This is a genomic window from Myxococcus eversor (genome assembly GCF_010894455.1).
In the GTDB taxonomy this organism is placed as follows: Bacteria; Myxococcota; Myxococcia; order Myxococcales; family Myxococcaceae; genus Myxococcus; species Myxococcus eversor.
In genome coordinates, this window is record NZ_JAAIXY010000019.1 from 1 (window position 1) to 57,316 (window position 57,316).

A 57,316-nucleotide genomic window follows, 5' to 3' on the forward strand; every position below is an offset into this window, starting at 1 on the left:
TCACCGCGGAGCGCTTCCTTCCCAATCCGTTCAGCTCCGTCCCCGGCGCGCGCATGTACCGCACGGGGGACAAAGTCCGCTGGCTGCCAACCGGAGAGCTCGCGTTCATCGGTCGCCTCGACTTCCAGGTGAAGCTGCGCGGCTTCCGTATTGAATTGGGTGAAATCGAAGCCACCCTCTCGGGCCACCCTGACGTCCGTGAAGCCCTGGTCCTCCTCCGAGAGGACGTCCCCGGCGACCAACGTCTCGTCGCATACTTCACCTCTCACGCCCGCTCGCCCGAGCCCGCCTCGCTCCGCGCTTTCCTCGCGGAGAGGCTCCCGGCCTACGAAGTCCCCGGTGCGCTCGTGGCCTTGCAGACCTTCCCGTTGACGACCAACGGAAAGGTGGACCGCAAGGCCCTGCCTTCTCCCGATGCGACACCTGGCGCTGACGCCTTCGTCGCTCCGCTCACGCCCACCGAGGTGCGCCTCGCTGCCCTCTGGGCCGACATTCTTCGCCTGCCTTCCGTGGGTCGCCACGACCACTTCTTCGAGCGAGGCGGACATTCCCTGTTGGCCACCCAGTTGATGGCGCGCATCCGCTCCGCCTTCTCGCTGGAAATCCCCCTGCGCGCCCTCTTCGAGGCACCGACCCTCGAACAGCTCGCCCTCCGCGTCGAGCGCGCCACTGAGTCAGCCTCTCTCCCGCCGCTGCTCCCCGCCCCGCGAGACGGCGCACCGCTGCCCCTCTCCTTCGCGCAGCAGCGCCTCTGGTTCCTCGAACAGCTCCAGCCCGGAACTCCCACCTACAACATGCCCGCCGCCCTCCGTCTCGAGGGCCCTCTCGACGTCGTCTCGCTCCAGCGCGCCTTCTCCGAGCTCATCCGCCGCCACGAAGCCCTCCGCACCTCTTTCGTCGAGGACAACGGGTCCCCGTTCCAACGAATCTCTCCTCCGTCCCTCTTCACCCTCTCACTGGAGGATCTCTCCTCTGTCGAAGAGCGTGAACCCCTCGCACGTGAGCGGGCACATCAGGACGCGGCCCGTCCCTTCGACTTGAGTCGCGGCCCCTTGCTCCGAGCCTCGCTGCTGCGCCTCGCGCCCCAGCAGCACGTCCTGCTCCTCAACCTCCACCACGCCGTCTCCGATGGCTGGTCCATGGGTCTGCTCGTCCGGGAGGTGACTTCCCTCTACGAGGCCTACAGCCAGGGCCTCCCGTCTCCCCTTCCCGAGCTGCCGCTCCAGTACGCCGACTACGCTGTCTGGCAACGTCAGTGGCTCAAGGACGAGGTGCTGGCCCGTCAGGTGACCTGGTGGAAGCACCAGCTCGCCGGGGCACCCGCTGTCCTCGATCTGCCCACCGACTTCCCACGGCCCCCGCTCCAGTCCTTCCACGGTCGCACCGTCGACTTCCAACTTCCCCAGGCCCTCTCCCGCGCCGTGGAAGCATTCTGCAAGCAGGAGGGCAGCACCCTCTTCATGGGCATGCTGACCGCCTTCCAGCTCCTGCTCTCCCGCTACTCCGGGCAGGACGACATCTCCGTCGGCTCTCCCATCGCCGGCCGCAGGGCTTCCGAGCTGGAGGGCCTCATCGGCTTCTTCGTCAACACCCTCGTCCTCCGCTCCCGTGTCGACCCACGCTCCTCCTTCCGCGAGCTGCTCTCCCAGGTCCGTTCCTCCACGCTCACCGCCTACGAGCACCAGGACGTTCCATTCGAGAAGCTCGTCGAGGAGCTCCAGCCCCAGCGCAGCCTCAGCCACTCACCTCTCTTCCAGGTGATGTTCACCCTCCAGAACACCCCCACGGGTGCGCTGGAGGCCGGGCAAGGCGCCGAGGCGCTGAGCGTCGCAGCCGTCGCACCCGACGTCCGGTCCACCCACTTCGACCTGACGCTGTCGCTCGCCGAAACGCCGGAGGGCTTCTCCGGCGCATTCACCTACCGGACTGACTTGTTCGAAGAGCGCACCATCACTCGCATGGCCGGGCACTTCGCCACGTTGTTGGAAGCCGCCGTCCACGCCCCCGAAAAACACGTGGGCGAGCTGCCGCTGATGCCCGTCGCCGAGCGCGAGCAGGTGCTGACGCGATGGAACGACACCCACCGTGAGTTGCCCTGGGATGGCGCCATCCACGAGCGACTTGAGGCGCAGGTCCCAAGAACTCCCGACGCCCTGGCCATCCTCGATGACAGCGGGTCGCTCTCCTTCGACATCTTCAACCGCCGCGTCAACAGGCTGGCGCACTGGCTGCGCTCGCGCGGAGTCGGGCCCGAGGTCCGCGTCGCCCTCTGCATGGAGCGTGGCGCCGACGCGCTCGTCGCCCTCTTCGCCATCCTCAAGGCCGGTGGGGCCTACGTCCCCACGGACCCGACGTACCCGCGTGAGCGCCTCACCTTCATCCTCCAGGACTCCGGTGCGCGCCTCGTCCTCACGCAACGGCACCTGGCCGAGCGGCTCGAAACGCCGGGCCTGGAGGTCGTGTGCCTGGACGACCCAAGTGTCGCCGAGGCACTGAGTCGAGAGCCCGAGAGCAATCCGACACGAATCACCACACCCGAGAACCTCGCCTACGTCATCTACACCTCGGGCTCCACCGGCCGGCCCAAGGGCGCCATGATTCAGCACGCCTCCGTGATGAACCTGCGTGTCGCCCTCGCCGAGAGGGTGTTCTCGAAGGGAGAGGGCCCGCTGCGGCTCGCCATCAACGCTCCGCTGGCGTTCGATGCCTCCGTCCAGATGCTCGTGCACCTGACGGACGGCCATGCACTGGGTGTCGTGCCCCAGGCCGGGCGACAGGACACGGCCCTGCTGTGCGCCTGGGTGGAGAAGCACGGCATCGACATGATGGACTGCTCGCCCTCGCACCTGCGCCTGCTCCTGGACGAGGGGTTGGCGTCGCATCGCCGCCTGCGCGTGCTGGTGGGCGGAGAGGCCATCGAGGAGTCCCTCTGGGCGAAGCTCTCCACCCACGAGCACCTCGAGGCCTTCAACGCCTACGGCCCCACCGAGTGCACGGTGGAGTCCTCCTGCCACCCGATACGCGGAACATCCCGGCCGGTCCTCGGCCCTCCGCTCATCAACATCCAGACGCACGTGCTCGATGCGCGCATGCAGCCCGTTCCCCTGGGGGTTCCCGGCGAGCTCTTCCTCGGAGGCGCGGGGGTCGGCCGGGGCTACCTCGACAGGCCCGACCTCACCGCCGAGCGGTTCCTCCCGGACCCGTTCTCGTCCTCGCCTGGCGCCCGCCTCTACCGCACGGGCGACAAGGTGCGCAGGTTGGACACCGGCGAGTTCGAGTACCTCGGCCGCCTCGACTTCCAGGTGAAGCTGCGCGGCTTCCGGATTGAGTTGGGGGAAATCGAAGCCACGCTGGAAGCCATCTCCGGAGTCCGCCGCGCCGTCGTCCTCGCGCGGGAAGACCGGCCCGGGGACAAGCGCCTCGTCGGATACCTCGTCACCGACGAAGGTCGTGCCCTGGACCTCGCGGCGGTGCGCGAGGTGCTGCACCAGTCACTCCCCGAGTACATGGTGCCCTCCGCCTTCGTCTTCCTGGCGGCGCTCCCGCTCAACTCCAGCGACAAGGTGGACCGGAGGGCCCTGCCCGCTCCGGACACATCCGACACGAGCATCGAGTACGTCGCCCCGCGCAATCCCGGCGAGGAGACCGTCGCGGCGCTCTGGAGGGAGCTGCTCGGTGTGAGCAAGGTCGGAGCCACCGATGACTTCTTCGCCCTGGGGGGTCACTCCCTGATGGCCGTCCGCCTGATGGCGCTGCTGCGTGAGCGATTGGGTGTCTCGCTGCCGGTGTCCGCCCTCTTCCAGGCCTCCACGGTGGAGCGACTGGCCCGACAGGTGGAGCAGCGGGAGCAGGGCCCCCGGCCCACGCCCAACCTCGTGTGCCTGGACACGGGCACGTCGACGGAGCGGCCCCTCTTCCTCGTCCACGGAGGAGGAGGCACGGTGTTGGGCTACACCGAGCTTGTCCGTGGGCTCGGCACGCAGCGGCCCATCTACGGCCTGTCCGCGTCCGGGCTGGACGGCGGCGAGCTGCCCGAGTCCTCCGTGGAGGCGCTGGCGCGCGACTACCTCGCACAGCTCCGCACGGTACAGCCACGGGGTCCCTACCTCCTCGGAGGCTGGTCCTTCGGCGGCGTCGTGGCCCACGAGATGGCGCGGTTGCTCGAAGCCACGGGCGAGAAGGTGGACCTGCTGGTGATGTTCGACAGTCATGCGCCCACCCGGCAGCCGCTGCCCGAGCCCGACACGCTCACGCTGCTCGCGGGCTTCGGACAGATGCTCGGCGTGTCCTGGGAAAACCTCTCGCTGGACGTGAATCAACTGGAGCGACTGGGCGCGCGAGAGGTGCTGGCTCGGGCACTCCCACATCTGCGTCGTTCCACTCCGGCATTGCACACGCTGGAGCTCGACACGGCCGAGCGGCTCTTCAACGTCTACCAGCGACTCACCCAGGCCCAGCTTCGCCACGTGCCCGGCGGCGTCTACACGGGTCGGACCGTGCTCTTCCGAGCCACCAGGGCTCCTGGCGAAGCCCCTGTGAGCGAGGACCTCGGCTGGCGCGAGTGGCTCACCGGAAGTCTCACGGTGCACGACGTCGCGGGCGACCACTTCACGATGTTGAGTGCACCGGGAGTCTCCGCGCTGGTGGAGCAGCTCGCTCGAGACCTGGAGGATGCGTCCTCGTGATGTGATTCACCCAGGGCCCGGGCCATGAGCCCGGGCCCGTCCCTCTCACGGGACTTTCTTCAGCACCTGTCGGCTCTCTCGGGTGCCCACAGCGCCTCATCGGGTGTCCACGGAAGCTTGGGCGGAACCGGAACCGGGACAGTCTCGGGGCTCGGTGCGGCCGGCGGCGCGGGAGGGGCCATCGCCGCCGTCACCTCCGGGGCAACGGCAACCGGAGTCGCGAGCTCCTGGGCGGCCGAGTCCGAGCGAGCCCGCTGCGACTCGGGCTGCTCGCGAGCGACCAGTTGGAACGGCAGGAGGACCGCGAGGCCCAGGAGCAGCAGCGCCGCTCGCAACGAAGTCCGGCGTCGCGGAGCGGAGACATCGACGTGTTCCAGCATGGACAACCTCCTGTGCAACGTGTGGATGTGAGCTGAGGCACCGAGCGCAGCGGCGGTGCCTTGGGTGCGGGTGACGCCAAAGGCGAGGAGGAGCTGTCCATAGTCACCGGGCGCGGCCCCCGTGAGACGCAGAGCCTCGGCATCACAGGCCTCCTCTCGTGCCAGCGCATACTCCCGGGCTGTCTTGCGCACGAGTGGGTGGAAGAAGAGGACGCTCTCCGCGAGTGCTGGCACCCAGCCGAGCCACAGGTCGCGGCGCTGGAAGTGGGCCAGCTCATGCGCCAATGCCATCCGCAATGCTTCCAGGTCCAGGCACCGGACCCCCTGCGCGGGCAGCACGACCACCGGTGAGAGCATTCCCATGGCGAGAGGGCTCGTCACCTCCTCGGACATCAGGAGGCAGGGCACCCGGCGCAGTCCCGCGGCGGAGGAGAGTTCGCGGAGGGCCTTCTCGATGTCGGGTTGGCGCAGGGGCACCGCGCGAAGGCGCAGGCGACGCATGGCGTTCCAGGCGCGCACATGTCCCTTGAGCTGCCAGACCACGCCCAACCCCCACGCAACGAGCAGCACCGCCGCGCCCACCTGTCGCCAGGGCAGCGCATCGCGGCTGGGAGCCACGGGGAGCGGGGCGGCCATGCTCGCTCCCTGCCCCATCGACTCCACTCCCGCCTGAACCGGCATGGGCAGAAGGGGAAGTGGCACCGGGCTCAGCGTCCCCAGGGACAGCACGAACTTGAGTGAGACCAGCCACCACAGTCCCGCGCGCAGGGCGGAGGGCATGCGCGGCACCGCGCGGGTCAGCGCCCAGACCAGGGCGGCCCACGGCGCCCCCTGCCAGGAAGCCCGCCACAGACACTCCAGCGCGGAGCCCCACCAGCCAAAGTCCGTCATCAGCCATTCAGTACCCATGGGCGCACTCCTTCCCCTGCTTCCGAGACTTCAGCGGGGCCACGACGTCCTGGAACCGCCATGGACCCTTCCGCTTGACTACACCTGTAGTCAAAAGGTACGCGTGACTACAGCCGTAGTCAAGCCGCCCCGTGCGACACTCGAGCGCACCCCGGTCCTCCTCCTGACGGGCAGTGTCTCCCGACGTGCTCGCATTGGCCTTCAAATGCGGCCGAGCCAAGAGCGCCACATGCGCCGTTTCATCTCTCGACTTTCAGACTCGCTCCTTGGGTTGCTTGGTTACTCAGGCCTACCCGGCGCAGAGGACCGGTTCTGGCGATGGTTCCAGCGCAACGCAGCCAGGCTCTTTCAATTCGAGAAGGACCAAGCCCGGGATGGAGTGTGGTTGCCTTCCGGCAACGAAAGGGCACAGCCAACACCGTACACCTGGGCAGTCTTTCACTCGGTCCTGATGACGTCTGGTTCAGGGTGGAAGCACAGCCAGGCCAGCGGGTGAGCCTCGACCTCTACATCCGCGGCTTCGTTCAGGGAGAGGGCGAACGCGAACGCTTCGCCCCTGCGGTGTACCTCATGCTCGACGACACCCTGGGGGAGTACGACGTCGAGACGAAGATTGGCGGCATCGACTTCAAGGCCCTGCCGGAGAGTCCCGAGGAGAGCGGCCTGCGACCGCTTCCCGAGCTGGCCACAGTGATTGACGGAATCTTCTCTCCCAAGCCATAGCGCGGAATTGTCGCGGCTCCGTGAAGGTGCCCGCACTTCAACGTTCCTGCCTGGCTTGAATCCATCCAAAGATTGACACAGCGAATTCGCCGCTCCCAAGGTTGGCCTGTCGCCGACGTTGGCGACCCGGAGCGCGTGCGGGTGTGAGCGAGCGCAATGGCTCTCACCCTCGAACGCGCATCGTCGTCCATCGCGTCGTTCAATTCCGAGGAGCCCTCCATGTCGAAACCAAGCCAGTCCGCGCCACCCCTCTTCCGCCTGCTGCCAGCACTCGCCGCGCTCGCCCTGGTCTTCACCGCGCCCACCGCCAATGCCGCTTCGGCGGTCTACGGCGGAGGCCCGTTCTATTCCGGCGGCACCGCTGTGATGGACGACCTGCGCGCCTCCGGCTTCACCACCATCATCCTCTGGAGCTTCCACATCGAGGACAACGGCGACCTCGTCTACAACGACATCCCCGTGGTCAGGAACGGCGCCTACATGGGCGACGCCGCATGGCCCACCCGGCTGGCCACGCTCAAGACCGCGCCGACCTCGGTCAATCGCATCGAAGTGTCCATCGGCGCCTGGAGCGTCCCGGACTTCGAGCGCATGGCCAGGCTCGTCAACGGCACCGCCGCCGGATGCGGAACCACCCTGGTCTGCGGCACCGGCAGCAACAGCATCCTGTACAGGAACTTCCAGGCGCTGAAGACCGCCACCGGCGCGGATGCGGTGAACTTCGATGACGAGAGCGCCTACGACCTGGCCCCGACCACCACCTTCGGACAGATGCTGATTGGCCAGGGGTACAAAATCACCTTCGCGCCGTACACCCAGCAGACCTTCTGGCGGAACCTCCGGGACAACCTCGGCGGCGCGGTCGATAAAATCTACCTTCAGGTGTACGACGGCGGCGCCGGCAACAACCCGGCGAGCTGGAACACCGCGATGGGCATGACGGTGGACCCGGGCCTGTGGTCCCGGCATGGCACTGGCTGCACTGCGGGCGACAGCCCGGCCTCGGTGCAGACTCGGATGAGCGGATGGAAGACCAGCGCGGGCATCCGTGGCGGCTTCATGTGGCTGTACGACGACATCCAGCGGTGCTCCGCCCAGGGCACGAGCGCGCAGTACGCGGCGGCCATCAACACCGCGGTCAGCGGCAACACCCCGCCAGTGGCGAACTTCAGCGTCACCGTCAGCAGCCTCACCGCCACCTTCACCGATTCCTCCACCGACGCCGACGGCACCATCACCTCGCGCGGCTGGAACTTCGGCGACGGCACCACCTCCACCGCCACGAACCCCTCGCGCACCTATGCGAGCGCCGGCAACTACAACGTCTCCCTGACTGTCACCGACAACGCCGGCACCAGCCACACCAAGACGCAGACGGTGTCGGTCGGCGCGGGCTTCACCAACCTGGCATTGAACAAGCCCACCACCAGTTCGACGGCATGCAACAGCAGCGAGTCGGCGGCCAAGGCGGTCAACGGCAGCGTCTCGGGCGGCACCACCGACAAGTTCTGCTCACTCGTCTCCCCGTCGTGGATGCAGGTGGACCTGGGCTCGGCGCAGACGGTCAGCAGCTTCACCCTCAAGCATGCGGGCGCGGGCGGCGAATCGACGGGCTGGAACACCCGGGCCTTCACCATCCAGACCTCGAGCAACGGAACCACGTGGAGCACGCCCGTCACCGTGAGCAGCAACACCGACAGCACGTCGACCCACGCCATCACCGCGACGTCCGCGCGCTACATCAAGCTCAACGTGACGACGCCGACCCAGAACGGAGACCCGGCGACGCGCCTCTACGAGTTCGAGGTCCGCTGACCCTTCGAGAAGGACACCGGCCCGCGACACCCTCGCGGGTCGGCGCTGTACCTCCAGTCACACGGGCCCCCCTGCTTGCGGAGGGGAGGCTCCACGGGCTTGAGTGATGGCCCATGAGTCTCGCGCCGCGCTGCCTCCTCGTCGTCTCCCTCCTCTGCGCCACGGGGTGTGGTGGCATCCGCCACATGATGGGCGAGGACGAGTACCTGCGACAGCAGCTCTACGACTACGCCTACGACGTCCCGCTGGACACGGTCTGGGAGGCGGGCAAGCAGATGGCGGAGTCCGTCCACAGCGAGTCGCGAAGCGAGGATGGCGTCCGGACAGCGGTGGTCTCCATCCGCCGAGTCGTATGGCGCGACGAGACGGCGATCCAGGTGCTGTACATGCGCGGCTGGGAAGAAGCAGGGCGCAGCTACGTGAAGTTCCTCTCGGGAGGCCACGGCCCCTCCATGCAACCCCATGACATCGAACTCCGGGAGGTGACCGCGGAGCTGGACCTGCTCACTCGCTTCGCTCCAGAAGATGCGGCGAAGTTCCGGGAGGGAGCCAGACGGGCGGGACAGCGCGCCCGGTAGCGACGCGGAGCTTCAGCGCAGCGGCACGACGAGCACCTGGGTGCCCCGAGGACCGATGTCGACTTCGCGAGCCTCCTCCTGGTCGCCCCCGAGGATGCGCACGGTGTGCCTCCCCGGTGGGAGCGACAGGCGAACGACCTGGAACTCGGCGGGAAGACTGAGCCAGCCCTGCTCCATCAACGTCCCGTGTTCGATGGCGGAGCGCACGAGCAGATAGCCGCCCAGCGGAGGAATGAGCACGAAGAGGGACAGGGACCCGACCCGCGCCCACAGGTTCGCCTCACGCGTCGAATCAGAGCTCACGCCCAGGGCACCACGGCGCAGCAGGATGTTCTCCAGGGAGGTGACGGACTCCGCGCCCCAGCTTCCTGACGCCACCTCGACGCGGACCTGTCCGCGGCTCCAGGGCCGGGGGCAGACAGTCCAGACACTGGCCTCCTTCGAACGTGGCAGGACACACCGCTCCGGGAGCTTTCCCACCTCCACGACGACCACCAACGCTCCGGCCTCACTCCCCGGAGCGGACGCGTCAGGTGTCGGAATGAGCCGCTCCAGTTCCGCGAGCTCCGGACGCCCGAGTCGGCGTGCCTCCGCGAGCAGCCTGGGCTCCAGGTGGGTCAGTCGGGAGGGAGCTCCGGGCGGGGCGCTCCGGGTGATTCGCCAGGCGGCGAGGTAGTCGAGGAAGGACGACTCCTCGTTCCCCGCCAACTCATGCGCCAACCCGCTCACGTAGAGCCCCATGGCGCTCTGCACCAGGTAGGGGCGCAGCTCCTCGTCGATGGGAATGACGTTGAGGTGCCGCTCCATCTTCACGTGGAGCCGCAGCTCCAGGTGCCGCTGGAGGTTCAGCGCGTTCGACAGCCGCGCCTCCACGGCCGCATCCTCGGGCCGCCCGAGCTGGAGGTAGTTCAGGGCGTTGAGCGTGTGCAGCATCTGGCGCTCCAGGGCCCCCATGCGCCAGGGGATGTTGCCGGTGAACTCCTCCGACACCCGGACATGCTCGTGCTCATCCGCGAGCGCCGAAGCCTGGACCAGCACCCGGCTGCTGGCCTCCCAATCTCCCGCGCGGTGGAGCAGCCCTCCCCGGTCCGCCGCGACGAGCAGCGGGTCCAATTCCTCGCGCGTGGTGGCGGCGTCCAGCTCCTTCAGCGCGTCGTCGTAGCGCCCGACGTCCGCGAGCACGCGCATCTGCGCGGTCTGTTGCACGTAGCTGGCGCGACAGCCCGACAGCGCGGCGAGAAGGAGTGCGCCCAGCAGTCGCCAGAAGAGCCGCGATGGAAGGTTGGCGCCCCCGGAGAAGAAGTAGCCCATCCCGCTAGAATAGAACCATTCCGCGCACGGGCGCTCGATGTGAAGGTTGACCTGCTTCGTCGTTCCCGCGTAGCACCTCGAGGTCCAAGGCACCGCATCCCTGGCTGGTTCCTCGGCATCCATTGCTTCACGAAGTACGTCAAGGTGGCCTTCCTCAACGGCAGCTCGCTGCGCCCCCTTCCTCCCGGCGAGTCGAAGACCCCGAACACGCGCTACCTCGACATTCGCGAGGATGACTCGCTCGACGAAGCCCAGTTCACCGCATGGGTGAAGCAGGCCAGCAAACTGCCCGGCGAGCACATGTAGGCGGCCCGCGGGGCGCCAGTCGAAGAGCCTGGGTGCGGGAACACTCCTCCTTTGTGAACCTGGGCTTCAGGGCCTTTTGCGGTCCCGGCGCATAGTCCACGACGAAGCCACGACCTAGCTTTCTCGTGTCGACACAGAGCGCCGTGCCTGCCGTGCGGCCAGGCGCCACCGCCCCTCCGAGGAGAACCCGTCATGGCCATCAGTGAGGAAGCGCAGCGCAACCACGACGCCCTGTTCCCGAATCACACGTCGACATTGAAGGTCACCGACCCCGAGTTGATAGAGGTCTTCGACAACTGGGCCTTCGACGAGGTACTTCGTGAGTCCGTCCTGGACGCGAGGACGCGGCTGATGGTGCAACTGGCGGCGCTCATCGCCTCCCACGCCGTCAATGAGTACCGGGTGATGCTGGGTGGCGCGCTCAACGTCGGCGTCACGCCGGTGGAGGCCAAGGAGATCCTCTACCAGGCCGTGCCCTACGTCGGGATGGCCAAGGTGTTCGACTTCATCCACGCGACCAACGAGGTGTTGAAGGCGCGCGGAGTCCCTCTGCCACTGGAGGGCCAGTCCACGACGACCCCGGAGAGTCGCCGGGAGAAGGGGCTCGACGTGCAGCGGCGCCTCTTTGGCGACACGGTCGACCAGCTCTACAAGAAGTCGCCCAAGGACCAGCTCCACATCCAGGCGTTCCTCTCCGCCAACTGCTTCGGTGACTATCTCACGCGCACGGGGTTGGACTTGAAGACGCGCGAGCTGCTCACCGTCTCGATGCTCGCGGCCCTGGGCGGGTGTGAGGCCCAGCTCGCCGGACACGTCGCCGGGAACCTGGCGGCCGGCAACGACCGGAAGGTCCTCGTCAGCACCGTCACCCATCTGTTGCCGTTCATCGGCTACCCCCGAACACTCAACGCGCTCCGGGTCATCAACGAAGGCACGTCCCCCTGATTCAGGACATCATGTCACCGCCTGCCTCCCGTGCCCGTCGCGCGAGAGCTGGAGAGAGAGCGAACCATGCAGAAGCGCAAACTTGGGAAGAGCAACCTCGAAGTCTCCGCCATCGGCTTCGGCTGCATGGGCCTGAACTTCGCCTACGGGAAGGCGATGGCGCGCAAGGATGCCATCGCGCTGCTGCGCGCCGCTGTCGAGCGCGGCGTCACCTTCTTCGACACCGCGGAGGCGTACGGCCCCTTCACCAACGAGGAGCTGGTGGGCGAGGCGCTCGCGCCCGTCCGTGAGCAGGTGGTCATCGCCACCAAGTTCGGCTTCAGCTACGACGCGAGCGGCAGGCAGGTGGGCAACGACAGCCGCCCAGAGAACATCCGACGTGTCGCCGAAGCCTCGCTCAAGCGTCTGAAGACCGACCGCATCGACCTCTTCTACCAGCACCGCGTGGACCCGAACGTCCCCATCGAGGACGTCGCCGGCGCGGTGAAGGAGCTCATCCAGCAGGGCAAGGTGGGCCACTTCGGCATGTCGGAGGCGGGCATGAAGACCCTCCGCCGCGCGCACGCGGTGCAACCCGTCGCGGCGCTGCAGAGTGAATACTCGCTCTGGTTCCGCAAGCCCGAGGAGGAGGTCATCCCGACGCTGGAGGAGCTGGGCATCGGCTTCGTCCCCTTCAGCCCGCTGGGCAGGGGATTCCTCACGGGCACGATTGACGAGAAGACCTCCTTCGCCAAGGGCGACTTCCGCAACACCGTGCCGCGCTTCACCCAGGAGGCCCGCAAGGCCAACCAGCGGTTCGTGGACTTCATCGGGCAGGTGGCGAAGCAGAAGACCGCCACGCCCGCCCAGGTGGCCCTCGCCTGGCTGCTCGCGCGCAAGGCCTGGATGGTGCCCATCCCTGGGACGACCAAGCTGCACCGGCTGGAAGAGAACCTGGGCGCGGCGGAGCTCCAGCTCCTGCCAGACGAGCTGCGGACTCTCGACGACGAAGCCGCGCGAATCACCGTGCAAGGCGAGCGCTACACCGAAGCCATGGAGAAGCGCACGGGCCTCTGAGGCCGACGAGCGTCGCGCCCCACCCTCGGATGCGACGGCGGTGGGGCGCTCATGAGCGAGGGAGCCGCGTGCGTCAGCCCACGACCGCGGTGGCTTCAATCTCCACGAGGACCCCCGGCTCGAAGAGCACGGAGACGCCAATCAGCGAGGCCGGCGCGGGGACAATCTTCAACTCCTCGGAGACGCGTGCGATGCCGGCGAGGAAGTCGGGCATCAGCTCTCGCTTCCAGTCGACCACGTAGAACGTCAGTCGAACGACATCGCTGAACGTCGCCCCTGCGGCGGCGAGGGCGATGGCGACGTTGCGATAGGCCTGGGCCACCTGTCCCGCCAGGTCCCCCCGCGCGACGAGCTGCCCCTCGGCGTCATACGCAACCTGTCCCGCGATGTGCACCTGCCGGGTGCCGGTGGCAATCGCCACCTGTCGGTACACGTCGGTCTTCAAGAGGCCGTCGGGATTGAGCAAGGTCACTGGCATGTGAGGTCTCCATGAGGAAGTGATTGTGGGACTCATATACCCAGTCCATTGACGAACGGCGTTCCCCACTCCAGCGACGCGGGCGCTACAGTCGCTGGCCACGATGAAACGCACCCAGATGGATGAAATCTTCACCTTCATGTCCGTCGTGGAAGCGGGCAGCTTCGTCGGGGGTGGCCGAGCCATCGGACTGACCCGCTCGGCGGCCGGCAAGGCCTTGGCCCGGCTGGAGTCCCGCCTTGGAGTGCGCCTGTTGAATCGCACGACGCGCCACCTCAGCCTCACCGACGATGGCCGCATCTTCCATGCGCATTGCAAGCAGGTCCTCGCGGCCCTGGACGACGCGGAAGCCAGTGTCGGACAGCGAACGGGCAGACCCCGAGGGGTGCTGCGGCTCACCCTGCCCGGCGCCTTCGGCAGACTGCTCGTCCTTCCCTTGCTGCGGGACTATCTGCGGACCTGGCCCGAGGTGCAGGCGGAGGTGAGCTTCAGCGACCGCGTCGCGGATATCATCGAGGAGGGCTACGACCTCGCCGTGCGCATCAACGTGACGAGCACGGACACGCGCCTGGTCTCCCGAGTCGTCGCCCAACACCGCGTGGTCATCTGCGCCGCGCCCTCCTATCTCGATGCGCGTGGCGAGCCCGCGACGCTGGAGGAGCTCGCGACGCATGAGTGCCTGCTCTTCAGCAGCGGGGCTCGACGACAGCGCTGGCGGCTGCGCGAGAAGGGCGGCGCGTGGGTGATGGTGGAGGGGAAGAGCCGCCTTCGGCTCGACAGCGGCGAGGCGATTCGAGACGCGGCCGTCGCGGGACTGGGCATCGCCTACCTGCCCGACTTCCTCGTCGACGAAGACCTGGCGAGCGGACGACTCGAGGCGCTGCTGCCCTCTTGCGAGACGGAGTTCGTCCCCATCATGGCGCTCTATCCGAACAAGCGTCATCTGCCAGCGAAGGTGCGGCGCTTCATTGACCTGATGGCCGAGCAATGGAGCGCGAAGTCACCGCTCGCCCAGCCCGTCGACAGCAGGCCTTGACCTTGACACTGGTGTCAGGGGCTAACGTTCGTTTCCAGGAGAGCCGGATGAACATCGGAGAACTCGCCAGGCGCGCGGGCTGCAGTGCGCGCTCCATCCGTCACTACGAGAAGACGGGACTGCTCACGTCGAATCGACGCGCGAATGGCTACCGGGAGTTCGACGCGCAGTCGGTCCCCCGGGTGATGCAGGTGGCCCACCTCATCCAACGGGGCTTCTCCCTGGTGGACATCACCACCTTTCCCCCCTGCATGCTCCGCGACGTCACGGATGTCGTCTGCCCGCAGGCGCTCGCGCTCCACCGCAAGCGACTGGCGGAGTTCGACCGGCAACTCCTGGAGCTCACGGGCCGTCGAGACCGGCTCGCTCGCGCACTCGGCGCGAACGCCCGCTCCGAGCCCCCCACCCGATAAGGACCTCATGAAGCGTCGCGACCTGATGAAGACCGCCCTCCTGGGCGCGGGCACGCTCCCCTTGCAAGCCGCCCTCGCCGCCACGCCCGAGCGGGGCAAGCAACCTCGTCGCGCATTCCTCCTCGTGCATGGCGCCTGGCACAACGCCCTCCATTGGACGCGCGTCACGGAGGCGCTCTCCGCGCGAGGTCATCAGGTGGTGGCCATCAACCTGCCCGGGCACGGCCTCAATGCGCGCTTTCCCTCGGCCTATGTGAAGGGCGACACGGTGAGCCTCCGCGACGAGCGCTCACTCCAGGCGGACCTCACCCTGGAGGACTGCGCCGCGGCAGTGGTCGCCGCGCTGGAGAAGCTGCGCCAGGGAGCCGGCGGAACGAAGCCCGTCCTCGTGGGCCACAGCGTGGGTGGCGCAGTCATCACCCGGGCAGGCGAGCTGGCGCCACAGCACATCGGTCGGCTCGTCTACCTGAGCGCGTATTGCCCGCTGCGCCTGGGCAGCCCCAGTGGCTACGCGGCACTGCCCGAGGCGCGCACCGGCTACGGAGAGACGCTGTTCCTCGGCGACCCGGGGAAGCTGGGCGCGGTGCGCATCAACCCTCGCGGCGGCACGGAGTACCTGGAGGCCCTTCGCGCGGCGTACTACCAGGACGTGCCGATGGCGGACTTCCTGCCCTTCGCATTCTCCCTGACGCCGGACCTCCCCTTGTCGCTCTGGACCTCCAAGGTCGGAGCGACGAAGGAACGCTGGGGCCGCATTCCTCGCGGCTACATCCGCTGCACCCAGGACCGCGCCCTGGCCCCCGCGCTCCAGGAGTTGATGATTCGCGAGGCCAACGCCTTCACCCCCGGCAATGCCTTCACCGTCGAGTCATTGGCGGCCTCTCACTCTCCATTCGCCTCACAGCCGGAAGCGCTCGTCGCGCTCCTCGACGGTCTTCACTGAGATTCGGGCAGACACAAGCTGAAGCGGATGAAGTGAGGATTGCCTTTTCGCAGCAAGAGGCGCGCAGCTCATTGTCGCGACGTTTGATGATGGCCCCCTCGAAACGCCGAGTGACGCCTCGGCACATTGCCCGACACCCGGCCGCACCCTACCACATGTCTTGCAATATAATATTGACTTGCATGAAATCCAGGCCTGCACTCTACTTGCATCGAACACGGACGTCGACCCATGAAATATGCCACGACTCATGGAGGTTCCGGCATGCTGCCTATTCCCAACCGCCTCTACCGTCTCTCATTGCTGTGCATTGGCATGATTGCCGCGGTGAACTGTGGCCCAGGTGAGGACACGCCCCCTTCCGAACTTGGAGAGCTGGAACAAGGATTGGGGTTGGCGACAATCACTCAATACTCCAACCTGGTGACGAACACGGTCCTCTCCTACGTCAATGGCAAGAAAGCTGTCGCGACCTCCAGCGGGCTGCACTCCGTCTGGGAGTTGAATGGAACGATCTACTACTCGGCTTCGGCGGATGGGGTGTCCTGGTCAAACCCCATCGTGCTGGAGCCATCCCTGGCGGTGCGCCCCTCGCTCGCCGCCACGGATGATGGGACTCTCGGGCTCGTCTATGTCCGGAACGTGGTGGACGGCAACGGAACCGGCCAGGTCCACTATCGCTCGAGGAGCCCAAGTGGAGCATGGAGCACTCCCTTCAAGGTGACCTCCGACTTCAAGAGTGGCACCGCCAGGAATCCATCGATTGCAGCGCATGGGAGCGACGTCCACTTGACCTGGTCGACCGGCTCCCAGGTGGTCTACGCAACGTTTCCGGCAAGCCAGACGGCGCCTGTCCCCACGGCTTCCGACGTGAATCTCTTCACCCTCTGCTACAGCCACAGCATCACATACCCCAGCATCGCCGTCTCTGACGGTGCCACGCCCTCGTCGGCACCCATCGTGCGCATTGCCTGGTATAGCTACTCGACTCCTTACGCCGGATGCGGCAGCGAAGGATTTTTCGGACTGTCCGTGGCGGAGAAGCCCTCGACCCCTTCGCCCATCTACTGGCCCAACGTCCTCGCGACCAGCACCCCCGCTGGAGCAAGCCAGACAGGCTCCGTCGCGCTCTCGTTGACGGCGAACCGCTCGACGGGTGACTTCTACCTGGCGACGAGCGATATCATCAATGGCAGCGAGCAAACCGAGTTGCGCTACGAGAACGCGAGAGACCCGAGTGACACCTGGCGCAACCATCTGCTCCTGCCGCGTCGAGCCATCATCGACGTCAACTCCGCCACCCGGGCAGGGCAGTCCCAGTTCCGCATCGTGATTTCGGACTTCACGCTCGGCAGCAATGGATATGGACCCACCCAGTATCGAACCGGGACGTGGACCTCCACGAGCGCCGCTCCCACCTGGTTGGACTCCTCACTCGTCCTCATGTCCAGCAATGGACGCGCTGGCAGTGCGTTGTTCTGGGAGAACGCGAACCAGGCCTTCTACTCCGTGTTCGAAGTCTCTCAGGGAGGAACGTCCTACGCCCTCGTCTCCGCATCCGAGCGCATCGGAGATCTCGACCTTGGCGTGGTATTGGGACCCAATGTCGCGCAAGGCAATACGTGCGGCGGGTCCAACAGCTACCAGCCCACCTGCGTGTCGAGCTTCGCGCCAGACCAGGGTTTCTACTGGACTGCGCCTCCTCAAGGCAATTCATACTACGTGATTTCGACGTTTGGCTCGACCTTTGACACCATCCTGGCCATCACTGACGCCGACACCGGTGAAGTCCTGGGCTGTAATGACGATGCCAGCAACACGCGTCAATCCATGGTCCAGACCCCCTTCCTCGTGCCGGGTCAGCGCCTGCGCATCTTCGTGGATGGCTTCAGTTCGGCGTGCGGCGACTTCAAGCTGAACATCCACAGGATTGGCCTGAATGTGGGGTCGAGCCTGGGCTCTCCCATCATGTCGAGCGATACATGCTTCGGCGATAATGATTGGAGCCCAACCTGCGCGTACAGCCCCTCCGCGCTCGACTCCAGCGCGCTCTGGACGGCTCCCGCGACCCGCGCCTACACGTTCTCCAGCGCGGGTTCGAACTATGACACGGTCATCGAGGTCCTCGACCTGGCGAGCGGCACGTCCCTGGCCTGCAACGACGACAACGGCACCTCACTCCAGTCCTCGGTCAGCATCAACCTCCAGCAAGGACAGACCGTGCTGGTCAACATGGATGGGTACAACAGCCATTGCGGTCTCTACTATCTCAACGTGAATTGAGGGACGGAGCCTGGCTCCAGGCATGAGCCCAGGGAGCGCGGGGTGACTTCGCCCGCGCCCCTGGAACAGACGCCGGCCCCTTCATGCCGAGCGCCGCTGCTCGGACGTCGTGTCGAGCGGAAGGGTCACGGTGAAGCAGGTGCCCTGCTCGGCGGAGCTCGTCACCGTGGCCTTTCCCCCGTGCGCTTCGGCCAGGCCCCTCACCAGGGGAAGCCCCAGGCCCCAGCCCTTCTCGGCGCTCTCCGCCGCGGACCTCGTGCGGTGGAACGGCTCGAAGATGGTCTGCAGTTCGTCCGCGGCGATGGGGAGGCCCTGGTTGCGCACCTGGAGCGACACCTGGCGTTCGCTCCGGTCCAACAGGACCTCAATCGGGGTGCCCGGCTCGCCGTACTTCGCCGCGTTGGAGGCCAGGTTCTCGACGATGCGGCGCAGCCCGAGCGGATCCGCCTTCATCTTGAACACCCCCTCCGCCTTCAGGACGAAGCGCTCCGGGTAGAGCGCCGCGAGCTCGTCCAGCGTCTGCGCCGTGACGGCGTGGAAGTCGCATTCGCCCATCTCCAGCGCCACCTGCTTGCCGGCCTGGATGCGGCTTGCGTCCAGCAGGTTCTGAATCATGCGCTCCGCGCGGTCCAGACTCCCGCTGACGCGAGTCACAGAAGTCTGGACGCTCGCGAGGTCCGCATGGCGCCTGCCCAGCAGTTGCACGCTCATCTTCGCCGCCGTCAGGGGCGTGCGGAGGTCATGGGTGAGCGCCGCGACGAACGTGTCCCGGAGGTTCTGCTCGGTCTTCAGCTTCTTTATCTGATTGCGGAGGTTGACCTCCGTCATGATGGACGCCGTCAGCTCCCGCATCACCGTGAGGTCCTGCTCGGTCCACTCGCGCACCTTGGGCTGGATGCAGCAGAACGTCCCCAGCACGTGTCCCTCCGGGTTGATCAACGGGAGCACGATGAGGGCGACGATTCCCCAAGGCCCTGTCGAGGGATGGAATTTCAGGAACACGTCGGCGGGCGCGTTCGAGGAGATGATGGGCTCTCCCTCGAGCGTGTAGCGGCACAGCGAAGCGTCAATCGGCAACGTCCGGGTCTCCTTGAACGGAGACGCCAGGCCGTAGTCCGCCTTGAAGAACTGCCGGTCCGCGTCCACCAGGGACATGATGGTCAACGGGACATCGAGGAGCTGCGCCGCCAGGCGGGCGAGGCGATCAAAAGCCTCCTCCGGGGGCGTGTCCATCAGCCCCGTCTCCCGGATGGCCTGCAACCGGTTCGGATCCCCGAGGCGGCGGTTGCACCGTTGCGTCCGCGCCAGCGAGGCCGCGTCCAGCTCACCCAGAAATTTCATGCGACGACCTTAATGCGAGGAGCCGCGCGGAGGACTGCTGGAATCCCCACGCCCGCTCCTCCGTCTGTTGACCAGCCTACTTGAGACAAGGGGAATGGGATGTTTCGCGGCGCCTCCCCCTCTTTTCTTCACTGAGAGCGAAGAGAAGACGCCTGGGCACCCCGCGGCTCAACTCTTGTGTTTGCCTTTGGGCCGGGACCCCTGCGCGTCGGGCTCGCTCGGCAGGTGCCGCAGGCCCATCCAGCCCAGCGCCACCACGTGCCTCGCCACGTGCTCGAGCGAGATGGGACGGCCCTCCGCCGCCCACCACACCCCCACCTGCGTCACCATGCCGACGAGCGCGTTGGCGTACACCGGAGCGACCTTGGGGTTGAAGCCCGCGCGGCTGAACTCCGCCTGGAAGATGTCTCCCACCCGCTGCGCCAGGTCGTCGATGACGCGGGTGAGGCCCCGCCGGGCGCTCGACGTGGGCGAGTCCCGCGTGAGGACCGCGAAGCCCGCCGGCTCCTCCTTCGCGTAGGAGAGGAAGGCCACCACCGCGCCCTCGAAGCGCTCGCGCGCGCTGCCCTGCGCGATGGCGTCCGACATGCGCTGCACCAGCCCGTCCATCTCCCGCTCGACGATGGCCGCGTAGAGCCCCTCCTTCGCCCCGAAGTGCTCGTAGACGATGGGCTTGGAGACCCCCGCCTGCGCCGCCACCTCTTCGATGGCCGTCGCCTCGTAGCCCCGCGAGGCGAAGAGCTCGCGGCCCACCTCCAGCAATTGGGCGCGCCGCTGCGGCCCCGTCAGACGCTGCTTCTTGGCCACCTTGACCTCTAGGCTACTGGAGCGTAGGTTACCGAATCGTAAGTTACCGGCAAGTAGGCTACCCGCCGGTTTTCGGGAGACCTTCCGTGTACCTCATCCTCTGCGGCCTCGTCTTCGCCGGCGCCTACCTGCTCAACATCCTCGTCATCACCGTGGGTTACCACCGCGCGCTCGCCCACAAGGCGGTCCGGCTGCACCCGGCGCTGCGTCGCCTGCTCGTGGTGGGAGGCAACTGGTTCACCGGGCTGGACCCCAAGGCGTGGGTGGTGATGCACCGGCTGCACCACGAGCACTCCGACACCCCGTTGGACCCGCACTCCCCCATGAACGTGGGGCTCCTGGGCATCGCGGGCGAGCAGCTTCGCAACTACAAGCGCGTCATCGTCGGGCTGATGCGCCAGAAGCCCGAGTACACGAAGTACGCGAAGGACCTCGACTTCCCGCTCAACGCCCTCAACCGAAACAACCTCTGGTGGCTGCCGTACGCGCTGCATGCGGGCGTGGGGCTCGCGCTGGCGCTGAGCGTGGGCTGGGTGCTGGGCGCGGCGTACTTCCTGGGGATGATGAGCCACCCGGTGCAGGGCGGCCTCGTCAACGCGCTGGGGCACGCGGTGGGCGGGCGCAACTTCGACACCCGGGACAACTCGCGCAACAACCACCTGACGGCCTGGCTCATCATGGGCGAGGGCTTCCAGAACAACCACCACGCCTATCCGGGCTCGGCGTCCTTCTCGCACCACCGCTACGAGGTGGACCTGGGCTTCGTGGCCTGCCTCGCGCTGGAGCGGCTGGGGCTGGCGACCATCGACCGCGCCTACCTCATCCCCCGGCCCGAGCAACTGGACGCGACGCAGGCCCGGGCCTGATGACAGCGGTCATCACCCTCGATGACCGCGGACACCGGGGACAGGGCCCCGGAGGCTGACCTGGACGAGGCTCTTCAGAGGGGAAACGGCACACGGGGAGGACGGCGAGAGGCTGGCACACGCCGTGCTCTAGGGAAGTCACGTCACGGACCGGACGACTTCCGGCCCTTCCCCAAACCTCGCCGTCGCCCCCCCGGAGCCCTCCCATGCGCGTCGCCAACCGCCCCGTGTCCACCCCCGCCTCGAGCCCTGTTTCCTCCTCCAGCGCGGCGACCCCCGACAAGAAGGGCAACGTCCTCGACAAGGTCCAGCCGGAGACGAAGTGGAACCAGCAGTGGGGCCAGGACATCTTCCTGGACCCCAGCAAGGGCGACAAGGCGGCCGACAGCGCGGCGCGGAAGGACGGGCGCCAGGTCACCCAGGGCAACACCGGCCCTGGCCAGGTGGCGGGCAACGAGAGCGGCAACTACGTCGGCTGGCAGAAGGACGTGGCGGAGTTCAAGACGGGCACGGGCTTCAACCAGGACGGGACGGGCGCGCAGTTCGAGGCGAGCGCGGCCGAAATCCAGGGCGACGCGTCCTACCGCATCCTCCCGTGGGAGGTGGGCGCCCGGGCCGGTGGTGAGGCCAACCTCGTCAGCCTGCGCGGCGACGCCGGCTACGGCAAGGACCTGAAGGACATCCAGGGCCTGGACAAGATTGACGGCAAGGTCTACGGCGGCGTGCACGGAGAGGTGCTGGTGGGCGCCAACGCGGACGCCAAGGCCAAGGCCGACCTGAACCTCAAGGACGGCGACATGGGCCTCGAGGCGGGAGCCGGAGCGCTGGTCGGCGCCGAGGCGAGCGCCACGGCCCGCGGTGAGCTCGGCCCCGTGCAGGGCTCCGTGACGGGCAGCGCCATCGCCGGCGTGGGCGCGTCGATTGACGGCAAGCTGGCCTTCGAGGACGGCAAGCTGACCATCGGCGGCAAGGCCAAGGCGGCGCTGGGCGTGGGCCTGGGTATCGGCACCTCGTACACCATCGACTTCAACAAGCTGAAGAACACGGTCGACAACGTCACCAACGGCAAGGCCTCCGAGGTCGTCAAGGAGGCCACGAACAAGGTCGCCGAGGGCGCCAAGGACGTGACGGAGAAGGTCGCCGAGGGTGCCAAGGACGTGACGGAGAAGGTCGCCGAGGGCGCCAAGGACGTCGGCAACAGCATCAAGGGCTTCTTCGGCTTCTGAGCGCGAAGCACCCCTGACGAGCGAAGGGGCGAGAGCCGTTCGCGGCCCTCGCCCCTTCTTGTTCAAGGACTCCGAGCGACGCTAGTCCTTCGTGCAGACGACGTCGTCGACCTGGAGGTGGTCGCGGTCGGCTTCGCTGCGGCTCGGGTAGAAGAACAGGCGCCAGTCGCGCACGTTGCCGGTGAAGCGGAAGAACACCGGCTGCCACTCGGCGCTGTCGATGACGAGGAAGTCCGTCTGCGGACTCCAGCCGCCGCTCGAATAGCTCCGGTGGCGGAGAGTGCCGTGGCCGCGCACCCGGTACGAGCAGGACCAGGTGCCGCTCGGCACGTTGAACTTCTCCGTGGAGAAGCGCTCGGCGACCTCGATGGGGACGACGAACTGCATCGCCGCCGTGCCGCCGTGCACCGCGTTCGTGTAGCGCACCAGACGCGAGGCTTTGATTTCCGTGCCCGGGTCCGCGACGCCGTTGTCGATGCCGTACCAGTAGTCAGGGATGAGGTGGTTGCCCTGATAGGGAATGGAATAGATGTTCCAGGACTCGAAGCCACCGTTGCGGACGATGTTCGCGGGGTGGTCCGCGGCGACGCAGCGTTTGGTGGCCGGGTCGCAGGCGGGCAAGGCCCCGAGGCAGTCGAAGGTCGTGAAGCAGGCCCCGGCGGCCAGCTCGCACGCGCCCGTCGTGGGATTGCAGGTCGTCGCGGGGTTGCCGCACACGACACCGGCGCAAGGGTCACCCGGGATGCAGCGGTGCGTGGGGGTATTGCAGACCGGCGTCTGCGGAGTGCTCGCGCAATCGGCGTGACGGACGCAGCGCTCCTCGGCGACGACACACGTGTGGGCGTCATCGCAGGCCTCCCACTCGTTGCAGTCCCCGCCGATGTCGCAGCGACCGGAGAGCGGCTCGCAGGTCGCGGTGGCGTTCTCGCAACGCTCCCACGATTCGCAGCTGACCAGGTCACACGGCTCGGCGGCCCGCGCGCAGCGCACGTCGTCGATGATGACGTGTTCCCCGCTCGTATTCCGCACGCTGAAGATGAGCTCGAACGTGTCGAAGACGTCGGCGGCCAGGTTGAAGTTGTACGCCACCTGGGTCCACGCCGAGCCGCTGACCGAGGTGTAGGACGAGTACGACGAGTAGTCGTCGTCGAAGAAGGCATTCCGGACGTCGCCCGTGCCCCGCGCCTGGTAGGTGCAGGAGTAGCGACCGGCGGACATCGACTTCGCCAGTGTCGTGAACCGCCGGTGCGTGGCCGAGGCATTGGTCAGCCGGACCGCGTTCACGCCCTCGAAGGCGTTCGTCGTCACCTTCTGCACCGCGCCGGATTCGATGTTCGACTTGCTGCCGAACCACTGCGCCGGAAGCGCGGCGGGCCACTCCTCGAAGCCCCAGTTGTCGATGACGCTCAAGACGGGAGGCTCACCCGCGTCTGGAGTCCCGCTGTCCGGAGTCTCAGAACCCGCGTCGGGCGTCTCCGCGCCCGCGTCCGTCGCTCCTCCGCCGGAGTCAGGAGTCTCGGAACCCGCGTCGGGCGTCTCCGCACCCGCGTCGGGCATCTCCTGGCCCGCATCCGGAGTCCCACCACCCGAGTCAGGCGTTTCCGCTCCCGCGTCGGGCGTACCGGTTCCCGAGTCCGGCGTCTCCTCACCTGCGTCGGGCGTACCGCCACCCGAGTCCGGCGTCTCCTCACCCGCATCGGGAGTTCCGCCTCCCGCATCCGGCGTCTCCTCGCCCGCGTCCGGAGTCCCACCACCCGAGTCCGGCGTCCCCTCACCCGAATCCGGAGTTCCGCCTCCCGCGTCCGGCGTCTGGCCTCCCGCGTCCGGCCGGGCGCCTCCCGCATCGGGAAGCACCACAGGGTCCGGATCGCCATCACCACAGGCGACCATCAACACAACCAACACAGTCAGGCACCCTCGAAACAACGTCACAGCGAGCCTCCGGCTTCAGCAATTTTCCTCTCGTACCACAATTTTCGAACGACCTGGGTAGAGCAAGGGTCACAAGGAGCGAAGCCGTGGCGGGTTCTCGATTCGGAAGAATTCGCGGAGACCGGCGGTGCCGCTGGCCAGGGTGTGGACGTGGCCGCCGACGTCCACGGCGGGGACATCGCCAATCGCGCGCACCGAGGCTCCAATCATGGACAGACACTGCGCCCGGACTACGGGCATCCACGCATCAAGGACAATCGTGGCAGACATTGGCACGCCTCCGCCTCTTCCGTGGATAAGGGGACCTCAGGCGATTTCCCTGCGACGGCCTCTGTGGATGACGTGAGGACACGGCCCACCTGGCTCCAACGCCCCATCTCCTGGGACTCGTCCTCGACGGAGCAAGCCCGGGCGCGTGTCAGGCGCGCTCGGGCACCTTGTTTCGGCGCCGCAATCGTTCGAGGACAGGGCCGTAGTCCCCCCGCGAGCCAGCCCCCCTCTGGCTCCAGGAGACTTCCCCCGTGGACACCACTCTGAGCGGATTGCGTCAGGCCCTGCGCTCACTGCGCCGCAGCCCCGGCTTCACTCTCAGTTGCGTCCTGATGCTGGCGGCGGGCATCGGGGCGAGCACCGCGCTCTTCAGCGTGGTGGAGGGGGTGCTGCTGCGCCCCCTGCCCTATCCTCGCCCCGAGCGCCTCGTGCAGTTGTCGGAGCTGGCGGCCGACGGCCACGCGATGCGGTTCTCGGACCCCAACTTCGAGGACGTCCGGACCCAGAGTCACACCGTCACCGCCCTGGCCCAGGTGTCGGGAGCGGCGAGCGTCGCCGTCACCGGCACGGACGAGCCGACCTTCGCCACCATGGCGCTCGCCTCGCGCGACTTCTTCCGCGCCTTCGCGACTCAACCGGTGCAAGGCCGCCTGTTCGCCGAGGAAGAACAGCAGGCGGGCGGCCCCCCCGTGGTCGTCGTGAGCCAGACCTTCTGGAAGCGACACCTGGGCGCAAGGCCCCTGCCCATGTCGGACACCCTCACCTTCGAGGGGCGCGCCTACACCGTGGTGGGGGTGATGCCCGAGTCCTTCGACTACCCGGTGGGCACACAGCTGTGGATTCCGCGTGAGTTGGAGGCCCTCCTGCCCAGCCGGACCGCGCACAACTGGTCGGTGGTGGGAAGGCTGGCGGACGGCGTCAACCCACAAGCCGCGCGAGCGGAGCTCACGGCCATCGCACGGGAGCTCAAGGCCCGGTACGGCCGGGACACCGGGATGCAAGACATCGCCCTGGTGCCGTTGCATGAGAGCCTGGTGGGACATGCCCAGCGCACGCTCTATGTGCTGCTCGGCGCCGCGGCCGTCCTGCTGCTGGTGGCGGGAGCCAACGTCACCAACCTGCTGCTCGCCCGAGCCGCGACCCACCGGCGCGAGCTCGCTGTCCGCGTGGCCCTGGGCGCGGGGCCCGGCGCATTGGCGCGACGGTACCTCACCGAGTCACTGCTGCTGTCGCTGACGGGTGGCGCGCTGGGCACCCTGCTCGCCGACTGGAGCGTGCGCGCGCTGCTCGCGGCGGAACCGGGCAACCTGCCGCGCGTGGGCGAGGTGTCGGTGAATGGCACGGCGCTCCTCTTCGCCCTCGGGCTCTCGCTGCTTCTCGCGCTGGGACTCGGGCTGGTGACGGCGCTGCGCGCGGCGCGCCAGAGCCCATGGGCCACGCTGGTGCAGGCGGGGCAGACGCAGGCCGGAGGAGGCGCGGCGGAGCGCACACGCCGGGCCCTGGTCGTCGGCCAGCTCGCGCTCGCGCTGGTGCTGCTGATGGGGGCGGCGCTGCTCGGGCGGAGCCTGATGCGCCTGCTCTCCCTGGACCCGGGCTACCGCACCGAGAACGTCGCGGTGCTCAGCCTGGTGCTGCCCCCGGCCGAGGACGATGCGGGGTGGCAACACAACCTGCGACTCCAGGAGGACCTCCTCGCACGGCTGGGCGCGCTGCCCGGTGTGCGCGCGGTGGGCGCCACGAGCAGCTTCCCGCTCGAGGGAAGTCCCGCGGGGGACGGCACCTTCCTCGTGCTCAACCGCCCCGACGAAGTCAGGAACTTCGATGACTTCGGACGGCTGGCGCACGAGCCCGAGCGCGCGGGCGCCGCCGAGTACCGCGTGGCCAGCGAGGGCTACTTCCACGCGCTCGACATTCCGCTCGTGCGCGGGCGCCTCTTCGACGCGCGCGACACCTCCGAGTCCCCCCACGTGGCCGTCATCAGCGAGTCGCTCGCGAAGGCCCGCTGGCCCCACGAGGACCCGCTGGGCAAGCTCATCCAGTTCGGCAACATGGACGGCGACCTGCGCCCCTTCACCATCGTCGGCGTGGTGGCCGACGTGCGCGAGCAGCAGTTGGATGAAGCACCGAAGCCCATGTTCTACGGCTGCTCCCGGCAGCGGCCACGGGCCTCCTCCCTCTTCCACATCGCCGTGTACGGCCCGGTGGGCTCGACGACCCTGGTCACCGAGGCGCGGCCGGTGCTTCGCGAACTCGCTCCCGAGCTCCCCTCGCGCCTTCGCACGGTGGAGAGCCTGCTCTCGGACTCCCTCGCGCCCAGGCGCTTCAGCCTCCTGTTGCTGGGGGCCTTCGGCGCGGTGGCGCTGCTGCTCTCCGTCGCGGGCCTCGCGGCCGTCGTGTCGTACGCGGTGGCGCAGCGCACCCAGGAGTTCGGCATCCGCTTCGCCCTGGGGGCGACGGCGGGGGACGTGCTGCGGCTGGTGCTCCGGCAGGCGGCGGTGCTCGCGGGGCTCGGCGTGGTGCTCGGCGTGCTGGGAGCCGTGGGACTCAGCCGGGTGCTCGCGGGCTTCGTCTACGGCGTGAGCACCACGGACCCGCTCGTCTTCGCCTCGGTGGCGCTCCTCCTGCTCGGCGTGGCGCTGCTCGCCAGTTGGCTGCCGGCCCGACGCGCCTCGCGGGTGGACCCGATGATGGCGCTGCGCTCGGAGGGCTGAGCCGCGTCCAGGTGCCTCCCCCGACGACCGACGCCCGGGCCCCTCCTTCAGGGACCCGGGCGTCAGCGCCAGCACCTTCAACTCCGCTCCGACAGACTCAATAACAGAGGTAGTTGTCGTTCCAGCCGTGAGCGGAGTCCGCGGGCTCGTTCCACGCGACGCAGGTCTTCCCGGAGATGGGGCCCGCGCTGGACCACTGGAAGTTGAGCAGACTGAGGTTGGGCACACAGACGTAGTTGTCGTTCCAGGTGTTGGGGTCGCCAGGCTCATTCACGGACGTGCACCGCATGCCGGCGATGGGCCCCCCGAAGCTGAACTGCACGTTTTCGTTCGTCTCGGAGCACAGGTAGTTGTCGCGCCAGGCAGCGGAATCGGACGGCTCGTCGACGGAGATGCAGGTGGTGCCGGCAATCTTCCCCGAGGGGGAGAACGCGAACCGCTGCGTGTAGCACAGGTAGTTGTTGTTCCAGGAGTCGGGGTCCGCCGGCTCATTCCACTGCGCGCAGCGCATCAAGGGAACCGGAATCAACGACGACCAGACGAAGTTCAGCGGGCTGTGGTTGGGCACGCAGAGGTAGTTGTCATTCCAGCCGTTGGCGTCGAAGGGCTCGTTGATGAGCGTGCAGCGCTGGCCAGCGAGGGTGCCCGCATAGGACCAGCTCACTCCTTCGATACCCGCGGTGCAGAGGTAGTTGTCATGCCAGCCATGCGGGTCACCCGGCTCGTTGACCAGGGTGCACGAGGGGAACGTGTAACCCTGGTATTGGAACTCCACGGGCGTCACGCCATACACCTGGCGCAGGCCCTGGACGTCCAGGGCGCTCAAGGTCGGCCGGCCCCAGAGGGCGCAGTAGTTCATGGTCGAGCTGGGGTCATACCCGGTGATGATCTGCCCATTCGGCTGCTGGACGATGGTGTTGTTGCAGTAGCCCGGCGTGTTGGGAAGATTGCCCGGATGGTCCTGCTCGTGCCAGAAGCCGAGGGCGTGGCCGAACTCGTGCAAGGATGTGCCGCGAATACAGTATTCGCGGTCATCGCCTGGATACGCCGCGTCATCCACGCCGTCGTTGCAGACGTGGCTCCAGGTGGCGAAGTTGAAGTTGAGCCACATGCTGGGGTTGTTGCCCGTGCGGCCGACGTAGGAGCGAGGGCCGCTCTCATCCACCTGGATGCGGATGGCCTGGGCGGGGGTACTCCCATCACAGGCGCCCCAGCCCGTGAAACGCACACTGCTGTTCGTGTCCCACTGGGCCTCGACAATCTGCCTCACCCACGTCTTCTCCGAGTTCCAGCCCGCGGTGGTCCAACAAACGGGTACATCGGTGAAGCCCGCGGCGCTCGTGGGCCAGTAGCCGGCGGGATAGCCGTAGAGCTCATCCTTCCGTGAATCCGAGACCACGACCTCCAGGTCCGGGATGGACCTGGCTGCGGGCTCGCAAGCCATGAGGAAAAGGGAGAGCACCCCAAGGACCTGGGTCAGCCCAATGACACGCCTGTCGTTTTTCATGAATCCCCCCGCGAGTGACTTCTTCACTGCGAGCCAATCTCTAACACAAGCAAGACACAAACCCAAGCAGGAGACCCATCATCGCCCGGAGACGGAATTATCGAACGGCAACACCACTCCGTGCCACGCGAAAGACACACAGGCAATCCAGAGTTCAGCTCTCTCTCGGGATTCAAGACGCGGTGCGCTCGGAATGAAGGCGAAGCGGGATTGCCTTGAATTGATGTCAACGCCTCGGGCTCCGTGCTGCGGGCTTCCCCCCCGCACCAGCGCTTCCGGCTTGACCATTATTACCCCCGGGTAATAACAAGCTCCCATGGACGCGGATGAAGGGCTCGTGGCCCTGGGGTTCACCGAAGTCGAGGCGCGGGTGTACTGCGAGCTGCTCAAGGGGGCGCCGGCCACCGGGTACCGGCTCGCGCAGGCGCTGGGGAAGGCGCCTCCGAGCATCTACCAGGCGCTCGCCTCGCTGGAGCACAAGGGGGCGGTGCTCGTCGAGGAGGGCGAGCCCCGCGCCTTCCGGCCCGTGCCTCCGGACGAGGTGGTGGCCGCGCTCCAGCGGGGCTTCGAGACGCGCAGCCGCGAGGCCGCGAACGCGCTGCGCAAGCTCCACGCGCCGGCGCAGGACGACCGCATCTACCATCTCAAGAGCACCGCGCAGGTGATGGAGCGCGCCCGGGTGATGATTGCCGGCGCCACCGAGCGGCTGCTCTTCGACCTCTTCCCTCCGCCCTTCGGTGCCCTCGCCCCCACGCTCACCGAGGCGAGCACCCGGGGCGTGGCCATCGCGGGGCTCGTCTACGACAAGACGCCCAAGGTGCCCTTCGACTGCGTGCGCTCGTCCGACGCGGACTTCGTGCGGGAGCGCTGGCCCGGCGCGCAGCTCACGCTCGTGGTCGATGCCCGCGAGTTCCTGGTGGCGCTGCTCACCCCGGATGGCACCGGCGTCAAGCAGGCCATCTGGAGCGACAGCACCTATCTCTCCTGCCTGCAGCACAGTGGGCTGTCCGCGGAGGTCCGGCTGAGCGCGCCAACGCCCATGCGCGCGCGGCTGTCGCGGGCCTTCTCCCTCATCGGCTCGAGCCCGCCCGGGCTGCGCCAGCTCGTCGGACAGTCCCCTACCCCCTCCAAGCGTGGAGCCCTTCCATGAGAGTCCTCGTCACAGTCCTGATGGCCCTGGCCCTCCTGCTCGTCCCCGCCGCATCCAAGGCGGACGCACTGGACTCGCTCCTCGCCCGGCACCTCGCCTGGCGCGGAGGGGACGCGTTCACCCGCCTGGAAAGCATCCACGTCAAGGGGAAGACCTCGACGGGTGGCCTCCAGGGCTCGATGGAGTCCTGGAGCCATCGGGACGGACGGTTCCGCGGGGATGCGGACTACGGCGTGGTGCGGGAATCGATGGCCATCACCTCCGAGGGCGGCTGGAAGCTGAACCCCAGCGGCCAGGTCGAAGACGCCTCGCCCACCGACGCGCGCGATGCGCGGCACCGCGTGGCGCTCGACTTCGGAACGGCGCTGCGAGGCAGTGCCGGCGCGAAGCTCGTCCCACAACCCGACGCGCCAAGGGATGGACGCACCTGGAAGGTGGTGCGCGTCACCTTCGGCGACGAGGACCTCTATGACGTGTTCCTCGACGAGGCCAGCGGGGCCCTCCACGGCTTTCGCATCCGCGAGGACAACGTCACCCGCTTCGTGCGGCTGGGAGACTGGCGTCAGGTGCAGGGCGTGCGCATGCCCTTCCTGGAGGAGGAGCTCACCGACAACCCGGACTCCGACGAGCGGACGGTGGTGGAGACGCTGGAGCTGAACGTGCCCCTCGCTCCCGCCGTCTTCGAACGGCCCGAGGACGTCCGCAAGGCGACCTTCGCGAAGGGCCGCCATGGCACCGGCTTCATCCCCTTCGAGTTCTTCAACGAGAACCGCGTCTACATCCCGGCCCAGGTGAACGGCCGGGCGACGCAGGTGCTGCTCGACAGCGGCGCCGCGATGACGGTGGTCGACACGGCGTACGCGCGCGAGCTGGGGCTGAAGACGCAGGGACAAATCGCGGCGGTCGGCAGCGGCGGACAGGCGCCGGCCCAGTTCGCCGGCGGCGTGGACATCACCCTGGGCGAGCTGCGACTGACGGGGCTGACGGTCGCCGTCATCGACCTGGCCGAAGTCGCGAAACAGATAGGCCATCCGCTGCCCGTCATCCTGGGCAAGGAAGCCTTCAACCAGCTCGTCGTGGACGTGGACTTCCCCCACCGGCGCATCGCCTTCCACGAGCCTTCCCACTTCAAGGCGCCCCCGCGCGCGGTGCGCGTCCCGCTCGTCGAATCCGCGGGCGGACAGCGCGAGGTCCCGGTCTCCATCGAGGGCCGACCCGCGGTTCCCATGCTGTTCGACGTGGGCAATGGCGGGGCGCTCTCGCTCTTCCCCGCGTACTGGCAGCAGGCGGGGTTGCTCGAAGGCCGGCGCGGGTCCAAGACGCTGTCAGGAGCCGTGGGCGGGCTGCGGGAGCGCGATGTGGCGACGCTCAAGTCCATCCAGTTCGCGGGCGTCACCCTGCGCGACGTGCCCACGGTGTTCGACGACGCGGGCAACAGCATCTCCACCTCGGACCGGCTCCTGGGCAACCTGGGGCTCGCCGTCCTCGGACGCTTCCGGATGATCACCGACTATACGACCGACACGCTGATGCTCGTCCCCGACGCCCGCGCGCTGCGGCAGCCGTTCCGCAAGGACCGGTCCGGACTGATTGCCCTCCCCACGGAGGGACGGCTCGTGGTGAAGCTGGTGGCTCCCGGGAGCCCCGCCGCCGCCACGGGCTGGAAGGTGGATGAGGAGGTCATCGCCATCGATGGACAGCCCATCGGCCCGGACTACGCGAACACGGAGCTCGCGCGCTGGCGCTATCGGCCCTCGGGGCAGACGGTGGTGCTCACGCTGAAGGATGGAAGCAAGCGCCGGCTCACCCTGCGCGACTACTACTAGGGAGGGTGAAAGTCAGGATTGCCGCCTGAGCGAACCCAGGCCGAGCGTGACCACTGTCAGCGAGGCCAACCGCGCGAATCTATTCATATCACCCCTTGGAGGTGGGAAGTCGCTCCCCATTTGGAGAGAACCAGACACTCCTCCTCGGACGGCCTGGACGACTCCCCTGGCCGGACAGCGGTCTGGTGAGGATTGACAGCCCATTCAGCTCAAAACTAGCGTCAATCCGTCTCACCTCTCACGACAACACAGACCATTGAGGCTTGCATGCAACTGCGAATCGTATTGGGCGGGCTGCTCTCCATCGCGCTGCTGTCGACGGGCTGCGGCACCCTCCCGGAAGATGCCCTGGCGGAGCAGGAACTCAGCCAGACGGAGCAGTCGGCCGAGGCCTGTCCCGGTGGCTACACGCAAGGTTCCTATTGGGACTGCGCGCAGGTCTGCGGCCTTGGGTGGGGGAACTTCAAGCGCTTCTACTGCACCAACGGGGTGGACTACTACGAGACGGGCACGGGCCCCGTGCGCTGCGGCGACTGCTTCTGACCCAGGGGCCTCCCGACTCCGTCGCCCGGCTGGCGAAGGACCTCCGCCAGCCGGAGCCGGACTGACAGCCCCCAGGGCTCGCCGCCAGCCGCCGTCGCCCGAACCACTCAGGCGACGACGGCGTCCCCGGGCGCGTCGCTACTCGAACAGGGAGAGCTGCCCCAGTGAGCGCAGCTGGCCCGTCGTCTCCCTCGGGGTGGCGCGCACGCGGACTTGAGACACGGGAGTCGTGCCCGTGAGGTCCACCTCCATGAAGGGCCGCACGCCAGCACCGGCGAGCAGGTTGGCCAGGGGAAGCCACTGGGCGCCGTCGGCGCTCCCCTCCAGCACCAGCTCCGTCATGACGCCCGACGCCTCGAAGTTGCGAAGCACCGCCTTGCGCGGCACCGCGGGGCGCGAGAGCTGCACGGAGACCTCTCGGACTCCCGACTGGAAGAGCACGAGCCCATCGAGGTCGCCGTTGGTGATGCGGCAGGGCGTGTCGGAGCCCACGTAGGTGCACGCCGCGCCACGGCTCACCGGGACGAGGGCGCGACGGGGTACGGCGACGTCATCACTGGAGTAGGAGAGGCCGACCGTCACGTCCCCCACCTTCGCCTGGCGGTCCACGCTGACGAACGCCTTGAGCCCCTGCGCGTCCTCGAGGACGTAGTCACTGAGCCGCACGGGTGAAGAGGCCGGGGTCACCTTCCAGGCGACCTCGATGCTCGAAGGGCCGACGGACAGCACGTGCTCATCATTCCCGGCGCCGTGGGTGGCGGACAGGGACCTGAAGCCCACGCTCACCCCCTGCGCCTCCTCGGTGGCCGTCAGCGCGCCGTTCCACTCCTGGAAGGTGGGCAGCGCCACCTTCGACTCCTGGATGAGGAAGTAGGCGGAGAGGCTCCTCCCCTGGGGCTGCATGGGCGAGCGGACGACGAAGCAGCGAGCGATGCTCCCGGTGCGGGTGTCGGCCCCCAGCAGGTCGAGCTCGAAGGTGCCATCGGCGCGAGTCTTGACCGACTTCCAGCTCGCCGTGAAGGCCGCGAACGCGCACGAGGAGTTCTCGCTGCGGTAGACCTTCAGCTGCGCTTCCGGGAGCGGCGCGCCCGCCTCGTCAATGAGTCTGCCGCTCAGGACGATGTCCTGCCCGCTCTCCACCTTGCTCTCGGTACAGCCGCCGACCATCGCCAGTACACCCACCGCCAACGTGCGCATCCATCGCATGGGAACCTCCCCCTTCAGTGAGCCGGGCCGGCAGTGCAAAATCGGTGCACCACCCCGCCCCCCTCTGAGGCCGGCCACCCGGGTGCGCCAGAAGATGACGGGGTCGTCATGGCGCGGCCTCTACGCGGGTGCCACCGGCGCTTCGCGGTGCCCCCTGCGGTGCCGATGACGCGGCCATGAGTCAAGCCCGGGGCGTACCCCCGGCGGGGGAGGGACAGCCTTCGCGCTCGCGCCTATTGATTGGCGAACCGCCCCGGGGCCCCGCAAGGCGGCCCGACCCGCCAGGAAGGACGCTCTCGCCGATGAAGTTCAGCGCACACGAATGGGTACTCAGGGAAAGGGTCATCGAGGCGCTCAACAGCTCCTTGTCCCTCCCCAAGGCCCTGGAGGCCGCTCGGGGCCCCCTCCTCGAGTTCACCCCCGCCGACTACATGGGCCTGTGCCTCATCTCGCTCGGCACCACCGTCGACTTCCAATGGCTCGTCCCCGGCCACCGCCTCGCCCTCCTGGATGAGTATCCCAAGTGGGTCGACCACGACTTCGTGCGTCCCCCCATCTTCGCGCGGCCCAACGAGGTCCTCCGGGATTCGGACATGCTCACCCGCCGGGAGCTGGAGCACAGCGCGCTGTACCAGCGCAGCCGCGAGTTGGATTTGAGCCTGGAGCACGTCATGGCCGTCCTGCTCCCCGCGAACGCCAACCTGCTCGGGGCCTTCACCCTCTACCGGGACCGACGACTCGCCTTCTCGGAGGAGGACGCCGCCCGCTTGACGAGCCTCACGCGCCACCTGCTGAACGCGATACGCAACTGTCGCGACATGCAGGTGGCCACGTCCGGCGCGAACCTGCTGGAGGAGCTGTACAGCCGCCCCGACTGCGCCTACCTCATCGCGGCGCCTCCCACGCGCGAGGTGCTGCGCTCGCCGCGCGCCGCGGCGATGCTGGAGCGGTGGTACTCCCGCTCCGAGCTGCACTCCTCGGGAATCCCCTCCGTCCTCATGGAGCGACTGACGGCGTTGACCCACATGGACGCGGATGCGCGACTCCAGAACAACGTCTGGGTCTCCTTCCACACCGATGGCTACCGGGTCGTCCGCTTCATCGAGCTGCCCGAGGCCGAGGGACCTCGCCAGTGGGCCCTCGTCCTGAACGAGATTCCCTTCTCGATTCCCCTCCCCGAGGCGATGAAGAAGGAGCTCACCCGCCGCGAAATCGAAGTCGCCATGGGCCTGCTCGGCAACTGGTCCAACGAGCAGATCTCCAGCGAGCTCGGCATCTCGGTGCAGACCGTCAAGACGCACGTGCGGTCCATCTTCGAGAAGCTCGGCGTCGACAGCCGCGCGGACCTCCTCTACCAGGCCGCGCACCTCAACAAGCCTGTTTGACCCGAACTAGAACCGGGGCAGCTCGAGCAGGTTGTCGGTCAGGATGCCGTTCGCCTTGGCCCGCAGGTGGGGCCGCGCGGCATCCACCACGGCGACCTTCACGTCCGTGGACCAGACGCGCACCCGCGCATCTCCTCCAGCCTGGACCCACCGGACCAGCTCCGCGTGGCTGCTCTCGCCCGTCCCGGACGCTTCCTTCCAGCGAAGGCGTGAGATGTGCTCGTGAAGCGCACCGCCCTCGAGCTGGATTTCGGTGATGTAGCGCATGAAGACAGCTCCCAGCCCAGATGCCACGATTGGAATGGGAGGATTGCCTCACGCGGACAACCCTGTCTCTACCCCCCGGGAGGTATAACCACCGGCGTCACACCCCCGGGTCAATCACTTGCAACGACAAGACACCGCCAGGGGCCTCATGCAAGGCCCCTGGCGGCGCAAGGATTGCGCCTACTGAACGATGGTGCGAACACTCGCCGCGCAAGTGGTCGGGTTGATGAAGGAGCTGGGGTCGACGGTGCAGAGGGCGCCACCGTAGGTGCCGAAGAAGACCGTCCCCGTGCAGACACCACCGACGTCGGTGATCTCCACCCGCCAGACGCACGTCTTCGAGGTCGCCGGAGCCGCCGCATTGACCGTCCAGTAATACTGCTGGATGACCGGCGCCGCGACGGTGGGCGCGGGAGCGCTGACCTGGAACCCACCCACGGTGGCGGTGGGGATGGGATAGGGATTGTAGACACCGTTCAGGGTCCCCGTCAGGACCTGGATGCCCAGGCTGATGTTGACGCCGGTCTGGTTGAGAACCAGGAGGTCCTCCAGAGCGGGGCCGATGGACTGACCACCGCCATCCTCACGCGCGGGGAGCTGGAACCCCTCCGAACGGAGGCTCACATACTCGGTACGCTCGGAGAGGAGGTCAGGGAACCCGTGCTCCACCTGTCCGGCGACGGCGATGGACGGGATGAGAGACAGCAGCGAGCCAGCCAGGAAGCGCTTCACGTTCCTCGTCATGGACTTCTCCTGTGTTGTTTGTGCGGGGTGGCCGAAGCCAATGCCTTACTAGCACTGCTCTTGATTCAATTACAAATCAAAGCAGGCAACTCCAGTATGCGTGAAGCTTTGTGCCCCGAACGTGTCACTCCATGTTTTCAAATGTCAGACTAAGGGGTTTCCACGGGGCGGCAAAGACATACGTCGCGACAGTCAAAGAGACAGGCGGGCTGACCCCAGCGGAGTTCCCTGAGGTCTCCTCCACCCCGGGCGGAGGAGAACAGCAGGCTCAAGAAGCTGCCGGCGGAGCGGAAACGGGTCCACGCGCTGCGGCGGGAAAGCTCCCCGCGAAATATCGAGCGTCACCGCCCGGAGGCCACCCATGGGGCGGCTCGCTCCAGGAGCGCCAGGGGGAGAGACTCGCGAGTGGCGAGTCCCTCGACCGCGCTGGCGCTCGAACTCGCGCTACTTCTTCGCGCCCCGCCCCTTCACCAGCTTCTGGCCCAGGGTGAAGAGCAGCACCGTCACGGCGCCCGCGCCCAGGCCCACCGCCGCGTTGAGCAGCATGGGGGCAAGCCCGCCCAGGATGCTTCCCACGCCCGGCACGCCCGCGGCCCACTTGGTGAGGGATTCCTCCGCGTGGTGCAGGCTGGAGACGCCGTGCACGAGGATGCCGCCGCCCACCAGGAACATGGCCGCCGTCCCCGCCACGGAGAGGAACTTCATCAGCCACGGTGCCGAGCGGAGGATGCCCGCGCCCAGGCTTCGCTGGAAGGACCCGGCCTGACGGCTGAGATACAGCCCCGCGTCGTCCAGCTTCACGATGCCCGCCACGAGCCCGTACACGCCCACCGTCATGATGAGGGCGATTCCCACCAGGACCGAGACGCGGGTGGCGAAGCCCACCGTCGCCACGGTGCCCAATGTAATCGCGATGATTTCCGCGGAGAGGATGAAGTCGGTGCGCACCGCGCCCTTGATCTTGTCCTTCTCCAACGCCACCAGGTCCACGTTCGGGTTCGCCACCGCCTCGCGCAGCTCCTCGCGGTGCGCGTTGTCCTCCTCCTCGCCGTGCAGGAACTTGTGAGCGAGCTTCTCGAACCCCTCGAAGCAGAGGAAGGCGCCGCCCACCATCAGCAGCGGAGTCACCAGCCAGGGCGCCAGCGCGCTGATGGCCAGCGCCGCCGGGACCAGGATGGCCTTGTTGACCAGTGAGCCCTTCGCCACCGCCCACACCACCGGCAGCTCGCGGTCCGCGTTGACGCCCGTCACCTGCTGCGCGTTGAGCGCCAGGTCGTCTCCGAGCACGCCCGCCGTCTTCTTCGCCGCCACCTTCGTCAGGATGGAGACGTCATCCAGGATGGTGGCGATGTCGTCGAGGAGCGCAATCAGGCTGCTGCCTGCCATGGAGGTCTTTCCGGCTGGAGGGGTGGGACGTCGTCGCCTTGCGGCCCGCCCGAATTAGCACAGGGGGAAGGCCGGGGCACGGCTTCGCTGCACGCCCGCCCCCTCCAGCACGTCCAGTGTCAGAAGAACCGGAAACCCCTCCTCGCCAGCCTGGCCCCGCCACGTCTTTCCCGGGGCGGCCAGCCCCACCCCCTGACGGGTCTTCCGCGCCGCTTCAGAAAGCGGCCGCGCCCGCGGTGGCGACGGCATGGTCCTGGTCGCCGGAGCCACCGCTGACGCCGACGGCGCCCACGACCTTGCCGTTCTTCTTCAGCGGGACGCCGCCCGCGAAGATCATCACCTGCCCATGGTTGGACGCGTGGATGCCGTAGAACGGACCTCCCGGCTGGGAGGCCTTCGCCAGGTCCTGCGTGGAGATGTCGAAGGCGCGCGACGTGAAGGCCTTCTTGATGGAGATGTCGATGCTGCCCAGCCACGCCCCGTCCATGCGCACGTGAGCGACCAGGTTGCCGCCCTCGTCCGCGACGGCGATGTTCATGGGCTGCCCCAGCTCCTGGGCCTTCTTCTCTGCTGCGGCGATGATGCGACGCGCGTCTTCCAGACGGACCATGACAACTCCTGCGGGTGGTTGGAGGCGCGCACGACGCCTCCGTCGCCAATGGAAGACAAGAGGTCGACGGGAGGTTGTTCCGCCAGGTGACGGTTGTCCCGCCGCCGGTCCTCGAAGGCCCTCGCCCACCGCGGGCGGGAGACATCAAATCCGCCGCGCGTTGTAGTCCGCGGCCTACAGGTCGGGGTGGGCATACCTCGCCCTTTCGCGCCTTTGCGCGCAGGCCCGGACCTTGCCCCTGGGGACGTCAAGAGTTCCCCACTCCCTGGAGCCCCTCAAGGTGGTGGACCTCGGCATCTCCAAGATGAACCTGCCGGAGGGAGAGCAGCTCACCGAGACGGGCGCCATCCTGGGCACCACGGACTACATGGCGCCGGAGAGAGCGGTGTTCGTCGGGGTCGGACTCGACGTGCGATGGTATTCGGTGGGTCGAGCGCGAGAAGGAGGGCACTTGCACGAAAGACACGGAGTGTTCGCTCGGGTATCGCTGCGTGAAGACCGAGCCCATCAGGGGTAAAGACTCCCCAGGGAGTGCCGGGCCGTGAAGGCGCTGGGAGAGGCCTGTGAGCCGGGCGCCGGGCCATCTCGAGCCTTGTGGCAAGCGCCCTGGCGTGGGGGAGTAAGTCGACTGTCTGGAGTCCCGGTGCGACGGCTCCGTGTGTCAGGCCCCCGTCCTCACAGAAGGAGTGTGCGGGGAGAGCAGGGACTGCGGTCCAACCAGGACCTGCTGGGACCACGAGTGCATCAACCCGTGGTGTGGTGGTTGAGCCCCGGCTGGGTGATTGAGCAGCACAGCCCTGGTTGCTATACCCGCCCCCGGCCTTCGTGAGCAGACACGACGCCCGCAGGAGCCAGCCGGATGGGAACAGCCGAATCAGCAGATGAGTGAGCCGCGGCGACACGTCAACCGTTGCCGCGGCCCTCTGCACCAGCTCATCCCGGTACCCGTGGAGAGGCAGAGCGCCGCCAGATGTTCCTCATTTGTGCGGATGCAATCGTGCCTGACTACAAAACCCTGTCGTGGAAGCACTCCGTGCCAGCAGCGCTGTGGCTGATGGCCCCCTTCGACCTCCTGGCCTCGTTGGCCATGGACATCTACCTGCCCGTGGTTCCGGCGATGACCGGAATCCTCGACACCTCCCCCGCCGTCATCCAGCTCACGCTGAGCCTCTACATGGCCGTGCTCGGGCTCGGGCAGATGGTGTTCGGCCCGGTGTCGGACCGCATCGGCCGGCGTCGAGTCCTCCTCGGAGGCGCGCTGTTGTTCGCGACCGCCTCGTTCCTGCTCGCGGGCACCTCCGATGCCGCGACGTTCGTCGGCCTCCGGCTCCTGCAGGCCATGGGAGCATCCGCGGCCCTCGTCGCCACGTTCGCGACCGTCCGTGATGTCTATGCGGACCGGCCCGAAAGCACGGTCATCTACAGCCTGTTCAGCGCCATGCTGGCCTTCGTCCCCGCGCTCGGGCCCATCGCCGGGGCCCTGCTCGCGAAGCACCTCGGATGGAGAGCCATCTTCGTCACGCTCGGCGTCCTGGCGACGGCGGCACTGCTGAATGCCTGGCAGAGATGGCACGAGACGCGCCCATCCGGCGGGGCATACCAGCGCGTGGCGTTCCAGCCCATCCTGCGCAGCGCCGCGTTCTGGACGTACACCCTGGGCTTCAGCGCGGCCATGGGCTCGTTCTTCGTCTTCTTCTCCACGGCGCCCCGGGTCCTCATCGGGCAGGCCGGCTTCTCCGAGCTCGGCTTCAGCCTGGCCTTCGCCACCGCCGCGCTCGCGATGATTCTCACGACACGCTTCGCGAAGCGCTTCGTGGCCTCCTGGGGACTCGCGGGAAGCCTCACCCGGGGCATGCTCCTGTTGTTGCTCGGCGCGGTGTTGCTGGCCGCCGGGCAGCGCCTCGCGCCGCCGTCACTCTGGACCTTCGTCGCGCCGATGTGGGTCATCGCGGCCGGTATCGTGTTCGCCGCCTCCGTCACCGCCAATGGCGCGCTCCAGGCCTTCGGCGCCATGGCGGGAACAGCGGTCGCGCTCTACTTCTGCATCCAGAGCCTCATCGTCGGCGTCCTCGGTACGCTGATGGTCGTCACGCTCGATGGTGACACCGCGTGGCCCCTCGTGGGTTACGCCTCGCTCATGGCCGTGGTGACGTTGACCTCCTTGCGGTACCTCCAACGCCGTCAACACGTCGCGGAGGACCCCGTGTCGGTGAAGAGGCCCGACGCCACCTAGGCCCGGACAGCTCCTGCTCGTCGAGAATCTCCGCGCCGCGAGGGCACACTCTCGCGGCGCGGCTCACCCTCCCCCTCGCCGGATGACCGCGGGAGTCAGCCCCGTGAGCCGGCGGAAGACGGTGGTGAAGTGGCTCTGTGAGCTGAAGCCAACCTCCAGCGCGATGTCGCCCAAGGAGCGGGACGTGCGGCTCAACAACTCACGCGCCCGCTCCACCCGCCGCTGCTGCACGAAGGCGTGCGGCGTCATCCCCATGGACTGACGAAAGGCCCGGGTGAAATAGAAGACGCTCAGCCCCGAGCGCTGGGCCAATTCCTCCACGCGAATCTTCCGGGCAAGGTGGGCCTCGATGAAGAGCTGCACGCGGTGGAGCGCGGCGGCGGAGAGACCGCCACGCCGTCGCGCCGCCCTCGAACCGCCTGGCGTCTGGAGCAGCTTCGCCAGCCTGGAGGCATGGCGGTCCTGGGCCTCCCGGGCCGCGGTCAGGAAGCTGGCGATGACCTTCAGGTCCGCATCCGACAGGGAGGACATCAACTGGAAGCCCTCCATGCGCAGCGGCCCCCAGAGGGTCTCAATCCACTCGCGCGCATGTCCCGTGAGCGCCAGCCGCCTGCCACCACCAGCGGCCTCTCGCCGGACATAGCCGGCGAGCTCCAGCCGGGCCACATCGGTGCCTCGCGCGACGGCGCTCAATGGCGTGGGACCTCCGAAGTGCAACTGCGCCAGGCACGCCAGCTCCGCGCGGCCGAGCGCGAGCACCTCCCCGACGGCCGCGTCGAACTCCGCGGAGGCATCCTGGAAGCGGACGATGTCGGTGCCAATCTGCTCGAGGAGGGAGTGTCGGGGGTCCATGGGGAACACCGCAGGATTCAGAAAAACAGCACAAGGGCGCGAAAGACGCTCGCGCGCCACGGGACGCATCCTGCCCGCATGATGAACCTGAAGCCGTCGGCGGCGGAAATCTTCCTGTGGCTCTTCGTGCTCAACCTGGGCGTCTCGTTCGGCGCGGGGCTCTACGAGCACCGCATCGTGCTTCCCAGATGGCTCGACACCACGGACGCACACGGGTTCGCGGAGGCGGCGCGACAGGACGACGTGGGGCGGCGCTTCTGGGCCTTCGTCAGCACCGGGCCGCTGACGCTGCTCACCCTGGCGAGTCTCTACTTCGCCACGCGCGCCACGGGGCCGCTGCGCTTCTGGTGGCTTCTGGCCGCCCTGGTCGCGCTCGTGGACAGGCTCTTCACCTTCTCGTACTTCATCCCCACCATGGTGAAACTGATGCAGGCGCCCGACAACCCGTCGTCCGTGGAGAGCGCGCTGCTCTGGGCGCGGCTGAACCACCTGCGCCACCTCCTCGTCGCGGGTGCCTGGTTCGCCTCTCTACAGGCCTTGTCGTGGCTCCGGGTGAATCAAGGCCACTGACCGCCATCGGCATGAACGCGGGGATGGCGTCAGAACGCGACGCCGACCGCTATCTCCAATTGCCCGCGTCGCACCAGGGCGCGCAGCGCGTGATACCGGTCTTCAATCCAGCGCATGGGAAGGTGTCCTCACTCTCAAGCGCCCTGCGTCGCGGGCTGTGCGTGGAGCACCTTGGACACGGCCTGCGTCAGCCGCTCCCAGGAGGAGGACTCCTCCTTGAGCTGCCGCCGTCCCTCCGCCGTCAGCGTGTAGAACTTCGCGCGGCGGTTGTTCTCCGACACACCCCAGTCCGCCTTCACCCAACCCCGCCGCGTCATCCGGTGCAGCGCCGGGTACAGCGAGCCCTCCTCCACGCACAGCGCGTCATCCGTGGTGCGCTGGAGCCAGCTCGCCACCGCGTAGCCGTGCATGGGCCCGCCCGTGAGCGTCTTGAGGACCAGCATGTCCAGCGTCCCCTGCAGCAAGTCGACTTGCATCGGCTCCCCTAGAGTGTCTAGGGGACGGCACCGGCGACTCCCCTAGAACGTCAAGGGGAGCGGCGTCAGGGGGCCGCGCCGGAAAAAATAAATCCCGTGTCGATCTCCCAAAATCCCGTTCGTCGTGAGGTTGAAGGCGACGTTCACCTCTTCCAACCTGCGAAGGAGACACACCATGGGCACCAAGATCTTCGTCAACCTCCCCGTCGAGTCACTCGAGCGCTCGGTCGGTTTCTTCACGAAGCTGGGCTACACGTTCAACCCCCAGTTCACCGACGCCAACGCGACGTGCATGGTCATCAACGAGCACATCTACGCGATGCTGTTGGTGAAGCCCTTCTTCAAGAGCTTCATCAAGAAGGAGATCTCCGATGCCACGAAGTCGACCGAGGTCATCATCGCGCTGACGGTGGACAGCCGCGCGGCCGTCGACGCGCTGATGGAGAAGGCGCTCGCTGCGGGCGCGAAGGAGTCCAAGGAGAAGATGGACCAGGGCTTCATGTACCAGCGCAGCTTCGAGGACCTGGACGGCCACCAGTGGGAGAGCTTCTGGATGGACCCCGCCGCCGTCGCGCCGCCGCAGTAGCCCGCATGCGGACTCGCCCCGAAGCGAGGAGTTTCGGGGCGGAAGGCTATTGCGAGAAGGTCTCGATGGCGCGCAGCAGCGACTCCGGCTGGACGGGCTTCGGCAGATAGCCCGACGCGCCACTCCGGGTCAGCTTCACGGCGGTGGCCGCATCCGAGGAGATGACCAGGAGCGGAATCGAGGAGAGCTCGGGGTCCCCGCGACAGGCGTCGTGGAACGCCTCGCCGTCCATGACGGGCATCCGGATGTCCAGGAGGATGAGACCGGGGCGCAGTCCGCGCTGAAGGTGCTCGAGCGCCTCCTGGCCATTCGACGCGGGCACCACCTGGTAGCCCCTGCCCTCCAGAATCTCCGCGATGCCGAGCCGCACCTCTTCCTCGTCCTCGACGACCATCACCAGCGTCGAACCGGCGCTCCCACGCACGGTGGATGCGAGCGCGGGTCCACGCTCCGCGTTCCGCGCGGGAGCCTCTTCACTCGCACGCTGACCCGTCACCGACCGGGGGAGCACCACCGTGAAGGTCGTCCCCTCCGCCTCGGAGGAGCGCACGGCCACCGTGCCACCGTGGCTTCGAACAATCTGCTCGACGATGTAGAGCCCGAGTCCCAGGCCTCCGCCCACCGCGCGCTGCCGCGCGTGCTGTCCCTGCCTGAAGGGATTGAACAGCACCGGCACCAGGTCCTCGGGTATCGCGGCCCCCTGGTTGTGCACGGCGAGGACGACCTCGCCGCTGTCCGCCTGGAGGGTGACGCGGACGGGCGCTCGCTCCGCCCCATACTGCAGGGCGTTGTTGACGAGGTTGGTCGCCACCTGCGTGAGCCGGCCAGGGTCCCAATCCCCCAGGACCGCGTCCGCCTCCGCCACGAACTGAATCTCCCGGCCGGGATTGGACAGGCCCATGTCCTCGAGGGCCTCCTTGAGGTGCGCCAGCAGGTCGATGCGCTGCCGGGACACGGGCAGGTGCCTCGTCACGCGCGCATGCGTGACGTCCAGGAGGTCGTTGATGATGCGATTGGCCCGCTCCGCGCTGCGGAGGGCCCGCTCGATGGTCTTCGCCCGCTTGGGGTCCTCCGTCTTGCGCAGGAGCTGGGAGGTCACGGTGGTGATGACCGTGAGCGGACTGCGCAGGTCGTGGCTGACGACGCCCACGAGGATCTGCTGGAAGTCATGGGCCGCGACGAGCTCCCGGGTCCGCTGCGCGTCCTCGTCGCGCAGCTTTATCATCGTCAGGTAGGCGCCGAGCTGCGCCGCGATGACCGAGAGCAGTCGAAGATGTTGCACGTCGTAGGCGATGTTCGCCGACGGCTCCATCCGCACCAGGCCGATGACTTCGTCCAGCCCCATCAACGGCAAGGTCAGGTGCGGATGCTCATCGGACGAGCGTCCAATCTCGTCGGAGTGGGCGATGAGACGGAAGAGCCGGGTGAGGGTCGACAGCAGCGCGGTGCGCTCCGCGGCGGGCAGCTCGGGGACGACGAACAGCGTGTACGGAGTGCCCGCGAACGCCCTCAGGAGCGATACCCGCCGATAGGGGAGCAGCTCCCGCGTCAGCTCCAGCGTGCGTTGGACCCGCTCCTCGGCCCCGTCGGCCGATTCGAGCGTGCGCGCGATTTCGGAGAGGGTCCGCGCGATGCGACCCAGCTCGGCCTCGTACTCGGCGCTCATGGAGTATCCCTCGACTCCCGGGTGGGAAGGCCAGTCAGCACACCTCGCAGGTCCCTGAAGCGCCCTTCAATCACCTTCAAGCCGTCGGCCCCCACCGTCATCGAGCGAAGCTCGGAGTTGTGCTTGATGCCGCGGGCCTTGAGCACCGAGATGGCCCGCTCCAGCTTGTTGCCTATCTCCACGTAGCGCAGTTGGATGAGGTTGTCGGCGATGAAGGAGACGCCATGGCCGGAGATGGTGGCGGTGCCCAGCAGTTGCTCGGATTCGACGGTCATCAGGAGCGTGACGCCCGCTGCGCGCATGTGCTTGGCGATGGCGTAGACCATCTCCTTGTAGCGACGGTCCGAGGGCACTCCCAGGGACATGGTGGTCAGGCTGTCGAACACCGCGCGGGTGGCCCCCAGCTCGCGCACCTCCTTGCGAGCCTCATAGAGGAAGCGGTCCGTCGACAGCTCCACGGGTGACGTGTACCGGATGACCAGCTTGCCTTGCGCCTCGAACGAGGCCAGGTCCCATCCCACGCTGCGCGCAATCGAGCGGAGCTGGTCGGGGGACTCCTCCAGGGTGAAGAGGACGCCCTTCTCGCCCTTGCGGGCTCCCTCCAGGAGGAACTGGAGACTGAGCAGCGTCTTTCCGCTCCCCGTTCCACCCTGCACCACCGTCGCGCTTCCGCCCGGCAGCCCCCCTCCGAGCAGGTCATCCAGGCCCTCGACGCCCATGGTCGCGCGCGCTCCCGCGTCCGCGCTGGCCTGCACCTGGGTGTCCTCGGGGGTGCTCACGCGCGGGTAGAACGAGACGCCCGCCTTGCTGATGTCGAAGAAGTGCCGGCCCGACGTGTAGCCCGCGCCGCGCAGCTTGAGGACCTCCATCTCGCGCACCGAGGTGAGCTCCTGTCGCTCACTGCCCAGCCGGATGATGCCATCCGCCACCGCGAACTCGGCGAAGACGGGGAACTCGTCCCGGGTGTATTCGCCGGCGAGCAGCGTCGTCGCGCCCCAGCTCGCCGTCTGGACCGCGAGGTCATAGATGAAGGGACGCGCCCCGACGCCCTGGTGCTGGAGCAGTTCGCCAATGGCGCGGAAGCTGTCGATGGCCACGAAGTCCGGCTCATGCTTCTCGACGCGCGCCTCTATCTCCGCGAGCGTCCGCTCCGCCCCCTCGCGCACGCACCCGCCGAGGTCGACGAAGATGACCTGCTTGTCCAGCAGCTCGACGTCGAAGAAGTCGAACAACTGCATGTAGCGGATGACCTTGAGGGCCGGCTCGGAGAGCGTCGTGAAGTAGAGGCACTTCTTTCCCTGCCGCGCCGCGTGGAACAGCATCTGGAGCGTCAGCACCGTCTTCCCGGAGCCTGGCTCACCGGCGATGACCACCATGGAGCGGGCGGGAATCCCGCCTCCGAGAATCCGGTCCAGCGCCACATCACCCGTGGTCTCGAACTCGAGAGAGGTCTTCTTGGCAATCATGACGCATCCTCTGGAGGAAACAGACGGCAGCGCTCGACTTCGGGAATCCCGCGGAGCCTGCGGACGACCACTGGACCCGTCAGCTCCTGCAGGAGCGGTTGCAGCTCACGGGCGACGGCGCGCAGGCCGTCCAACGTTCCGATGGTGCCGTCCCGCCACTCGGGGGGAAGGATCAGGCGGTACTCGAAGCGCTCCCGGCTGACGGAGATGCCTTGGAGTTCGGGCGCGTTTTGCGCGGCGAGCTTCAGGCTGCGGCGGATGAGGGTCGCCGTGGCCGGGGTCCCCAGGAGGTCGACCAGCGACCCCCAGATGACCTCGAACAGCACCGCGGCCTCACAGCCGGGCGGCGGGACTGTCTCGGTCCCCTGAGGCCGCTCGTTCTTCACATTCACGCGCCATCCTTTGCGGGCCCGGACGAGCAGCCCCATGCCACAATCCGCTGTCTAGCTTCGGGGGCCTCGCCTCACTGCCACTCGGGTGACGTGAACGCGCGCGTCACGTCTCGCTCGACTGCCCGGCGGATGGAGCACCGCGGCGGCGCTCTTCGGCGAGGCGCTCGACGTCCCTCCGGCGCACCAGCCGACGACCACTCATGGTGCGCAGCGCGGGCAGGCGGCCCTTGTCGCAGAGCACGCGCACCGTGTCGGGCGAAAGACCCAGGACGTGCCCGGCTTCCGTCGGCGTCAAGAGTTCCTCGGGGTCGCGATTCGACGACAAGCTGCCTCCCGCTCACGGAGCGAAGATCCAGGTTCCTGGATGCCGGGAGGAGTTAGGCACTGAACGCCCATCCGGCAAGGGTGGGCGTGGATCTTCGTGGCCCCGAAGGGCCCCGCCACGACTCAGCCGACGGGCACGCCGGGCATGTCGCGAACGACCTTCTCCAGCTCCCCGCGGGCCACCGACTCCGGGGTCCACACCAGCGCCGCATCGCGTAAACGCCGTGCGAGGCCGCTCTCCCACTGGGCGACCTTGCCGAGTGTCCACGAGCGGTCGCGGATCCGCTCCGCGCGCGGACGACGGAGGTCTTCGTAGCGGGCCAGCGCCGCATCCGAGGGGCCCATCGTCGCCAGGAGCTGCGCGAGCGCGGCGGCGTCCTCGATGGCGAGCCCCGCCCCCTGCCCCAGGTTGGGCGTCACGGCATGCGCGGCGTCGCCCAGGAGGACGACTCGAGGCCTCCACCAACGCGGCGCGGAGCAATCCTCGATGTCGTTGTGCAGCACGCCGTCCATGTGCTCGAGCGCCGCCAGCGCGGAGCGGGCCGGGTCCGCGAACCCCGCATAGGTGGCCCGGAGGCCGGCGAGGTCCGTCCACGGTGGAGGCGCGCGACGCGGGGCGTTGAGCGTGAGGAAGACGTACGATTTCCCCTCCCCCAGCGGCACCACGCCCACGCGCCTGCCTCGGCCCCACATCTCCACCACGGCGTCCTCGAAGTGGCCGTCGACCACGAAGCGCCAGCACGTGTAGCCGGAGTAGCGCGAGGACACCTCGGTCCCACAGACCTGGCTCCTCACTGCGGAGCGGATGCCATCCGCGCCGACCACGACGTCGTAGCGGCCCGTCGTGCCGTCGGAGAACGCGACGTCCACGCCGTCAGCGCCGCGCTCCACGCTCGAGAGCGTCACACCGAGCCGGGGCGCGGGTGACGCGGCACGCAGGACGCGAAGCAGGGAGTCGCGGTGAATCGCCGTCGCCGGGAGCGGCAGGTCCGGCATCGCGTACGCCGTCTGTTGGAGGACGCGCCCTGAAGCATCGGTGATTCGGGCCAGGCCCACCGGATGCCCGGCGGCGACGACGGCCTCGTGCAACGCAAGGCCCTTCATCACCGACATCACATTGGGGCCAAGCACGATGCCCGCGCCCTCATCACCATAGGCAGGCCGCCGTTCGATGATGTCGGCCTCCACGTCGCGACGCGCCAGGGCCGCGCCCAGCGCGAGCCCACCGATTCCACCGCCGACAATCAGGACCTTCATGACGACCTCCTGGAGCCCACTCCAACCAGCACCATGTCCAGCGTGCGGCGCAGGTCGTCTCGTGCTTCGTCCGCCGTCGAGTCCGTCAGCGGCGAGAGCATGCGGACGACGGCCGCGTAATAGACGGAGAAGGCGAGCCCCGCCGCCAGCTCGCCCTCCACCTCCGCGCGCAGCTCTCCCTTCACCTTCGCCTCGTCGACAATCCGCGCCAACGCGCCGAGCAGCCGCGCCAGCGCGGGACGGTGCAGCGCCTCCGCGGCGCCCGTGAGCCAGGGCAGCTCCTTCACCACCGCGCGGGCCAGCTCCGGCTGCGAGGCGTAGTGCTCCAGGAGCGGCGAGAACAGGTGCATGCACCGGTCCACGAACACCCCCTCCGGCAAGGAGGACACGGCCTCCTCCACGAGCGGCATCGCCTCCGAGCGCCACAGCTCGTGAAGGAGCGCGTCCTTCGTCTCGCCGTACACCAGCACCGTGCCCGTCGCGACGCCCGCCTCCTCGGCGATGGCCCGCACCGTCGTGCCCGCATAGCCGCGCTCCACGAACAGCCGCTTCGCCGCCGCGCGGATCCGCTCCCACTTCTCGCTCTTCGCTCGCTCGCGCAGGGACATATTGAACACGTTCAAAATTGAACGTGTTCATAGCGACGACGCACCCCGACGTCAATTTCGACGGGTTAATTCCGGGATTAACGGACTCACCCGGGTAGGCTCCGACCTCATTCGCCCCTTTCAAATCTCAATGATTTCAATGGCTTGCCGCTAAGCCAGCGCCCTCTTCGCTTTATCCGAGCGGACGACATGCCCGAAGCAACTCGCGCCGGGTGATCGCGATAATCCAGGCAAGTTCCATCCCGATTTATTCGTGAGGCCCCCCATGGGTTTCGACATCCGCAAGACGCTCAACACCGCCCGCGCCACCGTTCAGAAGACCGTTCAGGACGTCCAGAAGACGGTTCAGGAGAACAAGGAGCTCATCAAGGGCGGCACGGCGATCGCGACCCAGAGCGCGAAGGCCTTCGGCTTCGGCAAGGACGCCTTCCAGCAGATCAAGAACATCAAGCAGGGCGCGGAGGGCCTGCTGACGGGCAAGAACCTCGACTTCGTCAGCAACCCCACCTACGCCAAGGGCGAGTTCAAGGGCCTGACCAAGCTGGGCGCGGGCATGAAGTCCTTCGCGCGCTACGCGGGCATCCCCGGCGCGGTCATGGCCGGCGCCACGGCGGTCAAGGACATCCGCCAGGCCATCCGCACCGGTAGCAAGGACGACATCATCTCCGCCACGCGGTCCACCCTCGACGCGGCCAAGTCCGGCATCACCGCGGCGACGGGCGGCATCCTCGGCGGCAAGGTGATGGGCGGCGTGCTCGGCGGCACCGTCTTCAAGGACAAGCTGGAGGCCGGCAAGAAGGCGGTCGACGCGTTCAAGAAGACGCTCCCCAACGCCAGCGACGACGTGCTCAAGGCCGTCAAGAACGTCGCCACCAAGGGCGTCTTCGAGGGCGCCACGGCGAAGGCCATCACCAAGGGCGCCAAGGAAGCCGCGCTCGACGTGGCGAAGAAGACGGGCGGCACCATCGCCCAGAACATCATGGGCACCGGCACGCGCCAGGCCGCCAAGGCCGCGCTGACCAAGGTGGGCACGGAGGTCGGCGAGGCCGCCCTGAAGCAGGGCGCGAAGGCCGCTGGCACCACCGCCGCCAAGGCGCTGGGCCGCTTCGCTCCGGGCGTCAACGTGGCCATCGCGGCCATCGACGTGGCCAACGCGGGCGCGACGCTGATGGACAAGAACGCGAGCACGGGCAAGAAGGTGACGTCGGTCATCACCGCCGTGGGCTCCATCGCCGCGGCCACCAACATCCCGATTGTCAGCCAGGTCGGCGCCGCCATCTCCACGGTGTCCAGCATCGTGGGCGCCTTCTTCTAAACAGCGACCCCTCCCATCGGGGTTTGTCAGAGCGGCTCGGCTGGACTATGCCCTGGTCCATGCCGAGCCGTCGCTTTTCCCCCCATTGGCGCGGGCGCTGGCACGCCTATCTCCCGGGAGCATTCGTGAGCAGCAAGCAAGGGACTCGAGGATCAGGTCGGGGCGTTGAGCGCCTTCTCAAGATGAGCCCGGTGGTGAGCACGGTCTCCGAGGAAGCCCTCAAGGTCCCCAATGTGGAGGCCCCCTCGCTGGAGGGAATCTCCGTGCTCGTCCCCACCCCGGACGACCTGACGGAAGAGGAGCTCCTGCGCGCCTTCCACGAGAAGCGCCGGGAGCTGGCCACCACGCGCGAGCGTCAACCGGGTGAGGCGCTGGAGCTGGGCGACGACGTGCAGCTCAACATCGTGGGCTACTGCGATGGGCATCTCATCCCCTTCTCCGCGCGCTTCGGCATGAAGACGGAGCTGGCGCCCATTGAAGCGCTGCCCGGGTTCTGCGAGGCCATCGCGGAGGGTGGGAAGGTGGGCGAGTCCATGCAGGTCGCCCTGGAGCTGCCGGACCTCTATCCGGTGGAGTCGCTGCGGGGGAAGCCCGCGCGCTTCCTCGTGGACATCATCGGCGCCGACCAGGTGACGATGTTGCCGGAGACCAGCGCCGAGTTCCTCGAGAAGCTCGGGATGGGCGGCACCCTGGACGAGGTGATGCTCCGCCTGCGTGACGAGTTGGAGGACGAGGGCGCGGCGGAGCTCTGGGTGCAGGCCCGGGACATGGTGCTGGACGAGGTGGCCCGGCGTGCGCCGGTGGAGCTGCCTCCCGCGCTGGTGGACGAGGAGCTGCGCCGCCGCTGGGTCCAGGCCGAGGGACAGGCGATGGTCGCGTACCAGTTCGACGTCGATGAGCAGCGCGAGGCGCTCCAGGGCTGGCTCACGGACCCCACCACGCGCGCGGACGCGGAGCGCCGGCTGCACATCGGAATCGCGCTGAAGGCCGTCACCGAGGCGGAGAAACTTCAGCTCACGCCGGAGAAGCTCGAGAAGCTCATCCGTGACCACACGGCGCCCTTCGGGCTCACGGCGGAGGACACCCACGCAGCCCTGCGCGAGTCGCCGGAGACGACGAAGCGGCTGACCGAACTCGCCTGGTACCTGCTCGCCGTGGAGCACGTCATGAACAAGGCGCAGGTCACCTTCGAGGGCGCGGAGCAGGGCTGAGGCGCCTCGCGCGAGCGAGTCCTCAGCTCTCGCTGAACCACAGGCCCACGCCGCCCAGCAGGCCCAGGCCCAGGAACAGCGCGGCGAGCCCCCACGTCTGGCGGCGCGACCACCGGAGCGATTCGCCATACCGGTGGCCGCACACCAGGATGAGCAGGGCCAACCCCAGGCAGATGGATGCGGGCCCCAGGGCCACCAGCACCTTGCGGGGCGTGCCGCTCACGTCCATCAATGCCAGCAGCAACAGCGGCCAGAAGCCGATGACGAGCAGACCGAGCACGAGCCCCAGGCCCCACCGGCCCTCGGGCGAGTCCAGCTCCATGAAGTCCAGGAACTTCATCCACCCGGAGCGGTGCTGCTCTCGACGACGTCGGGGTTCAGTGGGTTGCACGCGTGGGGACTCCTGGGAACTCTTCTAGTGCAGCGCGATGCCTATTTGAAGAAGGCGGCGACTACCAGGAGCTGCTCGCCCCGCCACCGCCCGAAGAGCCACCTCCGCCACTCCAGGAAGAAGACGAGGAGGAAGAGGATGACGACGAGGACGACGAGCTGCTGCTGAACGAGGAAGACGAAGAAGAATACGAGGACGAGGACGAAGACCCCGAAGACGAGAACAGGGAGGAGAAGAAGGCCGAGAGGAACGAGGGCCGGCTGCTCCTGCTGACCGGGCGAGACGGTTCCGCGCCCTGGAACTGCTCTCGCCTTCCCGAGCCGGCGCGTCGCTTCCCCTTCTTGTATCGCTTCTTCTTGGTGGGACTTTGGTTCCCGCTGGAGGAGGCGGGACGAGGTCCCGAGGAGGCCCGGACCGCCCGACGGAAGTGCGGCTCCAGCCCTTCGAGGATGCCCTGGAGCATGTGCGTGCCGACGAGCAGCGGGGTCGCCGCGAAAATCAACATGATGGATCCAAACCCCAGCAACACCGGCAGGTCCGTGTGAGGGTATTTCTCGGACTCGTTGAGGATGACGAGGCCGATGGGAGCGAGCAGCAGCGAGACGCCCCAGGGCCATGCGCCCCACAGCCACTGATGCCACCCGCAGGACACCAGGGCCAGCATCACCACACACCCGAGCATCACTCCCAGGGGTGAGAGCCCCTGGGCCGCCGCGAGCGCGCCCGCGAGGCCCATGCCGCCTCCCGCGAACATCGCTCCGCGGGAGACGACGCTTCGGTCCTCGGGGCTCAGGGCCGTCCATCCAGGCCGCACGCCCGCCTCCTTCCACCGGAGCAGGATGGAGCCGAGCTTCGCGCGGGCCAGCAGTCCGCCCAATACGAGATTCAAGACGAGCATCCCGTAGACGAGCGGGCGGGCATCAGCGGGCTCGGGTTCATCCGCGGGGTCATGGACATGCCCGGAGTGCTCCTCCGCGACAGGTGCCAGCGGCTCCGTCTCCGAGACCTGCTCCCGCACCCCCGCGACGATGGCCAGCAGCGCATCCGCGAGCCGGCCTTCACGCATGAGCGGCCCCTGCGCATCCAACAGGGCCCGCGCCTCACCATCCGTCAGGCGCGTCTCCACGCCGTAGCCCACCTCCAGGCGCATCCGTCGGTCATCGCGCGCCACGACGAGCAGGACGCCATTGTCCTTGCCCGCCTCGCCCCCCTTCCACGTCTGGAAGACCCGCGCCGCGAAGTCCTCGATGGGCTGGCCCTCCGTCGTGGGCACGAGCAGGACGGCGAGCTGCACCTGCTGCTCGGATCGCAACGCCACCAGGGACTGGGCGACGGCCTCCTTCTCCTGGGCGCTCAACATCCCGTGCGCGTCCGTCACGGGCCGCTCGATGGTCGGCGAGGAGCCCAGCAGCACGGCGGGCAGCAACAGCGTCAGCAGGGCGGCCTTCACCATGTGGAGATCTCCGACGACAGAGGCAGTGCGGACGGCAGGCCGCTCAGGCGCCCCACCCAGCCGGAAGGAAAGGACGCGGCGGAGGCGTTGTAGCCCGCGGCGCGCTCGTCATACCTGCGCTGCTCCAGGGACACGCGGTTGTCCGCGCCGGACAGCTCCGCGTCGCGCTCAGGCCCGGGAGTGAGGGTGTCCTTCCGCGCGCGCAGCGCCTCGCGACGCTCCAGGACGTTGCGCACCTGGGCCCGTTGCCGCGCCACCTCCGACAGCGAGGACGTGAGGCCATTGCGCACCACGAGTCCCGACACGGCCAGCAGCCCCATGAGCGCGGCCCCCACCCATGCACCCCGACGCAGCTTCACCGACCGAAGCCGTGAGCGCTCCTCGCGCGCGCGGGCCTCCTGGACCTGCTCCTCGCGGCGACGTGCCAGGGTCTCCAACGCCTGGTCCACGTAGCGCGCGGGGATGTCCAGCTCCGCGCCAATGCGCCGCAAGTCCTCCGCCGTGAGCGTCTCCGGCGCGGCGTCCTTCTGCATCAGCCGCGTGGCGGTGGCGATGAGCTCGTTGACGTCGTCATAGGCCACGTGTGTCGGCGGCGCGCCCTGGGTGCGCTGCGACGTGCTCATGACTGGCTCACCTGGTCCGGCAGCTCGTTCCCCGAGACATCGAGCCCCGGGGCCGCCGTGCGCAGCAACTCGCCAATGCGCTCCACCGCCGACACCAGTCCGGGGACGGCCGCGTCCTCACGGAAGCCCTTGGCCACCAGGTCCACCACTTCCTGCCAGAAGCCCGGCAGCGCCGCGCCATGGACACCCCGGCCCGCGTAGACAGCGGCCTGGCGGTCCTTCACTGCCACGTAGAGCAGGACGCCCGTGTCCTTCGCGGTGCGACGCATGCCCAACCGCGCGAAGAGGAGCCTGGCGCGGGACAAGGCATTGCCGCCCTCACAGGTGTGCTCCAGGTGGATGCGCACCTCTCCCCGGTTGCCAGACTCGGCGCGGCGGATGGCGTCCACCAGCTCCGCCTCCTGCGCCTTCCCCAGAATCCGCTTCGAACGAGACCACGGCCAGACCATCGCGGGAGGATATGCCAGCAAGCATCCGCCAACCAGGGCGCGAACGGTGGTGCGCGCGACGCGCGATGGCTGGCGTCCGTGGCGGGTCAGCCCTGGCCTTCGACCAGTCGCTCCTCGCTTCGAGGCCTGACACCCGCCTCACCGACAGGACGCCGCGCATCGCCGCGCAGCTTCTGCATCAGCACATACAGGCCAGGGATGAAGGCGAAGTTCACCACCGTGGACACGAGCATGCCGCCGAACACGGCCGTCCCCAGCGAGTTGCGCGAGGCGGCGCCCGCGCCCTGGGCGGTCATCAGCGGCACCACGCCCAGCAGGAAGGCCAGCGACGTCATGAGGATGGGACGCAGGCGGACCTCCGCCGCCTCCACCACCGCGTCGACGGCGCTCTTGCCGCCCTTTCGCAGCTGCTCCGCGAACTCGACGATGAGGATGGCGTTCTTGCTCGCCAGGCCCACCAGCATGACGAGCCCCAGCTGACAGAACACGTCGTTGGCGAACCCCCGCATCCACTGCAGGCCCAGGGCGCCCAGGATGGCCAGGGGCACGGAGAGGATGATGACGAACGGCAGGCTGAAGCTCTCGTACTGCGCCGCGAGCACCAGGAACACGAACAAGAGCCCCAGGCCGAACATGGCCAGCGTCTCTCCACCGCTCTGCCGCTGCTCCAGGCTGATGCCCGTCCACTCCGCGCTCATTCCCTGCGGCAGGACTTGCGCGGCGAGCGCCTCCATCGCGTCCATGGCCTGACCGGAGGACACGCCCGGCGCCGGCTGGCCGCTCAGCTCCACCGCGCGAAAGAGGTTGTAGTGCCGGATGCCCTGCGCGGAGACCATGGGCTCCACCTTCACCAGTGACTCCAACGGAATCATGTCCCCGCTGTCGCTGCGCACGTAGAAGGCGCCGATGTCGCTCGGGCTGTCGCGGAACTGTTGCTCGGCCTGGACATAGACGCGGTACGCGCGGTTCGCGTAGTTGAAGTCGTTGACGTACTGGCTGCCCATGTAGACCTGCATCGTGCTGAAGATCTGCTCGATGGGGACCCCCAGCGCCTTGGCCTTCTGCCGGTCCACCTCCACGTCGAGCAGCGGCGTGTCCGCGTTGAACCCCGTGAAGACGCCGCGCAACTGCCCCTCCTCGTTGCCCCGGGTCATCAGCTCCTGGACCGTGTTGGCGAGCTGGTCCAGCGAGGCGGTACCGGCGACGTCCTCGACCATGAACTGGAAGCCGCCGACGCTGCCCACGCCCCGGATGGCCGGAGGCTGAAAGGGCATCACCCGCGCACCCTCGATGCGCCCGAAGGGCTCGCGCAGCCGCTCCACCAATGCGGCCACCGACTGGTCCTTCCCCGGGCGCTCATCCCACGACTTCAGCGGGACGAAGATGTTGGCCATGTTGGGGCCCGTGCCATGGGAGGAGAATCCGCCGTTGGCGAAGATGGCGCGCACCTCCGGCTGCGCCCTCAGCACCTCCTCCACCTGCTCCATCACCTTCTCCGTCTCGGCCAGCGACGTCCCCTCCGGTCCCTGCACGGAGACGAGCAGGTAGCCCTGGTCCTCGTCGGGGATGAAGCCCTTGGGCGTGGCCCGGACCAGCGCCAGCGTGGCGCCGATGCACAGGAAGAACGCCACCAGGAGGATGACCGGGCGCTTGAGCAACCCGCGCAGGCTCCGGCCATACACGACGCGAATTCCGTCGAGCACCTGGTCCACCTTGCGGAAGAGCACCCACTTCTCGCCCGAGTGATGCACGAGCAGCCGCGCGCTCAAGGCGGGCGTGAGGGTGCAGGCGCAGAAGGTGGAGAGCGCCACCGACGCGGCGATGGTCAGCGCGAACTGCCGGTAGATGGCGCCGGTGGTGCCAGGAAAGAGCGCCACCGGGACGAACACCGCCACCAGGACGATGGAGATGGCGATGACCGCGCCAAACACCTCTTTCATTCCCTCGCGAGCGGCCTCCTCCGCCGACAGCTTCCGCTCCACCATGAGTCGCTCGATGTTCTCGATGACCACGATGGCATCGTCGACGACGAGGCCCGTGGCCAGGGTGAGGCCAAACAGGGTGAGGGTGTTGATGGAGAAGTCCATCAACCGCACGAAGGCGAAGGTGCCCACCAGCGAGACGGGAAGCGTGAGGGCGGTGATGAGCACGCTGCGCCAGCCGTGCAGGAACAGGAAGATGACCAGGATGACGAGGACAATCGCCTCCACCAGCGTCCGGAGCACCTCGTGGACGGTGGCGCGCACCGCGAGCGTGGTGTCCGTGCCCGTCCGGTACGTCATGCCCGGGGGGAACTGCGCGGACAGTCGCTCCAGCTCCTTGAAGACGGCGTCACGCACGTCCAACGCATTGGCGGTGGGGAGCTGGAAGGTGACGATGCCCACGGCCTGCTTCCCGTCGAAGCGCAAGAGCGTGCTGTAGTTCTCCGCGCCCATCTCCACGCGGCCCACGTCCTTCACCCGCACGCTCCTGCCGTCATGCTGGCGCATCAGGACGATGTCACCGAACTCCTCCGGCTCCACCAGGCGTCCCCGGGCGCGCACCGCGAGCTGGTAGGGCTGGTTCGCCGCGGAGGGCGGCTGGCCCACCTGGCCCGCGGCCACCTGGAGGTTCTGCTCCTGCAACGCACGCGTCACGTCCTGCGGGGTGAGCTTGCGCCGCGCCAGCTCCGTGGGGTCCAACCACAGGCGCATGGAGAACTTTCGCTCACCGAAGATGCGGACCTCACCGACGCCCTTCACGCGCTTGATGGCGTCCTTGAGATTCACGTCGGCGTAGTTGCTGAGGAACCTCACGTCGTAACGGTCGTCCGGGCTGAAGAGCGCCACGGACAACAGAATCTGGCTGGAGGCCTTGTTGACGACGATGCCCGTCTGGTTCACCTGCGAGGGCAGGCGCGCGGCCGCGCGGCTCACCCGGTTCTGCACGTCGACGGCGGCCACTTCGATGTCGCGGGTGGACTCGAAGGTGATGATGATTTGACTGGAGCCATCGTTGCTGCTGGTGGAGGTGATGTAGCGCATGCCCTCCACGCCGTTGAGCTCCTGCTCCAGGGGTATCGTGACGGCGCTCTCCACGACCTCGGCGCTGGCGCCCACGTAGTTGGCCGTCACCGTCACCTGCGGTGGAGCCAGGTCCGGGTATTGGGCGATGGGCAGCGTGGGGATGGCGATGGCCCCCACCAGCGTCAACAGGATGGAGCAGACGATGGCGAAGACGGGCCTGCGGATGAAGAAGTCGATGAACATGGTGCGCTTGGGTCCCCTGCGCTCAGCGCGGGCTCTCGTGAGGGGTGTTCCGCGCGGCCTCCGCGCGGGGTGAGGACGCGGCGGCCTTCAACGTCACGGGCATGCCGTCTCGCAGGGCCTGGATGGCTGAGACGGCCACGCGGTCTCCCGCCTTGAGGCCTCCCTCCACGACATAGGTCCTGTCCCCCAGCGGCCCCAGGGTGATGGGGCGGCGAGCCACCACCGCCCTGCCACCCTCCTCGTGCACCACCAGCGCGAAGGGCTGGCCGCTCTGGCGCACCACCGCGAGCGCCGGAACCTGCAGGGCATCACGCTGGGAGTAGACGATGCGCGTGCGCACCAGCTCACTGGGACGCAGGCCCACGGTGTTGCGGAAGGCGGCCTTCACTTCCACCAACTGGGTGCGAGGGTCGGCCTGGGGCGCGATGAAGAAGACGGTGCTGGTGAGCACCACCCTGCCCTGGGCGTCGAGGACCTCCAGCACCGTGTCGGGCTTCATCGAGCGCGCGCGGAACGACGGCACCGAGACGCTTACCTCCAGGACATCCGCCTGGGCCA

The 57,316-nt window shown here is 67.9% G+C and carries 50 protein-coding genes (1 of these 50 cut by a window edge); 23 read left to right on the top strand and 27 right to left on the bottom strand.

Annotated elements, in window-relative coordinates:
* A partial coding sequence (locus G4D83_RS32315; RefSeq protein WP_163868729.1) for an amino acid adenylation domain-containing protein occupies positions 1-4,685 on the top strand: 4,685 nt, incomplete at its 5' end.
* A gap of 59 nt (positions 4,686-4,744) precedes the next feature.
* On the opposite strand, the gene G4D83_RS32320 is transcribed toward G4D83_RS32315, so the two are convergent.
* Positions 4,745-5,974 (bottom strand): M56 family metallopeptidase, encoded by a 1,230-nt coding sequence (locus G4D83_RS32320; RefSeq protein ID WP_240356828.1) that lies wholly within the window; start codon positions 5,972-5,974, stop codon positions 4,745-4,747.
* Positions 5,975-6,442: 468 nt separating this feature from the next.
* On the opposite strand from G4D83_RS32320, the gene G4D83_RS32325 reads away from it, so the two are divergent.
* The 3 genes from G4D83_RS32325 to G4D83_RS32335 all read left to right on the top strand — a co-directional run bounded on the left by G4D83_RS32325 (position 6,443) and on the right by G4D83_RS32335 (position 9,090).
* On the top strand, positions 6,443-6,697 hold the full coding sequence (locus tag G4D83_RS32325; protein WP_163868730.1) for a hypothetical protein: 255 nt from the start codon (positions 6,443-6,445) through the stop codon (positions 6,695-6,697).
* Positions 6,698-6,916: 219 nt separating this feature from the next.
* Positions 6,917-8,512 carry a PKD domain-containing protein gene (locus G4D83_RS32330; RefSeq protein WP_163868731.1) on the top strand — a complete coding sequence of 532 codons (1,596 nt, stop codon included), beginning with the start codon at positions 6,917-6,919 and terminating at the stop codon, positions 8,510-8,512.
* Between the two features lie 113 nt (positions 8,513-8,625).
* Complete coding sequence (locus G4D83_RS32335; RefSeq protein WP_163868732.1) at positions 8,626-9,090, top strand: hypothetical protein; 465 nt, start codon at positions 8,626-8,628, stop codon at positions 9,088-9,090.
* A 12-nt stretch (positions 9,091-9,102) separates the two neighbouring features.
* On the opposite strand, the gene G4D83_RS32340 is transcribed toward G4D83_RS32335, so the two are convergent.
* Positions 9,103-10,494, bottom strand: a complete 1,392-nt coding sequence (locus G4D83_RS32340) for a COG3014 family protein (protein WP_163868727.1) — start codon at positions 10,492-10,494, stop codon at positions 9,103-9,105.
* Between the two features lie 51 nt (positions 10,495-10,545).
* Between G4D83_RS32340 and G4D83_RS32345 the strand changes: the two genes are divergently transcribed.
* From G4D83_RS32345 to G4D83_RS32355, 3 genes are all read left to right on the top strand, one after another.
* Positions 10,546-10,707, top strand: coding sequence for a hypothetical protein (locus G4D83_RS32345; RefSeq protein ID WP_240356829.1), 162 nt, complete (start codon positions 10,546-10,548; stop codon positions 10,705-10,707).
* Between the two features lie 192 nt (positions 10,708-10,899).
* Positions 10,900-11,652 carry a carboxymuconolactone decarboxylase family protein gene (locus G4D83_RS32350; RefSeq protein WP_163868733.1) on the top strand — a complete coding sequence of 251 codons (753 nt, stop codon included), beginning with the start codon at positions 10,900-10,902 and terminating at the stop codon, positions 11,650-11,652.
* Positions 11,653-11,718: 66 nt separating this feature from the next.
* Complete coding sequence (locus G4D83_RS32355) at positions 11,719-12,708, top strand: aldo/keto reductase (RefSeq protein WP_163868734.1); 990 nt, start codon at positions 11,719-11,721, stop codon at positions 12,706-12,708.
* 73 nt (positions 12,709-12,781) lie between these two features.
* Here G4D83_RS32355 and G4D83_RS32360 read toward each other — a convergent pair whose 3' ends face one another.
* Positions 12,782-13,186 (bottom strand): RidA family protein, encoded by a 405-nt coding sequence (locus G4D83_RS32360; RefSeq protein WP_163868735.1) that lies wholly within the window; start codon positions 13,184-13,186, stop codon positions 12,782-12,784.
* Between the two features lie 103 nt (positions 13,187-13,289).
* On the opposite strand from G4D83_RS32360, the gene G4D83_RS32365 reads away from it, so the two are divergent.
* The 4 genes from G4D83_RS32365 (at position 13,290) to G4D83_RS32380 (ending at position 17,861) form a co-directional block, all read left to right on the top strand.
* Positions 13,290-14,222, top strand: a complete 933-nt coding sequence (locus G4D83_RS32365) for a LysR family transcriptional regulator (protein ID WP_163868736.1) — start codon at positions 13,290-13,292, stop codon at positions 14,220-14,222.
* 47 nt (positions 14,223-14,269) lie between these two features.
* Positions 14,270-14,635, top strand: coding sequence for a MerR family transcriptional regulator (locus G4D83_RS32370; RefSeq protein WP_163868737.1), 366 nt, complete (start codon positions 14,270-14,272; stop codon positions 14,633-14,635).
* Between the two features lie 7 nt (positions 14,636-14,642).
* Positions 14,643-15,578 (top strand): alpha/beta fold hydrolase, encoded by a 936-nt coding sequence (locus tag G4D83_RS32375; protein ID WP_163868738.1) that lies wholly within the window; start codon positions 14,643-14,645, stop codon positions 15,576-15,578.
* Between the two features lie 264 nt (positions 15,579-15,842).
* Positions 15,843-17,861, top strand: coding sequence for a hypothetical protein (locus G4D83_RS32380; RefSeq protein WP_163868739.1), 2,019 nt, complete (start codon positions 15,843-15,845; stop codon positions 17,859-17,861).
* An 81-nt stretch (positions 17,862-17,942) separates the two neighbouring features.
* Here the strand turns inward: G4D83_RS32380 and G4D83_RS32385 are convergent, their stop codons facing one another.
* Positions 17,943-19,202 (bottom strand): GAF domain-containing sensor histidine kinase, encoded by a 1,260-nt coding sequence (locus G4D83_RS32385; RefSeq protein ID WP_163868740.1) that lies wholly within the window; start codon positions 19,200-19,202, stop codon positions 17,943-17,945.
* Between the two features lie 168 nt (positions 19,203-19,370).
* Positions 19,371-20,009, bottom strand: a complete 639-nt coding sequence (locus G4D83_RS32390) for a TetR/AcrR family transcriptional regulator (RefSeq protein ID WP_176433173.1) — start codon at positions 20,007-20,009, stop codon at positions 19,371-19,373.
* An 86-nt stretch (positions 20,010-20,095) separates the two neighbouring features.
* Between G4D83_RS32390 and G4D83_RS32395 the strand changes: the two genes are divergently transcribed.
* Together G4D83_RS32395 and G4D83_RS32400 are read left to right on the top strand one after the other, a co-directional pair.
* Positions 20,096-20,875, top strand: coding sequence for a fatty acid desaturase (locus G4D83_RS32395; protein ID WP_163868741.1), 780 nt, complete (start codon positions 20,096-20,098; stop codon positions 20,873-20,875).
* 206 nt (positions 20,876-21,081) lie between these two features.
* Positions 21,082-22,101, top strand: a complete 1,020-nt coding sequence (locus G4D83_RS32400) for a hypothetical protein (RefSeq protein WP_163868742.1) — start codon at positions 21,082-21,084, stop codon at positions 22,099-22,101.
* A gap of 81 nt (positions 22,102-22,182) precedes the next feature.
* Here G4D83_RS32400 and G4D83_RS32405 read toward each other — a convergent pair whose 3' ends face one another.
* Together G4D83_RS32405 and G4D83_RS32410 are read right to left on the bottom strand one after the other, a co-directional pair.
* Positions 22,183-23,991 (bottom strand): invertase recombinase-like protein, encoded by a 1,809-nt coding sequence (locus tag G4D83_RS32405; protein WP_240356878.1) that lies wholly within the window; start codon positions 23,989-23,991, stop codon positions 22,183-22,185.
* Positions 23,992-24,102: 111 nt separating this feature from the next.
* Entirely contained in the window at positions 24,103-24,273 is a 171-nt protein-coding gene (locus G4D83_RS32410; RefSeq protein WP_163868744.1) for a hypothetical protein, read from the bottom strand.
* Positions 24,274-24,554: 281 nt separating this feature from the next.
* Here G4D83_RS32410 and G4D83_RS32415 point away from each other — a divergent pair, with 281 nt between their 5' ends.
* On the top strand, positions 24,555-27,014 hold the full coding sequence (locus tag G4D83_RS32415; RefSeq protein WP_163868745.1) for an ABC transporter permease: 2,460 nt from the start codon (positions 24,555-24,557) through the stop codon (positions 27,012-27,014).
* Positions 27,015-27,111: 97 nt separating this feature from the next.
* Here G4D83_RS32415 and G4D83_RS32420 read toward each other — a convergent pair whose 3' ends face one another.
* Positions 27,112-28,413, bottom strand: a complete 1,302-nt coding sequence (locus G4D83_RS32420; RefSeq protein ID WP_163868746.1) for a hypothetical protein — start codon at positions 28,411-28,413, stop codon at positions 27,112-27,114.
* A 424-nt stretch (positions 28,414-28,837) separates the two neighbouring features.
* Between G4D83_RS32420 and G4D83_RS32425 the strand changes: the two genes are divergently transcribed.
* The 3 genes from G4D83_RS32425 (at position 28,838) to G4D83_RS32435 (ending at position 32,040) form a co-directional block, all read left to right on the top strand.
* A complete protein-coding gene (locus G4D83_RS32425; protein ID WP_163868747.1) occupies positions 28,838-29,671 on the top strand; it encodes a TrmB family transcriptional regulator in 834 nt (277 codons plus the stop codon).
* Positions 29,668-31,497 (top strand): aspartyl protease family protein, encoded by a 1,830-nt coding sequence (locus G4D83_RS32430; RefSeq protein ID WP_163868748.1) that lies wholly within the window; start codon positions 29,668-29,670, stop codon positions 31,495-31,497. The genes G4D83_RS32425 and G4D83_RS32430 overlap by 4 nt, the downstream gene beginning before the upstream one ends.
* Positions 31,498-31,764: 267 nt before the next feature.
* Positions 31,765-32,040 carry a hypothetical protein gene (locus G4D83_RS32435; RefSeq protein ID WP_240356832.1) on the top strand — a complete coding sequence of 92 codons (276 nt, stop codon included), beginning with the start codon at positions 31,765-31,767 and terminating at the stop codon, positions 32,038-32,040.
* A gap of 138 nt (positions 32,041-32,178) precedes the next feature.
* On the opposite strand, the gene G4D83_RS32440 is transcribed toward G4D83_RS32435, so the two are convergent.
* On the bottom strand, positions 32,179-33,246 hold the full coding sequence (locus G4D83_RS32440) for a hypothetical protein (protein ID WP_240356834.1): 1,068 nt from the start codon (positions 33,244-33,246) through the stop codon (positions 32,179-32,181).
* Positions 33,247-33,548: 302 nt separating this feature from the next.
* Here G4D83_RS32440 and G4D83_RS32445 point away from each other — a divergent pair, with 302 nt between their 5' ends.
* Positions 33,549-34,631, top strand: a complete 1,083-nt coding sequence (locus tag G4D83_RS32445) for a LuxR C-terminal-related transcriptional regulator (protein WP_163868749.1) — start codon at positions 33,549-33,551, stop codon at positions 34,629-34,631.
* 6 nt (positions 34,632-34,637) lie between these two features.
* On the opposite strand, the gene G4D83_RS32450 is transcribed toward G4D83_RS32445, so the two are convergent.
* The 4 genes from G4D83_RS32450 to G4D83_RS32465 form a co-directional block, all read right to left on the bottom strand.
* A complete protein-coding gene (locus G4D83_RS32450; RefSeq protein WP_205522768.1) occupies positions 34,638-34,898 on the bottom strand; it encodes a DUF3892 domain-containing protein in 261 nt (86 codons plus the stop codon).
* A gap of 180 nt (positions 34,899-35,078) precedes the next feature.
* Positions 35,079-35,642, bottom strand: a complete 564-nt coding sequence (locus tag G4D83_RS32455; RefSeq protein WP_163868750.1) for a hypothetical protein — start codon at positions 35,640-35,642, stop codon at positions 35,079-35,081.
* Between the two features lie 444 nt (positions 35,643-36,086).
* Positions 36,087-37,028: a DUF808 domain-containing protein gene (locus G4D83_RS32460; RefSeq protein ID WP_163868751.1), complete on the bottom strand. Its 942-nt coding sequence runs from the start codon at positions 37,026-37,028 to the stop codon at positions 36,087-36,089.
* A gap of 214 nt (positions 37,029-37,242) precedes the next feature.
* A complete protein-coding gene (locus tag G4D83_RS32465) occupies positions 37,243-37,638 on the bottom strand; it encodes a GlcG/HbpS family heme-binding protein (protein WP_163868752.1) in 396 nt (131 codons plus the stop codon).
* A 997-nt stretch (positions 37,639-38,635) separates the two neighbouring features.
* Between G4D83_RS32465 and cml the strand changes: the two genes are divergently transcribed.
* A complete protein-coding gene (gene cml / locus G4D83_RS32470) occupies positions 38,636-39,871 on the top strand; it encodes a CmlA/FloR family chloramphenicol efflux MFS transporter (protein ID WP_275902406.1) in 1,236 nt (411 codons plus the stop codon).
* A gap of 63 nt (positions 39,872-39,934) precedes the next feature.
* On the opposite strand, the gene G4D83_RS32475 is transcribed toward cml, so the two are convergent.
* Complete coding sequence (locus G4D83_RS32475) at positions 39,935-40,723, bottom strand: helix-turn-helix domain-containing protein (RefSeq protein ID WP_163868754.1); 789 nt, start codon at positions 40,721-40,723, stop codon at positions 39,935-39,937.
* Positions 40,724-40,801: 78 nt separating this feature from the next.
* On the opposite strand from G4D83_RS32475, the gene G4D83_RS32480 reads away from it, so the two are divergent.
* The gene (locus tag G4D83_RS32480; RefSeq protein ID WP_163868755.1) at positions 40,802-41,293 is read left to right on the top strand and encodes a DUF1772 domain-containing protein; all 492 of its coding nucleotides are present in this window, start codon (positions 40,802-40,804) and stop codon (positions 41,291-41,293) included.
* 134 nt (positions 41,294-41,427) lie between these two features.
* On the opposite strand, the gene G4D83_RS32485 is transcribed toward G4D83_RS32480, so the two are convergent.
* On the bottom strand, positions 41,428-41,769 hold the full coding sequence (locus G4D83_RS32485) for a PadR family transcriptional regulator (RefSeq protein ID WP_163868756.1): 342 nt from the start codon (positions 41,767-41,769) through the stop codon (positions 41,428-41,430).
* A gap of 175 nt (positions 41,770-41,944) precedes the next feature.
* Here G4D83_RS32485 and G4D83_RS32490 point away from each other — a divergent pair, with 175 nt between their 5' ends.
* Positions 41,945-42,355 (top strand): VOC family protein, encoded by a 411-nt coding sequence (locus G4D83_RS32490; RefSeq protein WP_163868757.1) that lies wholly within the window; start codon positions 41,945-41,947, stop codon positions 42,353-42,355.
* Between the two features lie 46 nt (positions 42,356-42,401).
* On the opposite strand, the gene G4D83_RS32495 is transcribed toward G4D83_RS32490, so the two are convergent.
* The 6 genes from G4D83_RS32495 to G4D83_RS32520 all read right to left on the bottom strand — a co-directional run bounded on the left by G4D83_RS32495 (position 42,402) and on the right by G4D83_RS32520 (position 48,068).
* The gene (locus G4D83_RS32495) at positions 42,402-44,021 is read right to left on the bottom strand and encodes an ATP-binding response regulator (protein WP_163868758.1); all 1,620 of its coding nucleotides are present in this window, start codon (positions 44,019-44,021) and stop codon (positions 42,402-42,404) included.
* The gene (locus G4D83_RS32500) at positions 44,018-45,487 is read right to left on the bottom strand and encodes a DUF7125 family protein (protein ID WP_163868759.1); all 1,470 of its coding nucleotides are present in this window, start codon (positions 45,485-45,487) and stop codon (positions 44,018-44,020) included. The genes G4D83_RS32495 and G4D83_RS32500 overlap by 4 nt, the downstream gene beginning before the upstream one ends.
* The gene (locus tag G4D83_RS32505) at positions 45,484-45,879 is read right to left on the bottom strand and encodes a hypothetical protein (protein ID WP_163868760.1); all 396 of its coding nucleotides are present in this window, start codon (positions 45,877-45,879) and stop codon (positions 45,484-45,486) included. Before G4D83_RS32505 ends, G4D83_RS32500 begins: the two co-directional genes overlap by 4 nt.
* 103 nt (positions 45,880-45,982) lie before the next feature.
* The gene (locus G4D83_RS32510) at positions 45,983-46,204 is read right to left on the bottom strand and encodes a helix-turn-helix domain-containing protein (protein WP_163868761.1); all 222 of its coding nucleotides are present in this window, start codon (positions 46,202-46,204) and stop codon (positions 45,983-45,985) included.
* Positions 46,205-46,326: 122 nt separating this feature from the next.
* The gene (locus G4D83_RS32515; protein WP_163868762.1) at positions 46,327-47,460 is read right to left on the bottom strand and encodes an FAD-dependent monooxygenase; all 1,134 of its coding nucleotides are present in this window, start codon (positions 47,458-47,460) and stop codon (positions 46,327-46,329) included.
* Positions 47,457-48,068, bottom strand: a complete 612-nt coding sequence (locus G4D83_RS32520) for a TetR/AcrR family transcriptional regulator (protein ID WP_240356882.1) — start codon at positions 48,066-48,068, stop codon at positions 47,457-47,459. The genes G4D83_RS32515 and G4D83_RS32520 overlap by 4 nt, the downstream gene beginning before the upstream one ends.
* A 265-nt stretch (positions 48,069-48,333) precedes the next feature.
* Here G4D83_RS32520 and G4D83_RS32525 point away from each other — a divergent pair, with 265 nt between their 5' ends.
* Together G4D83_RS32525 and G4D83_RS32530 are read left to right on the top strand one after the other, a co-directional pair.
* A complete protein-coding gene (locus G4D83_RS32525; RefSeq protein ID WP_163868764.1) occupies positions 48,334-49,383 on the top strand; it encodes a hypothetical protein in 1,050 nt (349 codons plus the stop codon).
* Between the two features lie 182 nt (positions 49,384-49,565).
* Positions 49,566-50,594 carry a trigger factor gene (locus tag G4D83_RS32530; protein WP_163868765.1) on the top strand — a complete coding sequence of 343 codons (1,029 nt, stop codon included), beginning with the start codon at positions 49,566-49,568 and terminating at the stop codon, positions 50,592-50,594.
* 22 nt (positions 50,595-50,616) lie between these two features.
* On the opposite strand, the gene G4D83_RS32535 is transcribed toward G4D83_RS32530, so the two are convergent.
* From G4D83_RS32535 to G4D83_RS32560, 6 genes are all read right to left on the bottom strand, one after another.
* A complete protein-coding gene (locus G4D83_RS32535; protein ID WP_240356836.1) occupies positions 50,617-50,985 on the bottom strand; it encodes a hypothetical protein in 369 nt (122 codons plus the stop codon).
* A gap of 61 nt (positions 50,986-51,046) precedes the next feature.
* Complete coding sequence (locus G4D83_RS32540; RefSeq protein WP_163868766.1) at positions 51,047-52,438, bottom strand: TPM domain-containing protein; 1,392 nt, start codon at positions 52,436-52,438, stop codon at positions 51,047-51,049.
* The gene (locus G4D83_RS32545) at positions 52,432-53,061 is read right to left on the bottom strand and encodes a LemA family protein (protein WP_163868767.1); all 630 of its coding nucleotides are present in this window, start codon (positions 53,059-53,061) and stop codon (positions 52,432-52,434) included. The genes G4D83_RS32540 and G4D83_RS32545 overlap by 7 nt, the downstream gene beginning before the upstream one ends.
* The gene (locus G4D83_RS32550; protein WP_163868768.1) at positions 53,058-53,531 is read right to left on the bottom strand and encodes a TPM domain-containing protein; all 474 of its coding nucleotides are present in this window, start codon (positions 53,529-53,531) and stop codon (positions 53,058-53,060) included. The genes G4D83_RS32545 and G4D83_RS32550 overlap by 4 nt, the downstream gene beginning before the upstream one ends.
* 65 nt (positions 53,532-53,596) lie before the next feature.
* Positions 53,597-56,758 carry an efflux RND transporter permease subunit gene (locus G4D83_RS32555; protein WP_163868769.1) on the bottom strand — a complete coding sequence of 1,054 codons (3,162 nt, stop codon included), beginning with the start codon at positions 56,756-56,758 and terminating at the stop codon, positions 53,597-53,599.
* Between the two features lie 22 nt (positions 56,759-56,780).
* Positions 56,781-57,316: the end of an efflux RND transporter periplasmic adaptor subunit gene (locus tag G4D83_RS32560; protein WP_163868770.1), read on the bottom strand. The gene runs 622 nt beyond the window's last position; the window shows 536 of its 1,158 coding nt (coding positions 623-1,158); the start codon falls outside the window, past its right edge; the stop codon is at positions 56,781-56,783.

Bases quoted from the DNA above. Each gene is read 5' to 3' on its own strand.
- G4D83_RS32320 (WP_240356828.1), bottom strand. From the start codon at position 5,974: ATGGGTACTGAATGGCTGATGACGGACTTTGGCTGGTGGGGCTCCGCG.
- G4D83_RS32330 (WP_163868731.1), top strand. From the start codon at position 6,917: ATGTCGAAACCAAGCCAGTCCGCGCCACCCCTCTTCCGCCTGCTGCCA.
- G4D83_RS32335 (WP_163868732.1), top strand. From the start codon at position 8,626: ATGAGTCTCGCGCCGCGCTGCCTCCTCGTCGTCTCCCTCCTCTGCGCC.
- G4D83_RS32350 (WP_163868733.1), top strand. From the start codon at position 10,900: ATGGCCATCAGTGAGGAAGCGCAGCGCAACCACGACGCCCTGTTCCCG.
- G4D83_RS32355 (WP_163868734.1), top strand. From the start codon at position 11,719: ATGCAGAAGCGCAAACTTGGGAAGAGCAACCTCGAAGTCTCCGCCATC.
- G4D83_RS32360 (WP_163868735.1), bottom strand. From the start codon at position 13,186: ATGCCAGTGACCTTGCTCAATCCCGACGGCCTCTTGAAGACCGACGTG.
- G4D83_RS32365 (WP_163868736.1), top strand. From the start codon at position 13,290: ATGAAACGCACCCAGATGGATGAAATCTTCACCTTCATGTCCGTCGTG.
- G4D83_RS32370 (WP_163868737.1), top strand. From the start codon at position 14,270: ATGAACATCGGAGAACTCGCCAGGCGCGCGGGCTGCAGTGCGCGCTCC.
- G4D83_RS32375 (WP_163868738.1), top strand. From the start codon at position 14,643: ATGAAGCGTCGCGACCTGATGAAGACCGCCCTCCTGGGCGCGGGCACG.
- G4D83_RS32380 (WP_163868739.1), top strand. From the start codon at position 15,843: ATGCTGCCTATTCCCAACCGCCTCTACCGTCTCTCATTGCTGTGCATT.
- G4D83_RS32385 (WP_163868740.1), bottom strand. From the start codon at position 19,202: ATGAAATTTCTGGGTGAGCTGGACGCGGCCTCGCTGGCGCGGACGCAA.
- G4D83_RS32400 (WP_163868742.1), top strand. From the start codon at position 21,082: ATGCGCGTCGCCAACCGCCCCGTGTCCACCCCCGCCTCGAGCCCTGTT.
- G4D83_RS32405 (WP_240356878.1), bottom strand. From the start codon at position 23,991: ATGGTCGCCTGTGGTGATGGCGATCCGGACCCTGTGGTGCTTCCCGAT.
- G4D83_RS32410 (WP_163868744.1), bottom strand. From the start codon at position 24,273: ATGCCCGTAGTCCGGGCGCAGTGTCTGTCCATGATTGGAGCCTCGGTG.
- G4D83_RS32425 (WP_163868747.1), top strand. From the start codon at position 28,838: ATGGACGCGGATGAAGGGCTCGTGGCCCTGGGGTTCACCGAAGTCGAG.
- G4D83_RS32430 (WP_163868748.1), top strand. From the start codon at position 29,668: ATGAGAGTCCTCGTCACAGTCCTGATGGCCCTGGCCCTCCTGCTCGTC.
- G4D83_RS32435 (WP_240356832.1), top strand. From the start codon at position 31,765: ATGCAACTGCGAATCGTATTGGGCGGGCTGCTCTCCATCGCGCTGCTG.
- G4D83_RS32440 (WP_240356834.1), bottom strand. From the start codon at position 33,246: ATGCGATGGATGCGCACGTTGGCGGTGGGTGTACTGGCGATGGTCGGC.
- G4D83_RS32445 (WP_163868749.1), top strand. From the start codon at position 33,549: ATGAAGTTCAGCGCACACGAATGGGTACTCAGGGAAAGGGTCATCGAG.
- G4D83_RS32450 (WP_205522768.1), bottom strand. From the start codon at position 34,898: ATGCGCTACATCACCGAAATCCAGCTCGAGGGCGGTGCGCTTCACGAG.
- G4D83_RS32455 (WP_163868750.1), bottom strand. From the start codon at position 35,642: ATGACGAGGAACGTGAAGCGCTTCCTGGCTGGCTCGCTGCTGTCTCTC.
- G4D83_RS32460 (WP_163868751.1), bottom strand. From the start codon at position 37,028: ATGGCAGGCAGCAGCCTGATTGCGCTCCTCGACGACATCGCCACCATC.
- G4D83_RS32465 (WP_163868752.1), bottom strand. From the start codon at position 37,638: ATGGTCCGTCTGGAAGACGCGCGTCGCATCATCGCCGCAGCAGAGAAG.
- G4D83_RS32475 (WP_163868754.1), bottom strand. From the start codon at position 40,723: ATGGACCCCCGACACTCCCTCCTCGAGCAGATTGGCACCGACATCGTC.
- G4D83_RS32480 (WP_163868755.1), top strand. From the start codon at position 40,802: ATGATGAACCTGAAGCCGTCGGCGGCGGAAATCTTCCTGTGGCTCTTC.
- G4D83_RS32485 (WP_163868756.1), bottom strand. From the start codon at position 41,769: ATGCAAGTCGACTTGCTGCAGGGGACGCTGGACATGCTGGTCCTCAAG.
- G4D83_RS32490 (WP_163868757.1), top strand. From the start codon at position 41,945: ATGGGCACCAAGATCTTCGTCAACCTCCCCGTCGAGTCACTCGAGCGC.
- G4D83_RS32495 (WP_163868758.1), bottom strand. From the start codon at position 44,021: ATGAGCGCCGAGTACGAGGCCGAGCTGGGTCGCATCGCGCGGACCCTC.
- G4D83_RS32500 (WP_163868759.1), bottom strand. From the start codon at position 45,487: ATGATTGCCAAGAAGACCTCTCTCGAGTTCGAGACCACGGGTGATGTG.
- G4D83_RS32515 (WP_163868762.1), bottom strand. From the start codon at position 47,460: ATGAAGGTCCTGATTGTCGGCGGTGGAATCGGTGGGCTCGCGCTGGGC.
- G4D83_RS32520 (WP_240356882.1), bottom strand. From the start codon at position 48,068: ATGTCCCTGCGCGAGCGAGCGAAGAGCGAGAAGTGGGAGCGGATCCGC.
- G4D83_RS32525 (WP_163868764.1), top strand. From the start codon at position 48,334: ATGGGTTTCGACATCCGCAAGACGCTCAACACCGCCCGCGCCACCGTT.
- G4D83_RS32530 (WP_163868765.1), top strand. From the start codon at position 49,566: ATGAGCCCGGTGGTGAGCACGGTCTCCGAGGAAGCCCTCAAGGTCCCC.
- G4D83_RS32540 (WP_163868766.1), bottom strand. From the start codon at position 52,438: ATGGTGAAGGCCGCCCTGCTGACGCTGTTGCTGCCCGCCGTGCTGCTG.
- G4D83_RS32545 (WP_163868767.1), bottom strand. From the start codon at position 53,061: ATGAGCACGTCGCAGCGCACCCAGGGCGCGCCGCCGACACACGTGGCC.
- G4D83_RS32555 (WP_163868769.1), bottom strand. From the start codon at position 56,758: ATGTTCATCGACTTCTTCATCCGCAGGCCCGTCTTCGCCATCGTCTGC.